The sequence below is a fragment of the Kitasatospora sp. NPDC034035 genome (genome assembly GCF_055575755.1).
Map to the genome: position 1 here is coordinate 89,083 of NZ_JBVISA010000003.1, position 44,002 is coordinate 133,084.

Below are 44,002 nucleotides of genomic sequence, written 5' to 3' on the forward strand. Positions count from 1 at the left end.
CGGGTCGACCACCCCGACCCCACTTCTACCCAGCCTTCGGGCGAACAAGAACCCAGACCCCCCGCCGCGGGGGGGGGTCCTCGGGCTCTGGTTCCCCCCGACGGCTCAGCCCGGCAGGGCGCCGGTCAGCCCGCCGACCAGCGGCAGGTCCTTGACGCCGCCGCCCGCGCTCAGCGGACCGGTCAGCGTGCCGGTGCCGACCGGGGCCAGGCCCTGGTCCGGCTGGACGGTCGCGCCGTTGTTGAGCACGTCGGCCGAGGAGTTGGCCCACGGGTCCAGGCGCAGGCTCTTGAGCGGCGCGACGCCGTAGCCGAGCCCGGCCGTCGTCCCGTTCAGTGCCTGCCCGACGTCGGTCTTGGCCAGCGAGGCCGGGCCCGCCGCGGGCGGCTGGCCCGAGGCGGTGGCGGCCTGCGCGGAACCGGCGCCGAGCAGTACTGCCGCGCCGACGGCGGCGGCCAGGCCCGCCCCGCTCTTCATCGAAACCATGCGGATCACCCTTCGGTGGATCGGTGTCCCGGACGGTCGGAAGTCGCCCGGGGATGCCGAACTGCCCCCCGGCCGGCTGGTCGGGGGGCAGTTCGGCCGGAACACGTGCCGATCGGGGATCAGCAGTCGTCCGCGGGCTTCGGGTGCATCTCCACGTTGGCGCAGCTGTTGCCGAACGCCGGGTTCAGCAGGCCGCCCGCGCTGATGGTGTTGCCGCACAGGTTGAGCGGGATGTGGATCGGCACCTGGATCTGGTTGCCGGAGAGCACGCCGGGGGAGCCGGCGGCCACACCCTCGGCGCCCGCGCTGGCGGCGGCGGAGCCCGCCGCGCCCAGCACCAGGCCGGCGGCGGCGGCGGAGAGGATGGCGACCTTCTTCACGTTCTGCATGGGGGTTGATCTCCTCGATCACACATGGTTGGAGCGTGCCGCCCCCCGGCGCTGCGGAGCGCGGCACGTGCTCGGTGAATCAGCTGTCGCCGGTGCGGCGACCGCCGGTTCAGCCGGCGTTGACGCAGGTGTTGCCGAACGCCGGGTTCAGCAGGCCGCCCGCGCCGATGCTGTTGCCGCACAGGTTGATCGGGACGTGGATCGGCACCTGGATCTGGTTGCCGGAGAGCACGCCGGGGGAGCCGGCGGCCACACCCTCGGCGCCCGCGCTGGCGAACGCGCCGCCGGCGGCACCGAGCACCAGGCCGGTGGCGGCCAGCGACAGGGCGGCGGCCTTCTTGAGGTTACGCATGAATTTCCTCCGAGTTTCTGCCCGACGGAAGGGAAATGTCGGGAGCCGGGCGAGCACGAATACTCGCCTGATGGCTTCAGGGATCGCCGTGATTGTCACTCCGACGGCGCACACCGGCGTGTTCCGCCCATGGCTCGGGCGTCGACGCAGCCGCCGCGTTGTTTCCGGTGCCTCGCGAACGATTTCCGCGCGGCCGGGAACGATTCGGACAAAGGCGCGACCGGGAATTCCCGGTCAGGCGTTCAGGCGGTGTCGTCGAACGCCGGGTTCTTGGGGGGCCCGCCACGTCGACCGACTTGCCGGTGGCCTCGGTGCCGACGGGCCGTGGGCGAGCTGCGCATGGGCGGTACTCGATTTCATTGAGTAGGGCCGGTTGGATCGTCTTCGCCAGGGAGAACGAGGCGGCGCGCGGGGGGAAACGGTCCGGCCCGTCGATCACCCGAATGCCGGTCAGAGGCTCCGCTGCTCCGGACGGGTGACAGTGCGCGCACCGTCGCAACCGGTCCGGACGGGTGTCGTTCTTGATGTCGCACTCCCCGTGCATCTCTGTTGAACAGTCAGGAGGCTCACATGAGCATCAAGAAGACCGCCGCCGTCGGCGCGGCCGTGGTGGGCATCGTGGCCGCCGGCGCCGGCACCGCGATGGCCAGCTCCGGCGCCGAGGGTGTCGCCGCCGGTTCCCCCGGTGTCATCTCCGGCAACCAGATCCAGGTGCCGATCCACATCCCGCTCAACCTGTGCGGCAACACCGTCGACGCCGCCGGCCTGCTGAACCCCGCGTTCGGCAACCACTGCGCCAACGTGGGCTGAGTCCACACCCGGTTCGGCCGGTGAGAGCCGCCGTTGCGCGTTTCCCTCCTGGGGCGCGGAACGGCGGCTCTTCTTTCTGTGCCCGCACGTTCCGGTGGTCGCGCGGTCACGCGGACTGCGTGTCAGAAGTCTTGTTGGACTACTTGTCAGTACCTAGAATCCGAGTCCTGCTCACCTTCCTGCTCTCCCCTTGGCCCGCGCCGCTCGGCGCCCACCCGGCCGGGCGGTTCCCCACCCCGCAAGGAGTCGCGTGTGATCAGGTCCCGCCTGTCGGCGGCGCTCGCCACCGGCGCCCTCATAGCCACCCTCGGCCTGGCCGGCGCCCCCGCCGCCCTCGCCGACTCCGCCCCCGCCCCGGCACCCGGCGCCGTCAAACCGGCAGCGGTCGTCGCCCTCGGCGACAGCGCCATCTCCGGGGAGGGCGCCGGCACCGACACCGGCGACGGTTACTTCCCGGACACCGACAGCCCCACCGACTACTGCCACCGGCACCCCAAGTCGGAGATCTTCGTCACCGACATCCCCGGGGTCACCCCGATCGACCTCGCCTGCTCCGGCGCCCAGACCGGCGACCTGGTCAGCGACCCCGAGCTGGCGAAGATCACCGGCGCGGGCAGCGGCGACTTCGGCGAGCCCAAACAGGACGTCAAGCTCGCCGACGCGGCGTCCAAGTACGACGTCAAGCTGGTCGTGGTGACGATCGGCGCCAACGACGACTTCGACTTCAGCGGCATCATGATGCACTGCCTGGCGCAGTACTTCCCGGTCCCCAAGGACCAGGGCTGCCGCGACACCATCGGCAGCGACGAGATCCTCCGGCGGGCCAAGGGCGTCCAGCCCAAGGTCGTCGCGGCGCTGCAGAACATCCGGCAGACCATGCGCAAGGCCGGCTACGCCGACTCCTCGTACCAGCTGGTCTACCAGTCGTACTTCAACCCGATCACCCCGGACATCCGGCGCAACGACTACCTCGGCAAGGTCGCCGACGGCTGCCCGGCCTTCCCCGAGGACCTCGCCTGGGGCCACAACTGGGTGGTCCCGACCCTGAGCGACGCGCTGCGCGGCGCGGCCGAACAGGTGCCCGGCGTCCGGTACCTGGACCAGCGGCGGGTCGCCTTCGGGCACGAGGTCTGCGCGGAGTGGACCAGTTCCCCGTACGAGTACTCCAACGGGGACGTCATCAACCTCTCCGAGTGGGTGCGCAACGGCTGCGACTCGCAGATCGGCATCCCCGGCCTGTGCATGAACATGGTCCGCCAGTCGTACCACCTGCGGGTGGCCGGCTACCGCGGCGAGGGCGTCTGCCTCGGCCAGTTCTACGCCCGGCCCGAACTGACGCAGGCCTACTGCACGCTCAACCAGCAGAACACCACGTCGATCCAGCCGCTCACCCCCGGGAAACCCTTCGGCGACGGCCCCGAGGACGGCGCCTGGTACCAGCTGACCAACGCGGGCACCGGCAACGCCCTGGACCTCACCGGCGGCGGCACCTACGGCGACTCCACCAACGGCCGGGCCGCCATCAGCTACCCGGCCGGCGGCGGGCTGAACCAGTCCTTCGTGCTGGAGGCCAAGGCCGGCGGCAGCTACGAACTCGACTTCAGCGGCAACCGCGACATGTGCCTGGACGCCAACGCGGCCGCCACCGCCCCCGGCACCCGGATCCAGCAGTGGCGCTGCAACGGCGGCGGCAACCAGCACTGGGTCTTCAAGCCGGCCGGCGACGGCCGCTACAAGATCGCCGACTCCCAGGACCAGAGCAGGGTCCTGGCAGCCGGAAGCACCCTCGACGCCAAGGGCAACCCCTACGTCGAGCTGGCCACCGACACCGGCGCCGCCAACCAGCTCTGGCAGCTCACCAAGCTCGGCATCGTCTACGTCCAGGGCTGACCCCCCGGGCACCGCTCAGGCCGTCGCCGCCCCCAACCGGGCGGCGACGGCCGCACCCACCGGGTACGGCGTCTCGACCGGCAGCAGCGCCGGGTCCCGCTCCAGCCGCACCCGCCCGGCCAGCTCGGTGACGTCCGAGATCCGCCGGATCCACTCGTCCGCGTACCGCCGCACCGCCTCGCCGCGCAGTCCGACCTGGACCGCCCGGTGGTCCAGCGGCCGCAGGTGGAGGTCGCGCTCCGGGTCCCACTGCACCCGGACCGGGCTGTGCCGCAGCTCCCGCTTCCACGCGGCCTGCGAGTCGTGCACCCGGCCGGTGTAGGCGCTCAGCACCGCCTGCTCCAGCGCCCAGTCGAAGCCCTCCCGGCTGATCTCCAGCGCCAGCACCCGCTCCTGCCCGGGGCTCCTTCCCCAGTCGCTGCGGTGCATCATCCAGAGGAACGACGGCTTGATCCAGGTCATCCGGTCGCGCTTGAACGCCTCCGGGAACCGCCCGTCGGCCGCCGCGGGCTCGGCGATCTCCGGTGGAAACGCCTGGTAGACGGTGATCGTGTCGGCGGTGTGGGCGGCCCGGATCCGGCGGGTCGGCGGGGTGCTCGGCATACCCGGAATCGTCGCGGGCGCCGCCGCCGGGGCGCCAGCGGTTTTCCCGCCGGGGGTGTGCCGTAGGCTCACGGGAAAATCGTTGCGCCGGAGCCGCGCGGACCACGAGCGGGGCGGGGAGTACCCAGAGCAGATGAGCACGGCATCGAGCACCGAGTCGTCCAGCACCGAGCCCGGGGCGTCCGCCGCGGCGACGCCGGCGCCGTCCGAGGAGCGGACGGCCCAGCGGCCCGGGCGGTTCGGGGCGCTGGTGGACCGGTTCGCGCCCGCGCTGGGCGCGTACGCGGTGGTCAAGGCCATCGGCCTGACCGTCTTCATGCTGCTGCTCTCGCACACCGGCGACTACCTGAAGAAGCAGCCGGGGCGCGGCGGCGGCGCCAACCCCTGGGACGTGCTGAGCACGTGGGACGGCGTCTGGTACCAGCGGATCGCCGACAACGGGTACGACCCGCAGCTGATTCCGCTGCACGGCTTCCCGCTGGCCACCTACTACGAGAACTCGGCCGCCTTCTTCCCGCTCTACCCGTGGCTGATGCGGCTGGTCGGCGCGGTCACCGGGCTCGGCTCGTACGGTTCCGGGATCGTGGTCTCGGTGCTCGCCTCGCTGGTCGCGGCGGCCGGGATCTTCGCGATCGCCGAGCGGCTCGGCGGTTTCCGGGCGGGTGTGACGGCCGCGGTGATCTGGGGCCTGTTCCCGGGTTCCGGCGTGGAGTGGGCGGTCTACTCGGACTCGCTGTTCGTGGCGCTGTCCGCCTGGGCCTGCTACTGCGTGATGACCCACCGCTGGCTGACGGCCGGTCTGCTGGCGCTGGTGGCGGGCCTCAACCGGCCGACCGCCGCCGCGCTGATCGCCGCCGTGTCGATCGCCGCGCTGGTCGCGCTGGTGCGCCGGACCGACGGGGTGGCCCGTCCGCTGACCGCGATGCTGATCACCCCGTGGGGCCTGATCGGCTTCGTCGCCTGGGTCGGCTGGAAGATGGGCGACTGGGGCGGCTACTTCAAGCTCCAGCGGGGCGCGTGGAACCGCTACTTCGACGGCGGTGCCTCCACGCTCCGCACGATCATGGACGTGATCACCGGCCACTGGGACTTCTGGCAGTCCAACCCCGTCCCGGACCTGATCGCCATCGCCCTGCTGATGGCCCTGCCCGGACTGCTGGTGCTGCTCTGGCGGGCCCGGCCGCCGCTGGTCCTGTGGGTCTACACCGCGCTCACCATCGCCACCGCGCTGAGCAGCAACCAGATCTTCGGCAACATCTCGCGGTACCTGTTGCCGGCCTTCCCGCTCTGCATCGGCCTGGCGTTCGCGTTGCGCCGGGTGCGGGTGTCCTCGCTGGTCGGGCTGTTCGCGATGCCCGTGATCGCGGCCGGGTGGTACGCCGGCTATGCGCTGTTCGAGTTGGGCATTCCGTAGACCCGGCTTTGGTTGGCAACGGGATCATCCGGCAGCAGACGGGCCGTTGCTAACCTCGGACGTATGACGACGACCCCGCCCGTACGGCAGATCCGCGACATCTCCGGCCTGCTGGACCACGCGAGCCACGTGCTGGCCACGCGCATGTCGGCCGCTTTCACCGAGCTCGGGATCACCCCCCGCGCGTACTGCGTGCTGTTCCACGCGCAGGAGGCCGAACGCACCCAGATCCAGCTGGCCGAGCTGAGCGACCTGGACAAGACCACGATGGTGGTCACGGTGGACGAGCTGGAGAAGGCGGGCCTGGCTGAGCGCCGGCCGTCCGCGACCGACCGCCGGGCCCGGGTCATCTCCGTCACCGAGGCGGGCGCCCGCGCCGTGGTGCAGGGCACCGCGATCGCGGACCGGGTGCACCGTGAGGTGCTGGAGTCGCTGCCGCAGCCCGAGCGCGAGGTGTTCGTCTCGGCGCTGTCGCACCTGGTGGACGGCCCTCTCGCGGAGCCGGTGGAGAGCGACCGCACCGTACGCCGGGCCCGTCGTTCCCGCGGGTAGGCCCACTTCGCCGAGCACCTCGCACACCTGATCCCGAGATAGATAGTCCCGAACAAAACAATCTGATAGCGTTCTACTCGGTACTCGACGAACCGGGAGAACCGCCATGACCACGCACGCCCCGGCCGCACCCCTCGCGGCCCTCGCCACCCCCGCCCGCTCCCGCACCCTCGCCCTCGCGGTGCTCTGCGCGGGAATGCTGATGATCATCCTGGACGGCTTGATCGTCACCGTGGCCCTGCCGGCCATCCAGGAGGACCTCGGCTTCTCGCCGTCCGGGCTGACCTGGACCGTCAACGCCTACCTGATCGCCTTCGGCGGCCTGCTCCTGCTGGCCGGCCGGCTCGGCGACCTGATCGGCCGCAAGCGGGTCTTCGTCGCCGGGCTCGCCGTCTTCACCGCCGCCTCGCTGCTCTGCGCCGTCGCCACCAGCCCCGGGCTGCTGATCGGCGCCCGCTTCCTCCAGGGCGTCGGCGGCGCGCTCGCCTCCTCGGTCAGCCTCGGCATGATCGTCACGCTCTTCCCCGAACCGCGCGAACGCGGCCGCGCGATCGGCGCGTTCAGCTTCGTCGGTGCGGCCGGCGCCTCGATCGGCCAGGTGCTCGGCGGGGTCCTCACCCAGGCCCTCAACTGGCACTGGATCTTCCTGATCAACCTGCCGCTCGGCATCGCCGCCGCCCTGCTCGCCGTCCGGGTGCTGGAGTCCGAGCGCGGCCCCGGCCTGCGGGCCGGCGCCGACGCCCTCGGCGCCGCGCTGATCACCGCCGCCCTGATGCTCGGCGTCTACACGATCGTCGGCACCGGCGAGCACGGCTGGGCCTCCGCCCGCACCCTCGGCCTGGGCGCGCTCGCCGTCGCCCTGCTGGCCGCGTTCCTGTGGCACGAGGGCCGGGCCGCCCAGCCGCTGCTGCCGCTGCGGATGTTCCGCTCCCGCAACGTCTCCGGCGCCAATCTCGTCCAGGTCCTGACCATCTCCGGGATGTTCGGCTTCCAGATCCTGGTCGCCCTCTACCTGCAGAACGTCCTCGGCTACGGGGCCGCCGCCACCGGCCTCGCGATGCTGCCGGCCGCGGTCGCCATCGGCGCGGTGTCCCTGCTGCTGTCGGCCCGGCTGAGTGCGCGCTTCGGCGAGCGCCGCGTCCTGCCGGCCGGTCTCGCCCTGCTGGTCGCCGCGCTCGGCCTGCTGGCCCGGCTGCCCGCCGACGCCGACTACGCCGTTCACCTGCTGCCGACCATGCTGCTCGTCGGCGGTGGCGGCCTGGTGCTCTCCACCCTCGCCGTCCTCGGCATGTCGGGCGCCGGTCCGGACGACGCGGGCGCCGCCTCCGGCCTCTTCAACACCACTCAGCAGATCGGCGGCGCGCTCGGGGTCGCCGTCCTCACCACCCTCGCCGACGGCCGCACCGCCACCCTGGCCGCGGCCGGGCAGGCCGGCGCCGACGCCCTCGCCGGCGGCTTCCGGCTCGCCTTCGGGATCGCCGCCGGCCTGCTCACCGCGGCGCTGCTGGTCGCCGCCACCGTGCTCAAGTCGACCGCCACCGAAGAGAATTGATGTCAAGTCGACTCGCCTCACCCCGGCCCGTGTCCAGCGGTTCGGGGCGCGGCGCTGCGGCCATTGCCGCGGTCGGCGTCACGGCCGGTGTTGCGAGCGGCGTCTCGGGTGGCCTTACGGCCAGACCAGGCAGTACAGCTGGTGCCCGGCGTCGTGCAGCCGGTTGGCGAAGTCCTGCCACTCGTGCAGCATGCTGTAGATCACGAAGGCGTCCCGCGGCCCGCGCCGGTCCGGCACGGTGGACCAGATGAAGGCGGCGGCGCCGAGCTCGGTCTCGTCCGCCTTGCGGAGCGGTTCGACGACGTTGTGGGGGAGTTGGACGACGGCGTAGTCCGGGTGCAGCACGACGAGTTCCAGCGGGGGCACCTGGTGCAGCGGGACGCCCTGGATCCCGGTGAGGACCATGGCGCTCATGGTCTCCGGCTTGATCTTGGTGGAGAGGTGGCCGGTGGGGGAGCCGCTGGTCTCCATCAGGTCGCCGAGCCGCCCCAGCGAGCCGAGTTCGCCGGCGTCCAGGCCGAGTCCGCCCGGGCCGAGGGCGGTGGGGACTCTGGCGGCGGTGGCGCGGTCGGGGGCGCCGAAGTATTTGTACGTCACCCCCACGCGTCCCTCACCCCGCCTCTCGCCGCCGCGGCGACCACGTCCCGTACCCGCTCCCGTACCCCCGCGTGCGGTCTCGGCGGGCCTGCGGGAGCCCCCCGCGGCCTCGTCGTAACCGTCCTGCGCCTCGGACACTCGGACCATCCTCACCGGAATTCGCCGGAATCGACAGACCCCCGCACGTCCGGCGTCCCTCCGGACGTGCTCCTTACCCGTCATGCGCCGCCGTACCCACTCGCGGTACGCGGCAGTCCTCTCCACACCCCTGTACACAAACCGGAGCGCTCGCGCACTCTGTGTACACAGTCTGACTGGTCCGTCCTCCGGAGCGCTCAGCGGCCCCGTCCGTACGGACTGTACGGACAACCGTACAGACAACGGTGCCCGGATCATCGTTCCAGATGATCGGGTCCGACATGCAGAGGGCAAGGACACGATTTGAGACCATGTCTCCCGTGAGCTACCCGTACGAAGCCCCCCAGTCCCAGTCGCTGTTCGATCGCGCCTCCGTGGTGACGCCCGGCGGCGTCAACTCCCCGGTGCGCGCCTTCCGCGCGGTCGGCGGCACGCCGCGCTTCATGGTGTCCGGCACCGGCCCCTACCTGACCGACGCCGACGGCCGCGAGTACGTCGACCTGGTGTGCTCGTGGGGTCCGATGATCCTCGGCCACGCGCACCCCGCGGTGATCGACGCCGTCCAGCGGGCCGTCACCCGCGGCACCTCCTTCGGCACGCCCGGCGAGGGCGAGGTCGAGCTGGCCGAGGAGATCGTCGCCCGGGTCGCCCCGGTCGAGCAGGTCCGCCTGGTCTCCTCCGGCACCGAGGCCACCATGTCCGCGATCCGGCTGGCCCGCGGTTTCACCGGCCGGGCGAAGGTGGTGAAGTTCGCCGGCTGCTACCACGGTCACGTGGACGCCCTGCTGGCCGCCGCCGGTTCCGGTGTGGCGACCTTCGGCCTGCCGGACACCCCGGGTGTCACCGGCGCCCAGGCCGGCGACACCATCGTGCTGCCGTACAACGACCTGGCCGCCGTCGAGCAGGCCTTCGCGGCGCACCCGGGCGAGATCGCCTGTGTGATCACCGAGGCCTCGCCCGGCAACATGGGCGTCGTCCCGCCGCTGCCCGGCTTCAACGGGGGCCTGGCCCGGCTCTGCCGGGACAACGGCGCGCTGTTCATCTCCGACGAGGTGATGACCGGCTTCCGCGTCTCCAAGGCCGGCTGGTACGGCCTGGAGGCCGCGAACGAGGGCTGGGCGCCGGACCTGCTGACCTTCGGCAAGGTCATGGGCGGCGGCTTCCCGGCCGCGGCCTTCGGCGGCCGCGCCGACGTGATGGCGCACCTGGCCCCGGCCGGCCCGGTCTACCAGGCGGGCACCCTGTCCGGGAACCCGATCGCCACCGCGGCCGGCCTGGCCCAGCTGCGCGGCTGCACCGACGAGGTGTACGCGAAGGTGGACGCCGTCGCCGCCGAGGTGTCCGGCCTGGTCGCCGAGGCGCTCGCCAAGGAGGGCGTGGCGCACCGGCTGCAGACCGCCGGGAACATGTTCTCGGTGTTCTTCACCGACGCCGCCGTGACCGACTACGACCAGGCGAAGACCCAGGAGGCGTACCGTTTCACCGCCTTCTTCCACGCGATGCTGGCCGAGGGCGTCTACCTGCCGCCGTCCGCGTTCGAGTCCTGGTTCGTCTCGGCGTCCCACGACGAGCGGGCGATCGAGCGGATCGCCGCCGCCCTGCCGGTCGCCGCGCGCGCCGCTGCCGCCGCCACGGCCTAGTCGCCACGGCCCGGTCGCGAGACCGGCCGCCACGGCCCAGTCCACCCCGAGCCCCAGGAGCAGTTGAGAAGTGAGCGCCAAAGAGATCACCGTCGTCCACCTGATGCGGCACGGTGAGGTGCACAACCCGGAGGGCGTCCTGTACGGGCGGCTGCCGGACTACCACCTGTCCGAGCTGGGCCGGCGGATGGCCGACCGGGTGGCCGAGGACCTGGCCGGCCGGGACATCACCCACGTGGTGGCCTCGCCGCTGGAGCGGGCCCAGGAGACCGCCGAGCCAATCGCCAAGGCGCACGGCCTGGACGTCGCGGCGGACGCGCGGCTGATCGAGGCCGAGAACATCTTCGAGGGCAAGACCTTCGGCGTCGGCGACGGCTCGCTGCGCAACCCGGGTTACTGGAAGTACCTCACCAACCCGTTCAAGCCCTCCTGGGGCGAGCCGTACCTCGACCAGGTGGTGCGGATGATGGGCGCGCTCGGCGCCGCCCGGGACGCCGCGCGCGGGCACGAGGCGGTCTGCGTCAGCCACCAGCTGCCGATCTGGATCGTCCGGTCCTTCGTCGAGCGCCGCCGGCTCTGGCACGACCCGCGCAACCGGCAGTGCTCGCTGGCCTCGCTGACCAGCTTCACCTTCGAGGGCGACAAGATCGTCTCGGTCGGCTACCGCGAGCCGGCCCGCGACCTGCTGCCCGCGCACCTGGTGGGCAAGGGCCGCAAGGGCGACAAGCCGGTGGGCAAGAGCTTCGGCGCCTGACACTCGCGAGCGCCTCCGTAAGCGGTGCGTAAGTATGACTTCGGGTCACCCGGCGAGCGCCGGGTGACCCGATTTCGTCGCAGGTCAGAGGGGGTGCGACGCGCAAGGCAGGACCCCCCCGAACCTGCCCGGAACTCCATGCGAAACTTTTCACATGTCTGCCATGGCGCGCCCCCGTCCCCGTGTCGCCGCAGCCGCCGCCGCCACCGCCGCGGCCGCTGCGCTCGCCCTCACCGGCTGTTCCTCCTCGGGCTCGTCCGGCGGCGGCGCGGGCCAGGTCGGCTTCGTCACGGTCAAGGGCACCAACCTGTCGAAGGCGGACGCCGGCAAGCGCGGGGACGCGCCGGACATCTCCGGGGAGACCCTGGAGAGCAGCCAGACCAAGCTCTCCGACTACCGGGGCAAGGTCGTCGTGCTGAACGTCTGGGGCTCCTGGTGCGGGCCCTGCCGGGCCGAGGCGAAGAGCCTGCAGGCCGTCGCGGACAAGTACAAGGACCAGGGCGTCCAGTTCCTCGGCGTCAACACCCGGGACACCGAGAAGACCAACGCCGTCCGCTTCGAGCAGGAGCAGGGCGTCACCTACCCGAGCATCTTCGACCCGGCCGGCACCCAGCTGCTCAAGTTCCCCAAGGGCAGCCTCAACCCGCAGTCCATCCCGACCACGCTGATCGTCGACCGCGACGGCAAGCTGGCCGCCCGCGCCGTCGGCGGCACGACCGAGGACGCGCTGGAGTCGATCCTGCAGCCGGTGGTCGCGGAGCAGAAGCAGTGAGCCTGCCGCAGCAGCTCGCCGACAACACCGGCACCCTCCAGAGCGGAGCGCTGCTGGTGGCCGCGCCGATCGCGCTGGCGGCCGGCCTGGTGTCGTTCTTCTCGCCCTGCGTGCTGCCGCTCGTCCCGGGCTACCTGTCGTACGTGACCGGCTTCTCCGCGGCCGACCTCGCGGACGCGCGCGGCGTGCGGCGCGGCCGGATGGCGCTCGGGGCGACGCTCTTCATCCTCGGTTTCACCGCGGTCTTCGTCTCCGGCGGTGCGCTGTTCGGCCAGTTCGGCGACACCCTGCAGGAGCACAAGCGCGTCATCTCGATGGTCCTCGGCGTGGTGACCGTCGTGATGGGCCTCGCCTTCATGGGCCTCGTCCCCGGCCTGAGCATGCGCGAGGTGCGCTCCCACCGCCGTCCGGCGGTCGGTCTGCTGGGCGCCCCGCTGCTGGGCGTGGTCTTCGGCGTCGGCTGGACGCCCTGCCTCGGCCCGACCATCGCGACCGTCCAGAACCTGGCCCTGAACCAGGCCGACGCCGCGCGCGGCGCCATGCTGATGACCTTCTACTGCCTGGGCCTCGGCGTACCGTTCATCCTGGCCGCGGTGGCCTTCCGCCGGGCACTGGGCGCCTTCGGGTGGGTCAAGCGGCACTACCCGCTCGTCATGCGGATCGGCGGCGGCATGCTCGTCGTGGTCGGTCTGCTGCTCGTCACCGGGATCTGGGATTCCTGGATGAGCGAACTGCAGTCCTGGACCGCCGACTCCTCGATCGGAATCTGACCGTGAGCAACACCACGACCGAGACCGAGCAGCCCCCGGCGCCGGACGACCTCGCCGCCGAGCGGCTCAGCTCCGCGCCGGTCGAGTCCGACGGACCGACCGGCATAGGGGCGTTCGGCTGGGCGCGCTGGATGTGGCGTCAGCTGACCTCGATGCGGGTCGCCCTGATCCTGCTCTTCCTGCTCTCGCTGGCCGCCATCCCCGGCTCGCTGATCCCGCAGTACCAGAACGGCCAGGGGCAGCTGAAGGTCGAGGCGTGGAAGGCGCAGCACGGCACCGTCGCGCCGATCTACGAGAAGCTCCAGCTGTTCGACGTCTACAGCTCGGTCTGGTTCTCCGCGATCTACATCCTGCTGTTCGTCTCGCTGGCAGGCTGCATCGTCCCGCGGACCTGGCAGTTCGTCGGCGTGCTGCGCGCCCAGCCGCCGGCCGCGCCGCGCAACCTGACCCGGATGCCGGTGCACGCGGCCTGGCGCACCGAGGCGGACACCGACACGGTGAACGCCGCCGCACACCGGCTGCTGCGCAAGCGCGGCTTCCGCGCCGACCTGTCCGGCGGCGCGGTGGCCGCCGAGAAGGGCTACCTGCGCGAGGTCGGCAACCTGCTCTTCCACCTGTCGCTGTTCGCGCTGCTCGGCGGCTTCGCCTGGGCCAGCCTGGCCTCGGGCACCGGCGGCAAGCTGATGGTCGAGGGCGAGGGCTACTCCAACACCATCACCCAGCTCGACGACTTCAACGGCACCCGGTTCTACGGCAGCGACGACCTCGACCCCTTCTACCTGAAGCTGGACACCTTCACCGCGAAGTTCCAGGCCAGCGGCTCCCAGATCGGCGCCGCCCGGCAGTTCACCGCGAACGTCGAGTACGCGACCGGCAGTGACGCGTCGAAGCTGAAGAAGTCCACGATCGAGGTCAACCACCCGCTGGAGATCGGCGGCAGCAAGGTCTACCTGATCGGCCACGGCTTCGCCCCGGTCGTCACCGTCCGCAACGCCAAGGGCGAGGTCGTCTACAGCGGCGCCACGCCGTTCCTCCCGCAGGACGCCAACCAGACCTCCACCGGCGTCGTGAAGGTCTCCGACTACGGCGAGAAGGACGGCCAGCGGACCCAGCTCGGCTTCAGCGGCTTCTTCCTGCCGACCGCGCCGGTGAGCTTCGAGGGCACCGGTCCGATCTCGCTGTTCCCGGACGACGCGGCGCCGGAGCTGGTCCTGAACGCCTACGCGGGCGACCTGGGCACCGACTCCGGCCTCCCGCAGAACATCTACCAGCTCAACATGCGGAAGATGACCCAGCTGACCCAGGACGGCCAGCCCGCCAAGATCCGGCTCAGGCCCGGCCAGGCGTGGGACCTGCCGGACGGCTACGGCACCGTCACCTTCGAGGGCTACAAGCGCTGGGCCAGCTTCGACGTCTCGCACCGCCCGGGCAACGCGATCGCCCTGTCCGGTGCGGTGCTGGCGATCCTCGGCCTGATCGGCTCGCTGTTCGTGCAGCGCCGCCGGATCTGGGTGCGGGCGGTCGCCCTGCCGGGCGGCGGCACCCAGGTGGAGCTGGCCGGGCTGGGCCGCAGCGAGTCGGCGAAGATCGCCGAGGAGCTGGCCGAGCTCGCGGTGGACCTCCAGGACGACGCCCCCGCCTCCGAGGAGGACGACGCCCCCGCCCCCGCCCCCGCCCCCGCCTCCGAGGGCGAGGACGAGCACAAGCACGAGCACGAGGACGACACCCCGGCTCCGGACGGCGAGGAAGCCGCCGCCGGATCCGCTGACACCGAGGCCGAGGCCTCAGACCCCGCAGACCCCGCAGTCCCCGCCGACCAGAACTCCAAGGAGTAGACGGTGCATCTCGCCTCGGGGGTCGACCCACACCTGGCCGACCTCTCCAACAAGCTGATCTATTCGGCGATGGTGGTCTACACGATCGCCATGTTCGCCCAGATCTTCGAGTGGACCTTCGGCAGCAAGGGCGCCGTCGCGGTCCGCTCGAAGGAGCAGTCGGGGAACCTGGCCGAGACCGTCGCCGCCGCCGGCACCAAGGGCGGCAAGAAGGTCACGGTGACCGTCGCGGGCGCCAACGGTGGCACCACCACGTTGACCCGCACCGCCCTGGCGGGCGAGGGCGCGACGGTGGTCACCAGCGGACGCGGCGAGGAGGAGGTGGACGGCCCGGGCGCGGCCGGCACCAGCGAGAAGGCCGACCTGGCCGGCCGGATCGCGGTCTCGCTCACCGTCCTGGGGTCCCTGCTGCACGCGGGCGGCGTGATCACCCGCGGCCTCTCGGTGTCCCGCTGGCCGTGGGGCAACATGTACGAGTTCTCCTGCGCCTTCGCGCTGGCCATGGCGGCGGCGTACATCGTGCTGCTGGCCGCGCGGAAGAACGTCCGCTGGCTCGGGCTGCCGGTCACCATCGCGGTCCTGCTGACGCTCGGCATCGCCACGTCGATGCTGTACACCGACTCCGACCAGCTCGTCCCGGCGCTGCACTCGCCGTGGCTGGCGATCCACGTCTCCACCGCGATCTTCTGCGGCGGCGCCTTCTACGCGGCGTTCATCGCCACGCTGCTCTACCTCGGCAAGGACTCCTTCGACAAGCGGATCGCGGCCGGTCTGACCACCGGCCCGCTGGGCACCCCGGCGTCGGTCTGGCGCCGGCTGCCCGCCGCTTCCACCCTCGACAAGCTGTCCTACCGGATCAACGCCCTGGTCTTCCCGCTCTGGACCTTCACCATCATCGCGGGCGCGATCTGGGCCGAGGCGGCCTGGGGCAAGTACTGGGAGTGGGACCCGAAGGAGACCTGGTCGTTCATCACCTGGGTCGCCTACGCCTGCTACCTGCACGCCCGGGCGACGGCCGGCTGGAAGGGACGCAAGGCGGCCTACCTGGCGCTGGCGGCCTTCGCCTTCTGGCTCTTCAACTTCTACGGCGTGAACATCTTCGTCACCGGCAAGCACTCGTACGCGGGGATCTGACCGGGGCGCAACCACCCACCGGCCCGGCTCTCCGCAGAAGGTAGCCGGGCCGAGGTGTGACAGGGGTAGTTCGTGCCGGCCGCCGGTCGGCGCGAGAGGGAACTGAGGAGGAAATCGCGCAATGGAGTGCGAAGAGGTCATGCTGACCGTCCGAATCACCGCCGCCGAGCGCATGCTGCTCCGCCGGCTCGCCCAGGGACACCGGAGCGACGTGTCCGAGGTGGTGGCCGACGCTCTGCTGGACATCATTCCCACGCTGAGCGCGCCGGGGGACGCCTACCGGCTGCTGGGGGCGCTCGCGATGCCCGCACCGTGTGCCCTGACGGTCTGGCTGCCGTCCGCGCTGGCGGACCTGCTGGTGCCCGGCGCGGCCCGGATCGCGCAGATCACCGACGTCCGGATCGAGTCGGCCAGTGCCGCCCTGGGGGCGGCGCTGCGGCTCTGGCTGGCCCAGGACCCGGTCAGGCTGGCGACCAACCTCAGCGTGATGCACGCCGGGCGGCGGCCGTCATCGGCGCTGGTGGCCGCGTAGCGGGGGTCAACTGGCCAGCGGCAGCCGAGTGCTGCCGCGGCCCGGCGCGGCGGTGCGGCCGTCGAGGGCGTCCCGCCGGGCCGGCACCGTCGGGCCCTCGGCGGGCCCGTCCAGCGGCCCGTCCAGGGGCTCGGTGAGCAGCCGGCACTCGGCCGCCGTCCGCCCGTCCTGGATCAGCTGGACCCGTACGGGCAGTCGGCGGCCGTCCGCCGCCGGCTCGGGGACGGCCCGGACGAAGCAGGGCCGGTCCAGCTCGATGTAGTGGTCGAAGGAGGTCACCAGCTCGACCGGCACCACCGGCTCGGGGTGGCGCAGCCGCTGGGCGGCCTGCCGGGCGGCCTCCAGCACCAGCATCCCGGGCACGTGGTCCAGCTCGTGGTCGAAGAGCACCGGGTGGGTGGCGTCGGCGCGCAGCAGCCAGGTGTCCGGTCGCAGGGTCGGGCTGAGCACCACGTCGGCGGGCTGTGCGCGGCCGACGAGTTCGGGCGCGGTGGGGGCCGGCGGCCGCGGCGGGGCGACGGCGTGCCGTCCGGGGCCGCGCAGCCGGGCGTACGAGGCGGGGGAGAGCACGCGCAGCTGGCCCGAGCCCCGGCCGATCGGCCGGCCGTCCCGGGTGACCTCGGCGTGCACCCGCAGGGAGACCAGTCGGCCGTGCCGCATCCGGACGTCCTCGCAGCCGACGGCGAGCATCAGCGAGGCCGGGGCGGAGGTGACGGCCAGGCCGGGCAGGCCGGGCTCGGCGAGGGCGTAGGAGAGGTCGTCCATGACGAAGTGGTGGCCGCGCGGCACCCCGAACCCGGCGTGGCCGATCAGCAGCCCGGCCTGCCGGACGGTCTCGGCCATCAGCACCGGGTCGTGGTAGCGGTCCCCGGGCAGCCGGTAGAAGCCGTGCAGCCGGGGCCACTGGGCGCCGAGCAGGAAGTCGTACGGGCCGGTGGCCTGCCAGCCGGTGAGGAGGACCTCGGACACCGAGGCGCGGTGCACCAGGTGCCGGGAGACGGTCCGGTCGTGGAAGTCGTAGCCGGAACCGGGGCCGAGGCCGGGTCCGGGGTGGGCGTACGCGCCGTGGGGGTCCGGCTCTACGATCGATGGCATGACTGGCCCCCGCTCCCAGGGTGTCGGTCGAGCGGCCGCCATGGACGCCCGAGCAAAACATACAGACCACCCGGTTTGTGTTCAGCGACTGGGGTGCCCCGGCCGCGCAGCCCGGCCCGCTCACGCTACCCGCCCCGTGGGCTGGGGCAATGCCCTACGGATGACCGCAGACCTTGGGCGGGGGGCCGTCCCCGCTGGACGGCGGGGGCGACGCACGCGCTAGATTAGATACCAACCATGCGGTTTCGGTCGCGGCCGTCCGCATGCGAGCGTCGCTCCCGGCAGGGGGCGCGCCGACAGCAGCCGGGCGGGGAGGGGATCACGCCCGGTCGAGTCCGGAGGGGGCCAGTGGTCAAGCAGGAACGGGCTGGGCGGACCCGGCAGGCCGTGCTGCTCGCCGCCGCGGAGACCTTCGCGCGGGTGGGCTTCGAGGCCGCGAGCCTGGTCGACATCAGCCGCCGCGCCGGGGTCAGCAAGGGCGCCCTCTACTTCCACTTCGTGTCCAAGCAGGCCCTCGCCGACGGGGTGCGCGGCGCCGCCGGGCGGGAGATCGGCTCGGCCGCGCTGCGTGCCCTGCGCGCCGACGGCCCGGCCCTCCAGGGACTGATTGACTTCTCGCACGAGCTGGCCCGGATGCTGCGTGAGGACCTGGTGGTGCGGGCCGGCGTGCGGCTCGGCCGCCAGGGCCCGCGCCGGAACGCCGTCCCGGGCGGCCCGCCCGGCCCCGACGCCACCTGGCGCAGTCTCACCGCGGTCGTCCACCGCCTGCTGGACCGCGCCGCCCAGGCCGGCGAGCTGCGCCCAGGGGTGGACCTGGCGGCCACCGCCGAGCTGCTCACCGCGGTGGCGGCCGGCCAGGTGCTGCTGGCGGGCGAGGAGACCGACCGGCCCCGGCCGGAGGCCGTGCGCCGGGTGTGGACGGCCGCGCTGCCGGCCCTGGTGGCGGCGGAGAACCGGGCCGGCTACCGGCTCTGACCGGCCCGGCCCGGGTCCGATCCGGGCGCGCGGTCAGGAGCGCTCGGCCACGCTCAGCCGGGCGAGCGCGTGCGGCTGGACCAGGCCGGGCAGCAGTAGCGTCCACAGGTCGGCCATCCGCTGGATCAGGTCCTGCCGGTCGGCCAGCACCTGGGAGCTCAGCTGGATCCCGGTGACGGCCCCGGTGATCACCCCGGAGGCCGCGACCAGGTCGATCCCCGGGTGGAGGTCGCCGGCGTCCCTGGCGTGCTCCAGCAGCTCCCGGACCAGGTCCATCCAGCCCTGGTAGGCGGCGATCTGCGGCTGGGTGAAGCTGCCGTGCTCGATGGTCAGCCGGATGCTGCCGCGCACCAGCGGGTCGTCCTGGAGCGCGCGGGCGAAGGCGTACCCGAGGTCGATCAGGTTCTGCACCGAGCTGTCCGAGGACGGCTCCCAGCCGGCGATCCAGGCGCCCTGTCCCTCGATGACGGCGAGCGCCAACTCCTCCTTGGAGCGGAAGTGGAAGTACAGCGCGCCCTTGGTGACGCCGGCGCGGTCCAGGATCTCGGACATCGTGGCGGCGGCGTAGCCGCGCTCGTCGAACACCTCGGCCGCCGCGAGGAGTACCGCCTGGCGGGTCGCCAGCGCGCGGGCCTGCCTGGCCATCGCAGCCTCCCTGGAAAGTTCTGGTACCTCGGCAGCGGCCGATCCTATGGGGCCGACGGGGCGGCGGAGGCATACCGTCCAGTAGGCATCCTACCGAGCCGCCGGTCGGCTGTTCCCGGCCCGAGGCGCACCGGGGCGGACCGGACGGACGCGAAGGGTGCGCCCGCTCCCCGGGAACGGCCGACGGCCGGTCACCCGATGGGGGTGACCGGCCGTCGGCGGAAGCCGCGGGCCGTCAGGCGGCCTGCTGCCAGCTGACCGGCGAGTAGTAGGCCGGACGGCGCTCCAGGCGCTGCCAGTTGGCGATCGGCTCGATCGGCGCGGAGGCGGCGGCCTGCTGCGCGGCGGCGGCGCGCGAGATCAGGACGGCGGTCAGGGCGGCGAGTTCCTCGTCGGTGAGGCTGCCGCGGACGATGCGGACGAGGGGTTCGGCGGAAGCGGTCATGTTCTGGTTTCTCCCCCGGTTGCTGTGGTCTGAGGTGGTGCCCGCTGCGGTGCTCGGTGCCGTGCTCGGTAGGGCTTGCTGCGGTGAACCGCGCTGCTACATCGGCGGGTTGCCGTGCTTGCGGCTGGGCAGGTCGGCGTGCTTCGTGCGGAGCATGGCCAGGGCGGAGGCGATCACCTGGCGGGTTTCGGCCGGGTCGATGACGTCGTCCACGAGGCCGCGCTCGGCCGCGTAGTACGGGTGCATCAGCTCGCTCTTGTATTCCTTGATCTTCTGGGCGCGCATGGCGTCCGGGTCCTCGGCGGCGTTGATCTCGCGCCGGAAGATGACGTTGGCCGCGCCCTCGGCGCCCATGACGGCGATCTCGTTGGTCGGCCAGGCGTAGGACAGGTCGGCGCCGATGGAGCGGGAGTCCATCACGATGTAGGCGCCGCCGTAGGCCTTGCGCAGGATCAGCGAGATGCGCGGCACGGTGGCGTTGCAGTACGCGTACAGCAGCTTGGCGCCGTGGCGGATGATGCCGCCGTGCTCCTGGTCGACGCCGGGCAGGAAGCCGGGGACGTCGAGCAGGGTGACCAGCGGGATGTTGAAGGCGTCGCACATCTGCACGAAGCGGGCGGCCTTCTCGCTGGCGTGGATGTCCAGCACGCCGGCCAGCGACTGCGGCTGGTTGGCGATGATGCCGGTGACGTGGCCGTCGACCCGGGCCAGCACGCACAGCACGTTGGTGGCCCAGCGCTCGTGGACCTCCAGGTACTCGCCGTGGTCGACGATCTCCTCGATCACCTTGCGCATGTCGTACGGGCGGTTGCCGTCGGCGGGCACCAGGTCCAGCAGGCCGTCGTTGCGCCGCTCGACCGGGTCCTCGCTCACCACGGACGGCGGCATCTCGCGGTTGTTCTGCGGCAGCATCGACAGGAGGAAGCGGACCTCCTCGATGCAGGACTGCTCGTCGTCGTAGATGAAGTGGGCCACCCCGGAGACGCCGGCGTGCACGTCCGCGCCGCCGAGGCCGTTCTGGCTGATCTTCTCGCCGGTGACCGCCTGGACCACGTCCGGGCCGGTGATGAACATCTGCGAGGTCTCGCGGACCATGAAGACGAAGTCGGTCAGCGCGGGGGAGTACGCGGCGCCGCCGGCGCACGGGCCGAGCATCACCGAGATCTGCGGGATGACGCCGGAGGCCTTGGTGTTGCGCTGGAAGATGCCGCCGTAGCCGGCCAGCGCGGTGACGCCCTCCTGGATGCGGGCGCCGGCGCCGTCGTTCAGCGAGACCAGCGGCGCGCCGGCCGCGATGGCCATGTCCATGATCTTGTGGATCTTCTGCGCGTGGGCCTCGCCCAGCGCGCCGCCGAAGATCCGGAAGTCGTGCGCGTAGGTGAAGACGGTGCGGCCGTGGACGGTGCCCCAGCCGACGACGACGCCGTCGGTGTGCGGCTTCTTGGCCTCCAGGCCGAAGCCCTGGGCGCGGTGCCGGCGCAGCGGCTCGACCTCGCAGAAGGAGCCCTCGTCCAGCAGCAGCTCGATGCGCTCGCGGGCGGTCAGCTTGCCCTTGGCGTGCTGGGCCTCGGTGGCCTTGTCGCTGGGGCCGCGGCGGACCTTCTCGCGCAGCTCGTGCAGCTCGGCGACCCGACCGCGGGCGTCGGCCGAGACCTCGGGAACCTCGCCGTCGACCGGCGCCTCATGCACAACCGTCATCTCGAACCACTCCAAGGGTGAGGGAACTGTCCGACAGCCAACGTCTGCTGTGCCCCCGGCCGCGAATCACTTTCTTCACTTATGACTGTACGAGGGGCCGTGCGCTGGTTTCGGCGTCGATTCCGTACAAGGTCGGGTTCGTTTAGCTGTCAGGCTTGCACAGAAGCGGGCGGGTCGGAGCCGGAGCGCTGGGTGTTCGTTCGAATACCGGGGGTTGTCGGGCAGATGATGGTCCGATGATCTGAGCATGAACAAAAGCGCAGGTCAGGGCCGTCCCTCAGTAATGTAGGTCGGTCATCTGGGGTGCCGCTCAAGGTCCACTCAAGCCGGGCGCCCGGATCGAGGCCATCCGCGTGAGACGGCGTTCAGTCGTAGGGAAGCGCCAAAAAGGCCACGGCCCACCCGAGGTCGCCCGGGTGGGCCGTTGGAGGGATCGTGAGAACCCCCGTGATCAGCTCTTTCGGCCGTCCTCCGGCTCGTCCCGGTCGCGCAGCTCCCGCTCCCGGCGGCGCAGATCGGCCTCCCATTCCTTGAGCATGGACTCGTGGTCCTTGTCGCTCTTCTTCAACGAGGCGAGGAACTCCGGGTCGTCGTCCGGCGCGAGCGGACGCCCGCCACGCGCGGCGGGCCGCCCCGGGCCGTCGGCGGCCGGGTACCCCGGGTAGCCGTCGGCGGTCGCGGCCCGCAGGAAGCGCTGCTTGCCGGCGATCAGCCAGGCGATCGGGCCGAGCGGCGGGAAGAGCAGCACGATCAGCACCCAGACCACCTTCGGCAGATGCCTCACCTCGTCCTCGGGCGTCGTCAGACAGTCGACGAACGCCCACACCCAGAGCGCGAGCGGAAGGACGATGGTCAGCAGAATCCGCAACATGGCTGCGAGCTCCCCCCAGCGGGCGGCATTGGCGGGCGCCTTCCCGGGGCCCTTGACGCAAGCCAGGCTATCTGGTGGCGGATACTGACAGGCATGGCATACGACGATCTCCGCTCGTTTCTCCGGGCCCTCGACCGCGAAGGCGACCTCAAGCGCATCAAGGCGGAGGTGGATCCCCACCTGGAGATCGGCGAGATCGTCGACCGCGTGCAGAAGGCCAAGGGCCCCGCGCTGCTCTTCGAGAACGTCAAGGGCTCGTCGATGCCGCTCGCGATGAACGTCTTCGGCACCGAGCAGCGCCTGGCCAAGGCGCTCGGCCTCAAGGGCCCCGACGACATCTCCGAGAAGATCGCCGGCCTGCTCAAGCCCGAACTGCCGCAAGGCTTCACCGGCTTCCGTGACGCCTTCGGCAAGCTCGCCTCCATGGCGCACGTCCCGCCCCGGAACGTGAAGTCCGGCGACGCCCCGGTGCAGGAAGTCGTCCTCACCGGCGACGACGTCAACCTGGACGAGCTGCCCGCCCTCTTCACCTGGCCGCTGGACGGCGGCTCCTTCTTCAACCTGGGCCTCACCCACACCAAGGACCCGGACAGCGGCATCCGCAACCTGGGCCTCTACCGGCTCCAGCGGCACGACCGCCGCACCATCGGCATGCACTGGCAGATCCACAAGGACAGCCGCAACCACTACGCGGTGGCCGCCCGTCGTGGGGAGCGCCTCCCGGTCGCGATCGCCTTCGGCTGCCCGCCGGCCGTCACCTACGCCGCCACCGCGCCACTGCCGGGCGACATCGACGAGTACCTCTTCGCCGGCTTCATCGCGGGCGAGCGGGTCCGGATGGTCGACTGCAAGACCGTCCCGTTGCAGGTGCCCGCCGACGCCGAGGTCGTGCTGGAAGGCTGGCTGGAGCCCGGCGAGATGCTGCCCGAGGGCCCGTTCGGCGACCACACCGGCTTCTACACCCCGCAGGAGCCGTTCCCGGCGCTCACGATCGACTGCGTGACGATGCGCCGCCGCCCGATCCTGCAGTCCATCGTGGTCGGCCGCCCCCCGACGGAGGACGGCCCGCTGGGCAAGTTCACCGAACGGTTCTTCCTGCCGCTGCTGAAGATCATCATCCCGGACATCGTCGACTACGACCTGCCCGAGGCCGGCGGCTTCCACAACTGCGTGATCGTCTCGATCGACAAGAAGTACCCCAAGCACGCCCAGAAGACGATGCACGCGATCTGGGGCGCCCACATGATGTCGCTGACCAAGCTGATCATCGTGGTGGACGCCGACTGCGACGTGCACGACTACCAGGAAGTCGCCTGGCGGGCCTTCGGCAACGTCGACTACAGCCGGGACCTCACCGTCGTCGAAGGCCCGGTCGACCACCTCGACCACGCCTCCTACCAGCAGTTCTGGGGCGGCAAGGCCGGCATCGACGCGACCCGCAAACTGCCCGAAGAGGGCTACACCCGCGACGGCGGCTGGCCGGAGATGGTCTCCTCGGACCCGGCCACCGCCGCGCTGGTCTCGCGTCGCTGGAAGGAGTACGGGCTGTGAGCACGGCCGCTGTCGAAACCCCGGGGCGTACGAAGGCGTTCCTGCGGTTGGTGATGATCGAGCACTCGGTCTTCGCCCTGCCCTTCGCGTACATCGCCGCACTGACGGCCATGTTCCTCGCCGACAAGCGGGTGCACTGGGGGCAGCTGTTCGTCGTCACCGTGTGCATGGTCGGGCTGCGGACCTTCGCCATGGCCGCCAACCGGATCATCGACCGCGAGATCGACGCCCGCAACCCGCGCACCGCCTCGCGCGAACTCGTCACCGGCGCGGTGTCGTTGAAGACCGCGTACGCCGGGTCCGCCGTCGCGCTGGTGGTCTTCCTCGGCGCGGCCGCCATGCTCAACCCGCTCTGCCTGGCCCTCGCCCCGGTCGCCGTCGTGCCGATGGTCGTCTACCCGTACGGCAAGCGGTTCACCGACTTCCCCCAGGCGATCCTCGGCCTCGCCCAGGCCATGGGGCCGGTCGGCGCCTGGCTCGCGGTGACGGGCACGTGGTCCTGGGAGGCCGTCGTCCTCGGCGTGGCCGTCGGCATCTGGATCGGCGGCTTCGACCTCATCTACGCCTGCCAGGACGTCGAATCCGACCGGCAGGGAGACGTGCGGTCCGTACCGGCCCGCTTCGGCATCCCGGCGGCGATCCGGGGCGCGCGCGTGTGCCACGTCCTGACAACGCTCCTGTTGGGCTGGTTCGCGCTGTTGACGGACGCCGGAGTGGCGTTCTGGGTCGGCCTCGTGGTCGTCGCGGGCGCCTTCCTGTACGAGCACACCATCGTCAAGCCGAACGACCTGTCGAAGCTCAACCGGGCGTTCTTCCAGACCAACGGGTTCGTGGGCATCTCGCTGTTCGTCTTCGCCCTGCTGGACCTGATCATTCGCGGCCTCGGAATCTGATCCTTGCTTCGAGATAGTGCGCAAGGCGTCGAGCTACGGGCGTCCGACTGGCGCGCCGACCGTATCGGCAGTGCGCTCCAGGGCGAGAACCCCACCGTGCTGCGGCGCTTGGACGCCGGCTTCGCCGTCATCGGAGACGTCCAGTTCCTGCCCGGCTACTCGGTCCTGCTGACCGATACGCCGGGCGCGGAACGTCTCAGCGACCTGCCCCGCCCGCGCCGCCTCGCGTACCTCGCCGACCTCGACCGCCTCGGCGAGGCCGTCGAACGGGCGTGCCGCGCCGCCGATCCGGCCTTCCGCCGGGTCAACCTCGAAATCCTGGGCAACAAGGACCCGTTCCTGCACGCCCACATCTGGCCCCGCTACGACTGGGAGCCCGCCCACCTCGTCCAGCGCCCGGTGTGGCTCTACCCGCCCACGCACTGGCAGGACCCGCAGCACGCCCTCGGCCCCACACACGACGCGCTCCGCACCGCCGTCACCGCCGAACTCGACGTACCGGTCGAGGATGAGTGCGGCTCCCCCCAGCCCGGATGGTCTTCACCGTGACGCCGGCGAAGGCTGCGGCCTGCGTGACGTCCCGCCGCGTTCAGCGGAACAGGGCGGCGTGGTCCGTTGCCCAGGTGTGGAAGCTGCGGGCCGGGTGGCCGGTGAGGTCCTGGACGGTTGTCGTCACCGGCTCGGGGGCGGTGATGCGGGCGTGGATGAAGTCCAGTGCGCCGTCGGCGATGGCCGGGGGCCGGCCGGTGCAGAGCATGCGGTGGCGGGCGGCTTCGCGGGGGATCTCCTGCCAGCGCGCCGGGCGGCCTGCGGCCTTGCCGATGATGCTCACCTGTTCCGCCTGCGTGGGCGAGTCGGGGCCGGTGAGGACGTACCGGGCGCCGTCGTGGCCGTCCTCGACCAGGGCCCGGACGGCGACGGCCGCGATGTCCCGCTCGTCCACGGGGTTCAGCCCGGCCGTACCGCCGTAGCCCCGCACCGCGCCGTCGGCCCTGATCTCCTCCGACCACTGCAGCGCGGTGGCGAAGCCGTGCGCCCGCAGCACGGTGTGCCGTACCCCGCTCCCGGCGAGCAGCGTCTCGATCGTGCCGTCCGGTCGGCCGGGGACGGCCGATGACAGGAACACCACTCGCCCGACCTCCCGGGCGAGCACCCCGACGGCCTCCGCCGCCCCCTCCGGGGTCGGGAACGGCCACCCCAGCAGGACCGCGCCGACGCCCTGCGCTGCCGCCTCCAGGGACATCGGGCCGAGCAGGGCCCGCTGTGTCAGGGTCCGCGCCCGCACCCCGGCGGCCACGAGCTGCAGCCCGACGTGCCGTCCGACCGTCCCGGAGGCGCCGACCACCAGCACGGGCGACGTGTCGTCAACTCGCTTATCTGTCATGTATCGAACGTAAGCGAGGAACATGAGACACCCCATGCGTACGGGTCCAGAGTCCATGCGCCATCGTCTACCCGGCGCGCGCCCAAATCCCGTGCGCCCCCTGGCGCTTCGAGCGCTGACTATTCGTCAATCCGGTTAACACGGGGCGCGATCGACGTGTTACGTTCCGTGGCGTACGCGGAAAGAGTTGACCCCGGCGGTGCTGGAACACCCCGGGGCCCGGCACCAGGAGCCAACACTCCCCATGCACATTCATCGTAGCGTCCGGACGCGCAGCTTCACCGTTCTTCCGAACGAGATCGTCACCCGGAAGAAGTACCCACCCTCCCCGCAGAGGAGTTGACGCCACCGCCCGACCTGCAGGTCCAGGAGGCGGTCGCCGCGCTCTACCGGGTCATCCGCCGAGAGCCCCGCCTGCGCCTCGGCGAGCGCGAGGCCCTCGCCCTCGCACCCCTCGTCGCCGAGTGGCTGGCGCGCGGCGCCACCGAGGCCGACCTCACCCAGGCCCTCGTCCCCGGCCTCCCGCAGCCCGTGCACTCCCCGGTCGGCATCCTCCGCAATCGCCTGAAGCGCAAACTGCCCCCACCGGGCCGTCCGGCTGTCGCCCCGCCCCCGCGCACCGAATGCCGCGAGTGCCGCGCCCCCGTGCCCAGCCCGGGCATCTGCCGCCCCTGCGCCGGCCTCGTCCCCCGGCGACCCGTCCCCGACCCGGCCACCGCCCGCACCGGTGCCGCCATCGCCCGCACCGCCCTCCTCGCCGCCCGCAGACTCACCCTGCGCCCCGCCTGCTGATCCCGATCCGTTGCGCCACTCCAGGCGCAGGAAGTCGGCCCCGCCGACTTCCTGCGCTGCGCAGCCGGGGCCTCAGTTGTGCAGGAAGCCCTCCAGGGAGGCGGCCAGGGCCACCGGTGCCTCGTACATCGGGTAGTGGCCGGTGCCGCCGAGCTCCTCCAACTCGGCGTTGGGGTAGTGGCTGAGCCAGGTGCCGCGCATGACGTCGGCGGTGAGGGCGAGGTCGTGTTCGCCGACGATCACCTTGACCGGGACGGGGTGGCCGCTGATCCGGTGCTCGAGGTCGGCGGTGGTCCAGTCGCGGGCGTAGCCGCCGAAGGCCTCGGGCGTGGACAGGTGCAGGGACTGGTCGACCATGCGGTCGAGCCAGACCCGGCCGGCTCGTCGCCCGGTGACGAGGTCGAGGATCGTGAGCCGCTTCTCCCGGTCCTCGGCGGCGCCGTAGAACAGCGCCTCGCCGGCCTCGTCCAGCGGGTAGGCCCCCGCGGGCACCGGAGCCAGGCCGACCAGTTTGCGGACCCGCAGCGGGGCTTCGGCGAGCACCTGCTGGGCGGCCTTGCCGCCCATCGAGTGGCCGACCACCGAGAAGCGGTCCCAGCCGAGCTGGTCGGCGAGGGCGAGCGCGTCGGCGGCGATCTCGGCGAGCGTGTAGTCGCCGGGGACGTCCTTGCGTTCGCCGTAGCCCCGGTAGTCGAGGAAGGCGTAGCTGAAGGCGCCGCCGTCGAGGTAGTCGAGGAACGGGCCCCAGCCCACGCTGGTGCCGAACCAGTCGTGCAGGACCAGGACGTGGTGGTCGCCGGTGCCGGTCGAGCGGTGAGGGATCGTCATGCCATCGGTCATTCCCGGCGGCCCGCCGGCTCACGCCGCCGGTCGTCGGGCGAAGGCCGGGGCGTGCTCGGGCAGCGGGCCGAAGGCGACCATGCGGGACAGCAGCAGCGGGAAGCCGGGGACGTAGCGGGCGAGCAGCACCAGCTGGGTGGGCGGGCCGACCCGGCGGCCGGTGAGGACGGGCTCGAACATCACGCGGTGCAGGACCCGCTGCAGGCGCTGCATGATCACGGTCGGCCGCCACCGGCGGCGCTGCACCCGGGCCAGGGCCGCGACGGTGGGGCGGCCGCGCCGCAGCGGTTCGGCGAGCAGGGTGGCGGCCGCGACGGCGTCCTGGATGGCCAGGTTGATGCCGACCCCGCCGGCCGGGGACATCGCGTGGGCGGCGTCGCCGATCAGCAGCAGTCCGTCGGCGTACCAGCGGTCCAGCCGGTTGAGTTTGACGTCGAGCAGGTGGACGTCGTCCAGGCTCGTCAACTGGTCGACCCGGTCGGCGTATTGGGGGAGCAACCGGGCGATCCGCTCGCGGAAGCGCTCGATGCCCTCGGCGCGCAGCTGGGGGTCGGTGCCCTTGGCCCTGAAGTAGGCGATCTGGAAGTAGTCGTCGCGGGTGAGGCTCAGCGCCATGTCGCCGTGCCCGAAGCCGGGGGCGAGGTTGGGCGGCGCGGCCTGCTCGTCGGCGTGCCGGGGGAGGCGGAACCACCAGGTGTCGAAGGGCACCGGGTACTCCTCGGGCTGCAGTCCGGCTTCCTGGCGCAGGGTGGAGTGCCGTCCGTCGGCGGCGACGGTGAGCGCGGCGCGCAGTTCGCCCTCCTCGCCGTCCCGGGTGCGGTACCGCACGCCGACCACCCGGCCGCCCTCCCGGAGCAGGCCGGTCGCCTCGGTGTTCATCCGCACCGTGAAGGTGGGTTCCCGCTGCGCCGCCGCGACGAGGAAGTCGAGCAGGTCCCACTGCGGGATCATCGCGATGTAGTCGTACGGCGCGCGCAGCCGCTCGAAGGCGCTCAGGGCGACCGGGCCGACTCCGGGCACGGGCACCACCATGTTGCCGAGCCGGCTCTGCGGCAGTGCGGCGAACTCCCGGCCCAGGCCGAGTTCGTCCATCAGTCGCACGGTGGAGGCGTGGACGGTGTCGCCGCGGAAGTCGCGCAGGAAGTCCCCGTGCTTCTCCAGCACCGTCACCTCGATTCCTGCGCGGGCCAGCATCAGGCCCATCATCATTCCGGCCGGACCGCCCCCGGAGATCACGACGCTCATGGCCGTCTCCCTTCAGTGTTCGACAGATCACTGTCCGTGTGGAACTTGCATTAATAGACTCTCTGGAACCGTCTCAGGTGTCAAGTAGTACGATGCTCCACATGAAGGATCTGGTGGCGGCCGCTGTCGCGGCGGCGAAGGAGCGGGGCCAGGACGTCGCCGACGTCCCGCTGACGGCGATCGCCGCGGCGGCCGGCATCTCCCGCAGCACACTGCTGCGTCGGCTCGGCGGCTCCCGCGCGGCGCTGGACGAAGCGGTCCGGCAGGCCGGGGTCGACCCGGGCGGGCGGCCGCCGGTGCGCGAGCGCGCGATCGAGGCGGCGGCCCTGCTGGTGGCCGAGCGCGGCCTCGCCGGAATCACCCTGGACGCCGTCGCCGACCGGGCCGGGTGCTCGCTGCCCAGCCTGCACACCGTCTTCGAGGGACGGGACGGTCTGCTCGCCGCCGTCTTCGAGCACTACGGCCCACTGCCGGACCTGGAGGCCCTGGCGGCCGACCCGCCGGAGCGCCTCGCGGACACCGTCCGGGCGTTCTACGACACCTTTGCCGCGGCCTTCGCCCAGGAGCCCCGGATCGTCCCGGCCGTCCTCGCCGACCTGTTCAGCCGCCCGGACGGTCCCGCCGCGAAGATGATGGCGGCCAACCTGCCGCGGATGTTCGACGGCCTCGACCGGCTGCTGCGGCCGCACATCGAGGCCGGACGGCTGCGGCCACTGCCGCTCCCGGTGCTGGTCCAGCTGCTGTTCGGCCCGCTGATCACCCACATCCTGCTGCGGCCGGTGCTCGAACCCGCCCTCGGCGCCGGTCTGCCCTCGCTGGCGGAGTCCATCGACCTCTTCGTCGACTCCTACCTGCGGGCGGTCGCCCTCCCCGGGGCAGAATCCGAGGGCCGCAACCAGGCCCGAGGAGAACCGTGATCGGCAAACTGCAGTGCCTCGTGCTCGACTGCCCGGATCCGGCGATCCTCGCCCGCTTCTACGCCGCCCTGCTCGGCGGCGAGGTGGACCGCCCGGACCCGCGCTGGTCGCTGGACACGGACTGGTCCACCCTGCACCTCGACGGCGGCGCGGTGCTCTGCTTCCAGGGCGTCGCCGACCACCGCCCGCCGCGCTGGCCCGACCCGGAGCACCCCGCCCAGGCCCACCTCGACATCGACGTCGAGGACCTGGCCGCCGCCCACCGCGACGTCCTCGCCCTCGATGCCACCCACCTCCACGACGCCGGCCGCTGGCGCATCTACGCCGACCCCGCCGGGCACCCCTTCTGCCTGATCGGCCCGCCGCGCAGCACGAGTTGACGGTTCGTCAGTCCAGTGTCAGCCGATCGCCCACGCGGAGTCGGCCCCGGGCGGCGACCTCGGCGAGGGCGTCGAGGCGGCCGTCGTGGGCGTGCACGACGGCCTTGAGGATCTCGGGTGCGTGCGGCAGTCCCGGCTGCGGGGCGCCGGTCATCGGGCAGCGTTCGCTGGAGGTGACGAAGGCGAGCCGGGCGCTGTCCGGGGCCCCGCCGTGGGCCTGGCGGCCGAGCCAGGCGTCTTCGACGAAGGGCGGGGTGCCGGGCGGGGTGCGCAGCACGATGTTGGGCCGGAAGCGGCGTTCGTCGACGGCGGCGAAGGGGACGGTCTCGCGCACCCAGTCCAGGGTGGCGGTGCTGAGCACGCTGACCGGCAGCCGGTCGAAGTGCGAGACGGCGTCCTCGCGGGCGAGTTCGACGTCCTCGCGTTGGAGGTAGGCGCGTAGGAAGGCGGTCGGCCGGTCGACCGGGCGGCCGAGCGGGTCGAACAGTTCGGGCCCGTCGATCCGATGGCCGAGGCGGGCGGAGAGGCGGAGCAGGCCGTCCATCCGGCGGAAGCGGCGGGTGTTCTTGCCGGAGCCGAGCTTCCCGGTCGCGTCGCGGACGGCGTAGAGGCGGTCGCCGGCCAGGCCCCGCTCGTCCACCTCGACGGAGTCGAGCCGCTCGCCGCCGGTGGATTTCACGGGGTAGCGCCAGAGTCGCTCGATCACTCCGATGATCTCAGCCATGGGCGGACAGCGTACTGGCGCCACCGGGGGATGGTCTAGACCAAGTGAGGTGCGCGCGGCGGCGACCGGCTGCGGCTCAGCCCAGCCGGGCCACCGCCCGTACCGGGGCGCCGTCCGCCGCGACCAGCCGCAGCGGGAACAGCGAGACCGCCACCGGCCGGCCGGCCTCCTGCGCCTCCAGCAGCGCCCGCAAGTCGGTCAGGTTCTCGGCGATCACCCCGCCGCCGGGCGCCCCCAGCAGCACCCGGTGCGCGGCGAGCGACGGTTCGGCGGCGGTGTCCTGGTCGTGCTCGTCGGTGAGGTCGGCCAGCAGGGCGGCCACCGCGGGGTCCCCGGGGCCCGGGTCGGGCGTCGGGTCGACGCTGAGCGCGTCCACCCCGACCGTCCGCACCCCGGCGGCCACGATCGCCTCGGCGGCGGCCGGGGTCAGGCTGGGGTGGGCGAGGTAGGCGTCGGTGCCCCAGTGCCGGGCCCAGCCGGTGGCCAGCAGCAGGACGATGCCCTCGCCGGAGTCCGCGGCCCGTTCCAGCGCGGGCGCCAGCAGGTCGGGGGTGACGGCCGTCCGGGGCTCCAGCCCGCGCAGGTCGGCGAGTACGGCGGGCCCGGTGAACCGCTCCAGCGGCAGGCCGTCCAGGGTCGGCCAGGTGACGTCCACGTGGTACGGCGCGTCCACGTGGGTCCCGGACTGCGAGCCGAGGTGCAGGGCCAGCACGTTCACCCCGGCGGTGGCGGTGGTGAGTGCGGGCTCCAGCAGGACGGCCGGATCGCCGGGGTAGACCGGCATCGCGGTGGTCACCTGATGGGTGAGGTCGACGAGGGTCGCTGCCATGCCCCCATCCTTCCAGGGGCGACCGCGGATGCGGCTCCGCCGGGTGAAGCCGGATAGAAATGCCCCATGGGACATGCGAAGCGTCAGCCGTGGGTGGTCGGGGTCTCGGGCGCGTCGGGGACGCCGTACGCGGCCTCGGTGATCCGGGGGTTGCTGGCGGCCGGTGAGGCGGTGGACCTGATCGTCAGCCGGGCCGCCCGGCTGACGATCCTGGACGAGACCGGCATCTCCTTCCGGGACGCCCACTGGCGCGCCGACCTGGCCGCCTGGCTGGGCGTGGAGGGCCCCGAGGACGGCCTGGACGACGTCCGCTACTGGCCCGCCGGGGACTTCGCGGCCGGCCCGTCCAGCGGCTCGTACCCGGCCAAGGGCATGCTGGTGGTGCCCGCGACCACCGGCGCGGTGGCCGGGATCGCGCTGGGCCTGAGCAAGGACCTGCTGCAGCGGGTCGCCAGTGTCACCCTCAAGGAGCGCCGCCCGCTCGTCGTGTGCGTGCGCGAGACGCCACTCAACGGGGTGACGTTGAAGCACCTGGTGGAGCTCGACGCGCAGGGCGCGGTCGTCCTGCCCGCTTCGCCCGGTTTTTACGCCGGCGGCTCCACCGTGCGCGAACTCGTGGATTTCGTGGCCGGACGGGTGTTGGACGCCGTCGGCGTGCCGCATTCCCTGTACCTGCGCTGGGAGGGCGAGTTGGGCGCGGCCGCCCGCCGAGCGGACGGGAATGAGGGCGCTTCGGCTGAGGGGGAGTAAGGAGACCGAGGGCGGGAGAGTATCTTCTCTGCGATATCCGGGTCGGTCGGCGCACGGCGCCTTTGAATCCGGATAATGATCTGTGGGTCTGGAGAGGTTCGGAAGGACGCGGACGGTATATGGACACGGTGGACAGACAGCTCATCCAGGCGCTCCGGGAGAACGGCCGTGCGTCCTACGCCGAGCTGGGCCGGTTGGTCGGACTCTCCGGCCCGAGCGTCACGGACCGGATCAACCGCCTGGAGCAGGCCGGGGTCATCACGGGGTACCGCGCGACGGTCAACCCGGCCTCGCTCGGTTTCGGCGTCACGGCCCTGATCGGCCTTCAGCTCACGGACGCGGCGGACCACGAGGACGTGGCGTTCCGGCTGAAGGACCTCAACGAGGTCGAGGACTGCTGGTTCATCGCCGGCGACGACTCCTACATGCTCAAGGTCCGGGTGGCCGACGTGGCCGGCCTGGAGTCGGTGGTGAAGCGGATCTCGGGCACCAAGGGCGTGGCCCGGACCCGCACCACCGTCGTACTCTCCACGAAGTGGGAAAACCGGGTGAGTGAACTTCCTCCTGTAGGAGAGTGACGCATGGCACTGGTCGGTCTGGAGGAGCTGCGCGCAGCTCGGCAGCGGATCGCGGGGGTCGCCGTGCGCACCCCGCTGGTTCCCGCCCCTTGGGCGGCCGAGGGGGAGCGGCGGCTCTGGCTGAAGCCGGAGAACCTCCAGCCGACCGGGGCCTTCAAGACCCGCGGCGCCTACAACCGGCTGGCCGCGCTGACGGCGGACGAGCGGGCCCGCGGCGTGGTCGCCCAGTCCAGCGGCAACCACGCGCAGGCGGTGGCGTACGCGGCGCAGCTGCTCGGCATCAAGGCCGTGATCGTGATGCCGGACACGTCGCCGGCGGTGAAGGTGGAGGCCACCCGGGGGTTCGGCGCCGAGGTGGTGCTGGTGTCCCCGGCGGACCGGGACACCCTGCCCGGCGAGCTCGCCGAGAAGCACGGCTACGTCTGGGTGCCGCCGTACGACGACCCGTTCATCATCGCGGGCCAGGGCACGGTGGGTCTGGAGATCGCCGAGGACGCCGCGGCGGAGCTGGACACCGTGCTGGTGCCGGTCAGCGGCGGCGGGCTGATCGGCGGGACGGCGGCCGCGCTCAAGCTCACCCGCCCGGGCATCCGGGTGATCGGCGTGGAGCCCGAGCTGGCGGCCGACGCCCAGGCCAGCCTGCGGGCCGGGCGCCGGCTCTCCTGGCCGGTCGCCGACACCTACCGCACCATCGCGGACGGCCTGCGCACCCCGTCCGTCGGCGTGCTGCCGTACGAGCACATCACCGCCTACGTGGACGACATCGTCACCGTCACCGAGGACGAGATCCGGGCCACCGTCGCCCTGCTGGCCCGCCGCGGCCGGCTGGTCGCCGAGCCCTCCGGGGCGGTCGCCCCGGCCGCGTACTTCCACCGCGCCGCCGAGACCGGGGGCCAGTCGGTGGCGGCCGTGGTCAGCGGCGGGAACATCGAACCCGCACTGCTCGCCGAGCTGCTCTCCGCATAGGCGTACGCTCGTTCCGGCAAGGAATCGAAGTCGGAGGAGGCGGGTCACCGCATGGACGCAGGGCTCAAGCGCGAGCTGGAGGCGAAGGTCTACGCGGGTGAGCGGCTGACCCGCGAGGACGGGATCGCGCTCTACGAGAGCGACGACCTGGCCTGGCTGGGTGGTCTGGCCCACCACGTGCGGACGCGGAAGAACGGCGACGTCGTCCACTTCAACGTCAACCGCCACCTCAACATGACCAACGTGTGCAACGCGTCCTGCGCGTACTGCTCGTTCCAGCGCAAGCCGGGCGAGAAGGACGCCTACACGATGCGCATCGAGGAGGCCGTCCGCCTCGCCAAGGCGATGGAGGTCGACTCCCTCACCGAGCTGCACATCGTCAACGGTCTGCACCCGACCCTGCCGTGGCGCTACTACCCGCGCTCGCTGCGGGAGCTGAAGGCGGCCCTGCCGACCGTCTCGCTGAAGGCCTTCACCGCCACCGAGATCCACTGGTTCGAGAAGATCAGCGGCCTGTCCGCCGACGAGATCCTGGACGAGCTGATCGACGCCGGCCTGGAGTCGCTGACCGGCGGCGGCGCGGAGATCTTCGACTGGGAGGTCCGCCAGCACATCGTCGACCACGACACCCACTGGGAGGACTGGTCGCGGATCCACCGCCTCGCGCACAGCAAGGGCCTCAAGACGCCGGCCACCATGCTGTACGGCCACATCGAGGAGCCCCGTCACCGGGTGGACCACGTGCTGCGGCTGCGCGAGCTGCAGGACGAGACCGGCGGCTTCCAGGTCTTCATCCCGCTGCGCTACCAGCACGACTTCCACGACTCCAAGGACGGCGTCGTGCGCAACAAGCTGATGGCCCGCACCGAGATGGCCACCGGCGCCGAGGCGCTGAAGACCTTCGCGGTCTCCCGGCTGCTCTTCGACAACGTCCCGCACGTCAAGGTCTTCTGGGTGATGCACGGCGTCACCACCGCCCAGCTGGCGCTCAGCCACGGCGCGGACGACATGGACGGCTCGGTCGTCGAGTACAAGATCACCCACGACGCGGACAACTTCGGCACCCCGAACAAGCTCGGCCGCGACGACCTGCTCGGCCTGATCCGCGACGCCGGCTTCCGCCCGGTCGAGCGCAACACCCGCTACGAGATCATCCGCGAGTACGAGGGCCCGGACCTGACGCGCCGTGAGACCCCGCAGGCGATGCGCCTCTGACCTGCCCTCCGACCAGCGCACTCTCCCGCCGCCCGGGCCGCACTCCGGCCCGGGCGGCGGTGCCTTCACGGCCTCCGCACGCGACCCGGGTTTACCAACGGGTAGGGCGTTTGGCAGGATCGACCGCATGTCCGGTTCCCATCGCGCCACCGAGTACCCGCCGTACGAGCCGATGCAAGAGCCGGTGTACGGGGTGCCGCAGCAGTCGCACGAGGCGCCGTACGGCACGTACCAGCCGTACGCGCAGCCGGTTCAGCAGCCCTACCAGGAGCCCGCGCAGCAGCCGTACCAGGAGCCCGCCGGGCAGGAGTACGGCTACGGCGTGTACCAGCCGTACGAGCAGCCTTATCAGCAGCCCTACGACCAGCAGCCCTACGACCAGCCGCACCAGCAGTCGTACGAGCAGTCGTACGAGCAGGCCCCTGACGGGTACTTCGAGGCGTACGACCAGCCGTTCCCGTCGTACGAGCCCGCGCCGGAACCGGCCGTCCACGCGCCCGAACCGGCCGTCCCCGCGTCGGAGCCCGCCGCCTACGAGCCGACCCCCGAGCCCCTCGCCCCCGTCGTGCCCGCCGCCACCCCCGTCGCGGCCACGCCCGTTGCGGGCGGCCGGGCGGCCAACCGGGGCCGGCGGCGCAAGGCGAAGCAGAAACGTCACGGCAAGGCCGTGATGGCCGGCACCGCCCTGCTGGTCGCGGCCGCCGCCGGCTGGTACACCGTCGGCCAGGACGAGGCCAAGCCCGGCCTCACCGCCGCCGACGGCCCCGGCCCCGACGGCGTCAGCAAGCCCGACCAGCCCGCCCCGGCCCCCGCGGCCGTCCAGGCCGCCTCCGACCGGCAGGCCGCCCCCCAGGCCGCCGGCCGCAGCCAGGCCCGCCCGGACGCCTCGGTGGCCGCGATACCCGGCCTCGGTGCCACGTTCACCGCGAAGATCCCCGCTGAGACCGCCCAGGTCCTGGTCGCCTCCGGCACGGACAAGAACACCGACAAGAACACCGTCGTCCTCTGGACCCGCACCCCCGAGGGCCGCTGGCTGGCCGGCGAGACCTGGCAGGGCCACAACGGCAAGAACGGCTGGACCGCCGACCACAACGAGGGCGACCTGCGCAGCCCGATCGGCGTCTTCAGCCTCACCGACGCGGGCGGCCGCAAGGACGACCCGGGCAGCAAGATCCCGTACGACAAGGACCCGAGCTTCGTGGTCTCCGGCACCGGCTTCTTCGGCGACCAGCTGGCCGGCTCCTTCGACTACGTGGTCGCGATCAACTACAACCGCGTCGCCGGCAGCACTCCGCTCGACATGCGCCGCCCGATGGGCTCCAAGAAGGGCGGCGGCATCTGGCTCCACGTGGACCACGACGGCCCCACCCACGGCTGCGTGTCGATCCCCGAGGACAAGATGGCCGAGCTGATACGAACCCTGGACCCGGCCGCCCACCCGGTCATCGTGATGGGGGACACGGCGACGCTGGCCGCCTGACCTCGGCACGCGCGACCTCGGCACACGCGCTACCTGGCACACGCGCGACCCCAAGCGCCCCAACGGCCGTTGTTGATCCCCTACAGATCGCCGGTGCGGATCCTGTCGCCGGTCGTGCCCCGCTGACCAGCGGGTAACCCGGTTCCATGGCAGCATGAGCGGTTCTCGCATTGTGGCACTCGGGCACTACCAGCCCCCCAAGGTCCTCACCAACGACGACCTGGCGGCGCTCGTCGCCACCGACGACGAGTGGATCCGCAGCCGGGTGGGCATCCGCACCCGGCACATCGCCGAAGGCGAGACCCTGGTCGACCTCGCCGCCGAGGCCGCCCAGAAGGCGCTCGCCAACAGCGGCCGGACGGCTGAGGAGATCGACCTCGTCGTCGTCGCCACCTGCACCGCGATCGAGCGCAGTCCCAACACCGCCGCCGCGGTGGCCGCCCGGCTGGGCGTGCGCTCGCCCGCCGCGTACGACATCAACACGGTCTGCTCCGGCTTCTCGTACGCCCTGGCCACCGCCGACCACGCGATCCGGGCCGGCGCGTCCCGCCGCGCGCTGGTGATCGGCGCCGAGCGGATGTCCGACACGCTCGACTGGACCGACCGCTCCACCTGCGTGATCTTCGGCGACGGCGCGGGTGCCGCGGTGGTCGAGGCCCAGGAGGAGGGCGCCGAGCCCGGTATCGGGCCGGTGGTCTGGGGCTCCGAGCCGGAGAAGGGCGACGCCGTGGTGATCACCGGCTGGGACCCGGTGATCAGCCAGCAGGGCCAGTCGGTCTTCCGCTGGGCCACCACCCAGCTCGCCCCGCTCGCCCGGCAGGCCTGCGAGCGGGCCGGGATCGACCCGGCCGAACTGAAGGGCTTCGTCCCGCACCAGGCCAACCTGCGGATCATCGACGCCATCGCCCGCAAGCTGGGCCTCGGCGACGCGGTGGTGGCCCGGGACGTGGTCGACTCCGGGAACACCTCGGCCGCCTCCATCCCGCTGGCCTTCTCCAAGCTGGTCGAGCGCGGCGAGCTCTCGCCCGGCGACCCGGTCCTGCTCTTCGGCTTCGGCGGCGGCCTGGCGTACGCCGGTCAGGTCGTGCGCTGCCCCTGAATCGCCCGCTCGCCTCCGGGGCGCTCTGACCCGGTGCCGACGGTCGGCGCTCCGGCGCTCGTGCCTCGCTTGTCGCTTCTCCCTTTCGGCACCGGCGCGCCCCTTCGGCTCGGGGCGGGAGTTCGCCCGCTCGCTGGTGACGCGGCTCGGGGCGGGAGTTCGCCCGCTCGCCCGTGACGCCGCTCGGGGCGGGCAGGGAGGCGGGCCGTAAGGAGCCCTGACAGACGAATGCCGGTGGGCGGGCACCCCGTACTAGGGGGTGCCCGCCCACCGGCATGTCTGGCGCGCGTGCGGTACGTCGGCGGACCTCCCCCGAGGACACGGCCGCCGTCCGTCGTTCCCCGGACAGGAGGCCGGGGCTGCGCGCGGAGCGGATGGTGGGTCGGTTGGTCGGTCTACTTGGGCGGCTTCTTGCCGGTGACGCCCAGGTACACCAGGGGAGCGAGGTTGGGCTTGAGGTCCTTGACCTTGACGCCCCAGGAGGTGAAGGCCTTCTGGTGCTCGGCCGCCGAAGCGAGCAGCGAGACCAGGGCCCCGGCGACGGCGTTCGGGTCGAGCGACTTGTCGGCCTGACCCTTCGCCTGGAGTTCCTTGACGGCCTCTGCGAGCGGCTTGGCGACCGCGTTGAGGACGGTCATGCGGATCTTGAAGAACCGCTTGTCCCCTTCGGCGGCACCGAGCGTGACCACTCGGAGAATGGCGTCGTTCTTGCGCCAGAAGGCGAGGAATCCGTCGACCAGTTCTTCCGAAGTGGTCGGTCCGGACTTCCCTGCCCAGGACTTTCCGGCCACCAGCTCTTTGAGGGTGTCGGCGTCCTTGGCCATTTCCTCGGCGATTTCGAGGACTGCGCCCTCGACATCCGGGAAGTACTGGTAGAAGGTCGCGGGGGAGGTACCCGCCATACGGGCGACGTCGATGACCTTGACGTCCCGATAGGGCGACGTGCTGAGCATCTCGCGGAGGCAGTCGAGCAGCTTCTGCCGCGTCTCCTGTCCGCGTCGCCCGGCGACGCGACCGTCGACGGTGCGAACTTGTCCTGTCATGCCGTCAGCTTACCGTGGCACGATCTTGGCGCGATTCGGTGATGCGACTATTACTCCGCACGGGGGTTGGTATAGCGGCATCAACCACTTCGGACGGATATTCACCGGGCCTCGAAGCCCCTGTTGAAGCCCCCCCGTGTGCTTTTGACCTCACAGCGTGACGGCGAGTCCACTGAGGGGTGGTCGGGTGACAGAACGTGACGATTGGTGAGGGGTCCGGAGCCGTCCCGAAGTGGACGGTCCGGAGCTCCGGGTGCAAGCCGCAGCCGGAGCGGGCGTCAGAATCCAGCCGTTCCGTTCCCGGCGGCGGGGGCGCCCGGCGGTGCTCTCCGGGCGGGGGAGGTTGGAGATGCGCCGGGCGGCGTTGGAGAATCGGGTCCGGCACCACGCGGCGGGTGCGGACAACGGGGAGGTGGCAGCGGAGTGGACCAGCTGACGGCGCACGATCCGAGGAGGATCGGGCCCTTCGAGGTGCTGGGGCGGCTCGGCGCGGGTGGGATGGGGCTGGTCTACCTGGCGCGGTCCGCGTCCGGGCGACGAGTGGCCATCAAGACCGTCCGGGGGGAGCTGGCCGAGGACGAGCTGTTCCGGGTTCGCTTCGCGCGGGAGATCGCGGCCGCCAAGACGGTCGGCGGTTTCTACACGGCGGCCGTGGTGGACGCCGACGCGGACGCCCGGGTGCCCTGGCTCGCCACGGCGTACATCCCGGCACCCTCGCTCGAGGACCTGGTCGAGGACTGCGGCCCGCTGCCGGTGGACGCCACCCGCTGGCTGGTCGCCGGCATCGCGGAGGCCCTGCAGTCCATCCACGCGGCCGGGCTGATCCACCGCGACCTCAAGCCCTCCAACGTCCTGGTGGTCGAGGACGGCCCGAAGGTGATCGACTTCGGCATCGCGGCCGGGGTCTCCAGCACCCGGCTCACCATGACCAACGTCGCGGTGGGCACCCCCGCCTACATGTCCCCCGAGCAGGCCCGGGACAGCCGGACCGTCCGGGGCGCCAGCGACGTCTTCTCGCTCGGCTCGCTGATGGTCTTCTGCGCCACCGGGCACCCGCCCTTCCGCGGCTCCAACCCGGTCGAGACGGTGTTCCAGCTGCTGCGCGAGGAGCCGGACCTGACCGGCATGCCGCCCGAGCTGATGGACCTGGTCCGGGCCTGCATGCAGCAGGCGGCCGAGCACCGGCCCACGCCGGCGCAGATCCAGGCCGAACTGGCCCCGCACCTCTTCTCCCGGGACGACGCCTCCGGCGAGGCCGGGGACTGGCTGCCGGCCAACGCGCTGGAGCTGATCGAGCGCAAGCGCGGCCGTCGCCAGCCGGCCCCGCCGCGGCCGGTCCAGGCCGAGCCGCCGCAGCCGCCGCAGGCGCCTGCGCCGTCGTACACGCCCCCGCCGCCGCTGGTCCCGCCGCAGTCCCACGGGGCCGCCGACCCGCGCACCGACCCGGGCGTCCGGCACGGGCAGCCGCCGGCCGGGCCGGTGCACACCGCGCCGCGGCCGGGCCAGGCCTCCGACGCCGAGATCCCGACCGCGAAGATCGCCTCCCCGAACAAGCACCGCGCGCCGACGGGCGGCGGCGCCGTCGAGGTGCAGCTGTCCGGCGCCTCGGTACGGATAGGCCCGGGGCCGCGGGCCGAGCACGAGCAGCCCGGTCCGAACACCGCCCCGGCCGCGACCGACTGGGTCCGCCGGGCGGCCCCCACCGCGCCGCCGCAGCCGGTCCAGGCCCCCACCCCGCCGGCCCCGGCCGCCCGCTGGCGCCCCTGGCGGTTCCGGATGTCCAACGACGTCTGGGGTACCCCGGTGGTCGCCGACGGCATGCTCTTCGTCTCCAGCTTCGAGGTGCACGCGCTGGACATTGGCTCCGGCGAGCGCCGCTACAAGACCCGCGACGTCGCCTGGGCGCTCGCGGTGGACGCCGGCCGGGCGCACGCCGCGGACGGCCCGCACCTGTACACCGTGGACGCCGCGGACGGCACCGAGCGCTGGCGCACCTCGCTGGACGGCTGGGTCTACTCGCTCTCCGCCGCCGACGGCGTGCTCTGCTGCGGCATCAGGGGCGGCGGCGTCCAGCTGCGCTCGGCGGCCAACGGCGCCGAACTGTGGCGCGCCGACGACGCCCAGCAGGACTACGAGAACCCGCAGTCCGGCCCGGTCCTGCTGGGCGGCGCGGCCTACTACTACGGCGCCGGACGGCTGCGCTGCGTCGACCCGCGCGGCGCGGGCCTGCGCTGGTCCTTCCAGGTCGGCGAGGACGTGCCCTCGCACCCGGTCGAGCGCGGCGGCGTGCTGTACGTCACGGCCGGCACCCGGGTGTACGCGCTGGACGCGGCCAGCGGGGTCGAGCGCTGGCGCTTCGAGGCCCCGGTGGTGCTGTTCACCCCGCCCGCCCTGGACGCCGACGCCGTCTACGTGGCCGACTACCTGGGCACCGTCTACGCGCTGGACGCGGCCACCGGCCTGGACCGCTGGCGCGGGGTCACCGGCAGCCGCCAGGGCGCCGAGCCGGTGGTCGTCGGGGACGGCATGGTGCTCGTCGGCAGCGGCGAGGTGCTGTACGCCTTCGAGGCGGCGACCGGCCGGGAGCGCTGGCGCTACACCGCGCGCGGCGAGATCGTCGGCTCCCCGGCGGTGGCCGACGGGCTGGTGCACCTGGGCAGCCGGGACCACTCGCTGCACACCCTGGACCTGGCGAGCGGTCAGCTGCGCTGGGAACTCGGCACCAAGGGCGAGCTCACCGGCTCACCGGTGGCGGTCGGCGGCCGGGTCTTCGTCGGCTCCAAGGACCGCTGCGTGTACGCGCTGGACGCCTTCTACGGCACGGCGGTGCCTGCCCGCTGAGCCGTGCCCGCCCGCTGGGGCGGGCCGGCTGGGGTGGGCCGGCTGGGGCGGGTCGGCGGCGGGGCACCGGCCCCGCCGCCCCACCGGGCCGTCGGACCCGGGGCCGTCAGGCCTTGCGGGCCTCGGGGTGGCGGCCGCACCAGCCGTCCCACGCGGAGGCGACCATCTCCGCCACGCCGTGGCGCGCGCTCCAGCCCAGCTCGCGGTGGATCAGGTCGGCGGAGGCCACCACCCGGGCGGGGTCGCCGGGGCGGCGCGGCGTCACCTCGGCGGTGGTGTCGTAGCCGGTGACCTCGCCGATCACCGCCAGCATCTCCTGGACGCTGACGCCCTCGCCGCGGCCGATGTTGAGCACCAGCGTGGTGGTCCCGGCCGGGTCCGCGGCCAGCCGCTTGGCGGCCGCCACGTGGGCCGAGGCGATGTCGGAGACGTGGATGAAGTCGCGCACGCAGGTGCCGTCCGGCGTCGGGTAGTCGGCGCCGAAGATCCGCGGGGCCTCGCCGGCGGTGAGCCGCTCGAAGACCATCGGGATCAGGTTGAACACCCCGGCGTCGGAGAGCTCGGGGGAGGCGGCGCCGGCCACGTTGAAGTAGCGCAGGGCCACGGTGGACATGCCGTGGGCCTTCCCGGCCGCGGCGACCAGCCACTCGCCGGCGAGCTTGGTCTCGCCGTACGGGCTCATCGGGGCGCAGGGGGTGGACTCGGTGACCAGGTCGACGTCCGGCATGCCGTAGACCGCGGCGGAGGAGGAGAACAGGAAGCGCTTGACCCCGCCCTCGGCGGCGGCCTCCAGGACGGTCTGCAGGCCGATCACGTTCTCGCGGTAGTACAGGAACGGCTGCTCGACCGACTCGCCGACCTGCTTCTTGGCGGCGAAGTGCAGGACGCCGTGGACGCCGTGCTCGCGGATCGCGGCGTCCAGGACGGCGCGGTCCAGGGTGGAGCCCTCGACCAGGGGGACCCCGGCCGGGAGGCGGGACGCGTCGCCGGTGCTCAGGTCGTCCAGGACCACGACGCGCTCACCGGCGTCGAGCAGCTGGCGGACGACGTGCCCGCCGATGTATCCGGCACCGCCGGTGATCAACCAAGTCATGCGGCGAATCCTAGGTGTTCGGTTTAGGTCGGCTTTCCGGGCGAGTCCGGCCAGCGAACCGGACAAACCGGTGAAATGCTGACAAAGATTTCCGTGCTCTCATGCCCGCGCCCTCGGCGTGGTGACGAATCGGAGGCAGCCAGGTGAGCCGTAAGCAGGAACACACCCGCCCCCGGCCGACCGGGCCCCGGCCCACCGGGCCCAGGACGGCGCAGGCGCGGCTGCTGGCACCGGTCGCGGTGACCGCCGCGCTGGCCCTGGCCGGGTGTAGCAGCGGCTCGTCCTCCTCCGCCTCCTCCTCGTCGTCCTCGCCCGCGTCCGGCGCGTCCGGATCCGGCACCAAGCAGGCCTCCTCGCCCCCCACGTCGAGCGGGAACCAGCTGCAGGACGCGTACCAGAAGGTGATCGCCGACGTGCTGCCCTCGGTGGTGCAGATCACCACCGGCGACAGCCTCGGCTCCGGGATCGTCTACGACAACAAGGGCGACATCGTCACCAACGCCCACGTGGTCGGTACCGCGACCACCTTCACCGTGACCCTCGCCAACACCAGCAAGTCGCTGGACGCGAGCCTGGTCGCCAGCTACCCCGACTCCGACCTCGCGGTGATCCGGCTGGCCAGCCCGCCGAGCGGCCTCAAGCCCGCGACCTTCGGCGACTCCGGCAAGGTCGAGCTCGGCCAGATCACCCTCGCCATGGGCAGCCCGCTCGGGCTCTCCAGCAGCGTCACCCAGGGCATCGTCTCGGCCACCGGACGGACCGTCTCCGAGCCCCAGGGCGGCAGCTCGCCGGGCGCCACCATCGGCAACATGGTGCAGACCTCGGCCGCGATCAACCCGGGCAACAGCGGCGGCGCGCTGGTCAACCTGGACGGCCAGGTGATCGGCATCAACACGCTCGCCGCGACCGAACCCGAGGCCAACGGCGCGGCCGCCCCCGGCATCGGCTTCGCCATCCCGGCGTCCACCATCACCAACATCACCGACCAGCTGATCAAGCAGGGCAAGGTCACCAACTCCGGCCGGGCCGCGCTCGGCATCACCGCCCGGACCAGCTTCAACCAGCAGTTCCAGCCGGCCGGCGCGGTGATCGTGGCGGTCAGCCCGGGCAGCGCGGCCGCCTCGGCGGGGCTGCAGGCCGGGGACGTCATCACCAAGATCGGCGACACCCCGGTCGACTCCCTGAACGCGCTCACCACCACGCTCGCCTCGCTCACCCCCGGCAGCAAGGTCACCGTCACCTACACCCGGGACGGCAACACCCAGACCGCCGACGTCACCCTCGGCCAGCTGGCAACCCCGTAACCCCGGTACGGCGCCGCCGGGCCGCACGCCGCGCAAGGGTTCCGCGGCCCGCCCGCCGTACCGGACCGGGGGGGGGGGGGAGCAAGGCCCGTCGCGGGGGGGGGGGGGAAGGGTGTGGGAAGAGGCGGG

At 72.4% G+C, this 44,002-nt stretch carries 44 protein-coding genes; 27 read left to right on the forward strand and 17 right to left on the reverse strand.

What is annotated here, in order from left to right:
- Positions 1-105: 105 nt before the first annotated feature.
- From ACZ52J_RS05255 to ACZ52J_RS05265, 3 genes are all read right to left on the reverse strand, one after another.
- The gene (locus tag ACZ52J_RS05255) at positions 106-486 is read right to left on the reverse strand and encodes a hypothetical protein (protein ID WP_465615998.1); all 381 of its coding nucleotides are present in this window, start codon (positions 484-486) and stop codon (positions 106-108) included.
- A gap of 119 nt (positions 487-605) precedes the next feature.
- Positions 606-875 carry a chaplin gene (locus tag ACZ52J_RS05260; protein ID WP_465616000.1) on the reverse strand — a complete coding sequence of 90 codons (270 nt, stop codon included), beginning with the start codon at positions 873-875 and terminating at the stop codon, positions 606-608.
- A 109-nt stretch (positions 876-984) separates the two neighbouring features.
- Positions 985-1,227, reverse strand: a complete 243-nt coding sequence (locus ACZ52J_RS05265; protein WP_465616002.1) for a chaplin — start codon at positions 1,225-1,227, stop codon at positions 985-987.
- Between the two features lie 570 nt (positions 1,228-1,797).
- Between ACZ52J_RS05265 and ACZ52J_RS05270 the strand changes: the two genes are divergently transcribed.
- Together ACZ52J_RS05270 and ACZ52J_RS05275 are read left to right on the forward strand one after the other, a co-directional pair.
- The gene (locus ACZ52J_RS05270; protein WP_465616004.1) at positions 1,798-2,037 is read left to right on the forward strand and encodes a chaplin; all 240 of its coding nucleotides are present in this window, start codon (positions 1,798-1,800) and stop codon (positions 2,035-2,037) included.
- Between the two features lie 252 nt (positions 2,038-2,289).
- The gene (locus ACZ52J_RS05275; protein WP_465616006.1) at positions 2,290-3,927 is read left to right on the forward strand and encodes an RICIN domain-containing protein; all 1,638 of its coding nucleotides are present in this window, start codon (positions 2,290-2,292) and stop codon (positions 3,925-3,927) included.
- A 15-nt stretch (positions 3,928-3,942) separates the two neighbouring features.
- Here ACZ52J_RS05275 and ACZ52J_RS05280 read toward each other — a convergent pair whose 3' ends face one another.
- The gene (locus tag ACZ52J_RS05280; protein ID WP_465616008.1) at positions 3,943-4,530 is read right to left on the reverse strand and encodes a DUF4291 domain-containing protein; all 588 of its coding nucleotides are present in this window, start codon (positions 4,528-4,530) and stop codon (positions 3,943-3,945) included.
- A gap of 133 nt (positions 4,531-4,663) precedes the next feature.
- Between ACZ52J_RS05280 and ACZ52J_RS05285 the strand changes: the two genes are divergently transcribed.
- The 3 genes from ACZ52J_RS05285 (at position 4,664) to ACZ52J_RS05295 (ending at position 8,048) form a co-directional block, all read left to right on the forward strand.
- Positions 4,664-5,944 (forward strand): hypothetical protein, encoded by a 1,281-nt coding sequence (locus ACZ52J_RS05285; RefSeq protein WP_465616010.1) that lies wholly within the window; start codon positions 4,664-4,666, stop codon positions 5,942-5,944.
- Positions 5,945-6,007: 63 nt separating this feature from the next.
- The gene (locus ACZ52J_RS05290; protein ID WP_360495600.1) at positions 6,008-6,496 is read left to right on the forward strand and encodes a MarR family winged helix-turn-helix transcriptional regulator; all 489 of its coding nucleotides are present in this window, start codon (positions 6,008-6,010) and stop codon (positions 6,494-6,496) included.
- Positions 6,497-6,602: 106 nt separating this feature from the next.
- A complete protein-coding gene (locus ACZ52J_RS05295; protein WP_465616012.1) occupies positions 6,603-8,048 on the forward strand; it encodes an MFS transporter in 1,446 nt (481 codons plus the stop codon).
- Positions 8,049-8,162: 114 nt separating this feature from the next.
- Here the strand turns inward: ACZ52J_RS05295 and ACZ52J_RS05300 are convergent, their stop codons facing one another.
- Positions 8,163-8,645: a hypothetical protein gene (locus ACZ52J_RS05300; RefSeq protein ID WP_121174810.1), complete on the reverse strand. Its 483-nt coding sequence runs from the start codon at positions 8,643-8,645 to the stop codon at positions 8,163-8,165.
- A gap of 449 nt (positions 8,646-9,094) precedes the next feature.
- Here ACZ52J_RS05300 and hemL point away from each other — a divergent pair, with 449 nt between their 5' ends.
- From hemL to ACZ52J_RS05335, 7 genes are all read left to right on the forward strand, one after another.
- Positions 9,095-10,423, forward strand: a complete 1,329-nt coding sequence (gene hemL / locus ACZ52J_RS05305) for a glutamate-1-semialdehyde 2,1-aminomutase (RefSeq protein ID WP_465616015.1) — start codon at positions 9,095-9,097, stop codon at positions 10,421-10,423.
- 103 nt (positions 10,424-10,526) lie between these two features.
- Entirely contained in the window at positions 10,527-11,177 is a 651-nt protein-coding gene (locus ACZ52J_RS05310; RefSeq protein WP_465616362.1) for a histidine phosphatase family protein, read from the forward strand.
- Between the two features lie 154 nt (positions 11,178-11,331).
- Positions 11,332-11,949: a TlpA family protein disulfide reductase gene (locus ACZ52J_RS05315; protein ID WP_465616017.1), complete on the forward strand. Its 618-nt coding sequence runs from the start codon at positions 11,332-11,334 to the stop codon at positions 11,947-11,949.
- The gene (locus tag ACZ52J_RS05320; protein WP_360495587.1) at positions 11,946-12,719 is read left to right on the forward strand and encodes a cytochrome c biogenesis CcdA family protein; all 774 of its coding nucleotides are present in this window, start codon (positions 11,946-11,948) and stop codon (positions 12,717-12,719) included. Before ACZ52J_RS05315 ends, ACZ52J_RS05320 begins: the two co-directional genes overlap by 4 nt.
- A 2-nt stretch (positions 12,720-12,721) precedes the next feature.
- A complete protein-coding gene (gene resB / locus ACZ52J_RS05325; protein WP_465616019.1) occupies positions 12,722-14,554 on the forward strand; it encodes a cytochrome c biogenesis protein ResB in 1,833 nt (610 codons plus the stop codon).
- Positions 14,555-14,557: 3 nt separating this feature from the next.
- On the forward strand, positions 14,558-15,688 hold the full coding sequence (gene ccsB / locus ACZ52J_RS05330) for a c-type cytochrome biogenesis protein CcsB (protein WP_360495581.1): 1,131 nt from the start codon (positions 14,558-14,560) through the stop codon (positions 15,686-15,688).
- A 121-nt stretch (positions 15,689-15,809) separates the two neighbouring features.
- On the forward strand, positions 15,810-16,220 hold the full coding sequence (locus ACZ52J_RS05335; RefSeq protein ID WP_360495578.1) for a hypothetical protein: 411 nt from the start codon (positions 15,810-15,812) through the stop codon (positions 16,218-16,220).
- Between the two features lie 6 nt (positions 16,221-16,226).
- On the opposite strand, the gene ACZ52J_RS05340 is transcribed toward ACZ52J_RS05335, so the two are convergent.
- Positions 16,227-17,315, reverse strand: a complete 1,089-nt coding sequence (locus tag ACZ52J_RS05340) for a ScbA/BarX family gamma-butyrolactone biosynthesis protein (protein WP_465616021.1) — start codon at positions 17,313-17,315, stop codon at positions 16,227-16,229.
- Positions 17,316-17,663: 348 nt separating this feature from the next.
- On the opposite strand from ACZ52J_RS05340, the gene ACZ52J_RS05345 reads away from it, so the two are divergent.
- On the forward strand, positions 17,664-18,290 hold the full coding sequence (locus tag ACZ52J_RS05345; protein WP_465616023.1) for a ScbR family autoregulator-binding transcription factor: 627 nt from the start codon (positions 17,664-17,666) through the stop codon (positions 18,288-18,290).
- Between the two features lie 33 nt (positions 18,291-18,323).
- Here the strand turns inward: ACZ52J_RS05345 and ACZ52J_RS05350 are convergent, their stop codons facing one another.
- From ACZ52J_RS05350 to ACZ52J_RS05365, 4 genes are all read right to left on the reverse strand, one after another.
- Positions 18,324-18,935, reverse strand: coding sequence for a ScbR family autoregulator-binding transcription factor (locus tag ACZ52J_RS05350; protein WP_360495568.1), 612 nt, complete (start codon positions 18,933-18,935; stop codon positions 18,324-18,326).
- A 235-nt stretch (positions 18,936-19,170) separates the two neighbouring features.
- Positions 19,171-19,380: an acyl-CoA carboxylase subunit epsilon gene (locus tag ACZ52J_RS05355; protein ID WP_465616025.1), complete on the reverse strand. Its 210-nt coding sequence runs from the start codon at positions 19,378-19,380 to the stop codon at positions 19,171-19,173.
- Between the two features lie 96 nt (positions 19,381-19,476).
- Positions 19,477-21,078, reverse strand: a complete 1,602-nt coding sequence (locus ACZ52J_RS05360) for an acyl-CoA carboxylase subunit beta (RefSeq protein WP_465616027.1) — start codon at positions 21,076-21,078, stop codon at positions 19,477-19,479.
- Positions 21,079-21,529: 451 nt separating this feature from the next.
- On the reverse strand, positions 21,530-21,949 hold the full coding sequence (locus ACZ52J_RS05365; RefSeq protein ID WP_465616029.1) for a PLD nuclease N-terminal domain-containing protein: 420 nt from the start codon (positions 21,947-21,949) through the stop codon (positions 21,530-21,532).
- A gap of 93 nt (positions 21,950-22,042) precedes the next feature.
- Between ACZ52J_RS05365 and ACZ52J_RS05370 the strand changes: the two genes are divergently transcribed.
- From ACZ52J_RS05370 to ACZ52J_RS05380, 3 genes are read left to right on the forward strand one after another with little or no spacing between them, the layout of a single operon-like run.
- Positions 22,043-23,500 carry a menaquinone biosynthesis decarboxylase gene (locus ACZ52J_RS05370; RefSeq protein ID WP_360495557.1) on the forward strand — a complete coding sequence of 486 codons (1,458 nt, stop codon included), beginning with the start codon at positions 22,043-22,045 and terminating at the stop codon, positions 23,498-23,500.
- Positions 23,497-24,393 (forward strand): menaquinone biosynthesis prenyltransferase MqnP, encoded by an 897-nt coding sequence (mqnP, locus tag ACZ52J_RS05375; RefSeq protein ID WP_360495554.1) that lies wholly within the window; start codon positions 23,497-23,499, stop codon positions 24,391-24,393. The genes ACZ52J_RS05370 and mqnP overlap by 4 nt, the downstream gene beginning before the upstream one ends.
- 3 nt (positions 24,394-24,396) lie before the next feature.
- Positions 24,397-24,942 carry a diadenosine tetraphosphate hydrolase gene (locus ACZ52J_RS05380; RefSeq protein WP_465616032.1) on the forward strand — a complete coding sequence of 182 codons (546 nt, stop codon included), beginning with the start codon at positions 24,397-24,399 and terminating at the stop codon, positions 24,940-24,942.
- Positions 24,943-24,982: 40 nt separating this feature from the next.
- On the opposite strand, the gene ACZ52J_RS05385 is transcribed toward ACZ52J_RS05380, so the two are convergent.
- Positions 24,983-25,777, reverse strand: a complete 795-nt coding sequence (locus ACZ52J_RS05385; RefSeq protein ID WP_465616034.1) for a Rossmann-fold NAD(P)-binding domain-containing protein — start codon at positions 25,775-25,777, stop codon at positions 24,983-24,985.
- 339 nt (positions 25,778-26,116) lie between these two features.
- Between ACZ52J_RS05385 and ACZ52J_RS05390 the strand changes: the two genes are divergently transcribed.
- Positions 26,117-26,569, forward strand: coding sequence for a hypothetical protein (locus ACZ52J_RS05390; RefSeq protein ID WP_465616036.1), 453 nt, complete (start codon positions 26,117-26,119; stop codon positions 26,567-26,569).
- 72 nt (positions 26,570-26,641) lie between these two features.
- On the opposite strand, the gene ACZ52J_RS05395 is transcribed toward ACZ52J_RS05390, so the two are convergent.
- Entirely contained in the window at positions 26,642-27,397 is a 756-nt protein-coding gene (locus ACZ52J_RS05395; RefSeq protein ID WP_465616037.1) for an alpha/beta fold hydrolase, read from the reverse strand.
- A 30-nt stretch (positions 27,398-27,427) separates the two neighbouring features.
- Positions 27,428-28,654: an FAD-dependent oxidoreductase gene (locus tag ACZ52J_RS05400; RefSeq protein ID WP_465616039.1), complete on the reverse strand. Its 1,227-nt coding sequence runs from the start codon at positions 28,652-28,654 to the stop codon at positions 27,428-27,430.
- Between the two features lie 101 nt (positions 28,655-28,755).
- Here ACZ52J_RS05400 and ACZ52J_RS05405 point away from each other — a divergent pair, with 101 nt between their 5' ends.
- Positions 28,756-29,571 (forward strand): TetR/AcrR family transcriptional regulator, encoded by an 816-nt coding sequence (locus ACZ52J_RS05405; protein ID WP_465616041.1) that lies wholly within the window; start codon positions 28,756-28,758, stop codon positions 29,569-29,571.
- Positions 29,568-29,951, forward strand: a complete 384-nt coding sequence (locus ACZ52J_RS05410; RefSeq protein ID WP_465616043.1) for a VOC family protein — start codon at positions 29,568-29,570, stop codon at positions 29,949-29,951. Before ACZ52J_RS05405 ends, ACZ52J_RS05410 begins: the two co-directional genes overlap by 4 nt.
- A 7-nt stretch (positions 29,952-29,958) precedes the next feature.
- Here the strand turns inward: ACZ52J_RS05410 and ACZ52J_RS05415 are convergent, their stop codons facing one another.
- Positions 29,959-30,675, reverse strand: a complete 717-nt coding sequence (locus ACZ52J_RS05415) for an MOSC domain-containing protein (protein WP_465616045.1) — start codon at positions 30,673-30,675, stop codon at positions 29,959-29,961.
- A gap of 76 nt (positions 30,676-30,751) precedes the next feature.
- On the reverse strand, positions 30,752-31,504 hold the full coding sequence (locus ACZ52J_RS05420) for a cyclase family protein (RefSeq protein WP_465616047.1): 753 nt from the start codon (positions 31,502-31,504) through the stop codon (positions 30,752-30,754).
- Between the two features lie 66 nt (positions 31,505-31,570).
- Here ACZ52J_RS05420 and ACZ52J_RS05425 point away from each other — a divergent pair, with 66 nt between their 5' ends.
- The 6 genes from ACZ52J_RS05425 (at position 31,571) to ACZ52J_RS05450 (ending at position 37,592) form a co-directional block, all read left to right on the forward strand.
- Positions 31,571-32,254 (forward strand): UbiX family flavin prenyltransferase, encoded by a 684-nt coding sequence (locus ACZ52J_RS05425; RefSeq protein WP_465616049.1) that lies wholly within the window; start codon positions 31,571-31,573, stop codon positions 32,252-32,254.
- 119 nt (positions 32,255-32,373) lie between these two features.
- Positions 32,374-32,832 carry an Lrp/AsnC family transcriptional regulator gene (locus ACZ52J_RS05430; RefSeq protein ID WP_030055719.1) on the forward strand — a complete coding sequence of 153 codons (459 nt, stop codon included), beginning with the start codon at positions 32,374-32,376 and terminating at the stop codon, positions 32,830-32,832.
- 3 nt (positions 32,833-32,835) lie between these two features.
- On the forward strand, positions 32,836-33,798 hold the full coding sequence (locus ACZ52J_RS05435) for a threonine ammonia-lyase (RefSeq protein WP_465616051.1): 963 nt from the start codon (positions 32,836-32,838) through the stop codon (positions 33,796-33,798).
- Positions 33,799-33,849: 51 nt separating this feature from the next.
- Positions 33,850-35,013, forward strand: coding sequence for an aminofutalosine synthase MqnE (gene mqnE, locus ACZ52J_RS05440; RefSeq protein ID WP_360495512.1), 1,164 nt, complete (start codon positions 33,850-33,852; stop codon positions 35,011-35,013).
- A 127-nt stretch (positions 35,014-35,140) separates the two neighbouring features.
- On the forward strand, positions 35,141-36,493 hold the full coding sequence (locus tag ACZ52J_RS05445) for a L,D-transpeptidase family protein (protein ID WP_465616054.1): 1,353 nt from the start codon (positions 35,141-35,143) through the stop codon (positions 36,491-36,493).
- A gap of 154 nt (positions 36,494-36,647) precedes the next feature.
- Positions 36,648-37,592, forward strand: coding sequence for a beta-ketoacyl-ACP synthase III (locus ACZ52J_RS05450; RefSeq protein WP_360495506.1), 945 nt, complete (start codon positions 36,648-36,650; stop codon positions 37,590-37,592).
- A 395-nt stretch (positions 37,593-37,987) separates the two neighbouring features.
- Here the strand turns inward: ACZ52J_RS05450 and ACZ52J_RS05455 are convergent, their stop codons facing one another.
- Positions 37,988-38,635, reverse strand: a complete 648-nt coding sequence (locus ACZ52J_RS05455; protein WP_030055725.1) for a TetR family transcriptional regulator — start codon at positions 38,633-38,635, stop codon at positions 37,988-37,990.
- A 423-nt stretch (positions 38,636-39,058) separates the two neighbouring features.
- On the opposite strand from ACZ52J_RS05455, the gene ACZ52J_RS05460 reads away from it, so the two are divergent.
- Positions 39,059-41,476, forward strand: coding sequence for an outer membrane protein assembly factor BamB family protein (locus ACZ52J_RS05460; protein ID WP_465616057.1), 2,418 nt, complete (start codon positions 39,059-39,061; stop codon positions 41,474-41,476).
- Positions 41,477-41,582: 106 nt separating this feature from the next.
- Here ACZ52J_RS05460 and galE read toward each other — a convergent pair whose 3' ends face one another.
- Positions 41,583-42,569 (reverse strand): UDP-glucose 4-epimerase GalE, encoded by a 987-nt coding sequence (gene galE, locus ACZ52J_RS05465; RefSeq protein ID WP_465616059.1) that lies wholly within the window; start codon positions 42,567-42,569, stop codon positions 41,583-41,585.
- 143 nt (positions 42,570-42,712) lie between these two features.
- Here galE and ACZ52J_RS05470 point away from each other — a divergent pair, with 143 nt between their 5' ends.
- Complete coding sequence (locus ACZ52J_RS05470; protein WP_465616061.1) at positions 42,713-43,873, forward strand: S1C family serine protease; 1,161 nt, start codon at positions 42,713-42,715, stop codon at positions 43,871-43,873.
- Positions 43,874-44,002: the final 129 nt, after the last annotated feature.

Excerpts from the sequence above, each read along its gene's own strand:
- ACZ52J_RS05255 (WP_465615998.1), bottom strand. The coding sequence starts at position 486 with ATGGTTTCGATGAAGAGCGGGGCGGGCCTGGCCGCCGCCGTCGGCGCG.
- ACZ52J_RS05260 (WP_465616000.1), bottom strand. The coding sequence starts at position 875 with ATGCAGAACGTGAAGAAGGTCGCCATCCTCTCCGCCGCCGCCGCCGGC.
- ACZ52J_RS05265 (WP_465616002.1), bottom strand. The coding sequence starts at position 1,227 with ATGCGTAACCTCAAGAAGGCCGCCGCCCTGTCGCTGGCCGCCACCGGC.
- ACZ52J_RS05270 (WP_465616004.1), top strand. The coding sequence starts at position 1,798 with ATGAGCATCAAGAAGACCGCCGCCGTCGGCGCGGCCGTGGTGGGCATC.
- ACZ52J_RS05280 (WP_465616008.1), bottom strand. The coding sequence starts at position 4,530 with ATGCCGAGCACCCCGCCGACCCGCCGGATCCGGGCCGCCCACACCGCC.
- ACZ52J_RS05285 (WP_465616010.1), top strand. The coding sequence starts at position 4,664 with ATGAGCACGGCATCGAGCACCGAGTCGTCCAGCACCGAGCCCGGGGCG.
- ACZ52J_RS05290 (WP_360495600.1), top strand. The coding sequence starts at position 6,008 with ATGACGACGACCCCGCCCGTACGGCAGATCCGCGACATCTCCGGCCTG.
- ACZ52J_RS05295 (WP_465616012.1), top strand. The coding sequence starts at position 6,603 with ATGACCACGCACGCCCCGGCCGCACCCCTCGCGGCCCTCGCCACCCCC.
- hemL (WP_465616015.1), top strand. The coding sequence starts at position 9,095 with ATGTCTCCCGTGAGCTACCCGTACGAAGCCCCCCAGTCCCAGTCGCTG.
- ACZ52J_RS05310 (WP_465616362.1), top strand. The coding sequence starts at position 10,527 with ATGCGGCACGGTGAGGTGCACAACCCGGAGGGCGTCCTGTACGGGCGG.
- ACZ52J_RS05315 (WP_465616017.1), top strand. The coding sequence starts at position 11,332 with ATGTCTGCCATGGCGCGCCCCCGTCCCCGTGTCGCCGCAGCCGCCGCC.
- ACZ52J_RS05335 (WP_360495578.1), top strand. The coding sequence starts at position 15,810 with ATGGAGTGCGAAGAGGTCATGCTGACCGTCCGAATCACCGCCGCCGAG.
- ACZ52J_RS05340 (WP_465616021.1), bottom strand. The coding sequence starts at position 17,315 with ATGCCATCGATCGTAGAGCCGGACCCCCACGGCGCGTACGCCCACCCC.
- ACZ52J_RS05350 (WP_360495568.1), bottom strand. The coding sequence starts at position 18,935 with ATGGCCAGGCAGGCCCGCGCGCTGGCGACCCGCCAGGCGGTACTCCTC.
- ACZ52J_RS05355 (WP_465616025.1), bottom strand. The coding sequence starts at position 19,380 with ATGACCGCTTCCGCCGAACCCCTCGTCCGCATCGTCCGCGGCAGCCTC.
- ACZ52J_RS05360 (WP_465616027.1), bottom strand. The coding sequence starts at position 21,078 with ATGACGGTTGTGCATGAGGCGCCGGTCGACGGCGAGGTTCCCGAGGTC.
- ACZ52J_RS05365 (WP_465616029.1), bottom strand. The coding sequence starts at position 21,949 with ATGTTGCGGATTCTGCTGACCATCGTCCTTCCGCTCGCGCTCTGGGTG.
- ACZ52J_RS05370 (WP_360495557.1), top strand. The coding sequence starts at position 22,043 with ATGGCATACGACGATCTCCGCTCGTTTCTCCGGGCCCTCGACCGCGAA.
- ACZ52J_RS05385 (WP_465616034.1), bottom strand. The coding sequence starts at position 25,777 with ATGACAGATAAGCGAGTTGACGACACGTCGCCCGTGCTGGTGGTCGGC.
- ACZ52J_RS05395 (WP_465616037.1), bottom strand. The coding sequence starts at position 27,397 with ATGACGATCCCTCACCGCTCGACCGGCACCGGCGACCACCACGTCCTG.
- ACZ52J_RS05400 (WP_465616039.1), bottom strand. The coding sequence starts at position 28,654 with ATGAGCGTCGTGATCTCCGGGGGCGGTCCGGCCGGAATGATGATGGGC.
- ACZ52J_RS05405 (WP_465616041.1), top strand. The coding sequence starts at position 28,756 with ATGAAGGATCTGGTGGCGGCCGCTGTCGCGGCGGCGAAGGAGCGGGGC.
- ACZ52J_RS05415 (WP_465616045.1), bottom strand. The coding sequence starts at position 30,675 with ATGGCTGAGATCATCGGAGTGATCGAGCGACTCTGGCGCTACCCCGTG.
- ACZ52J_RS05420 (WP_465616047.1), bottom strand. The coding sequence starts at position 31,504 with ATGGCAGCGACCCTCGTCGACCTCACCCATCAGGTGACCACCGCGATG.
- ACZ52J_RS05425 (WP_465616049.1), top strand. The coding sequence starts at position 31,571 with ATGGGACATGCGAAGCGTCAGCCGTGGGTGGTCGGGGTCTCGGGCGCG.
- ACZ52J_RS05430 (WP_030055719.1), top strand. The coding sequence starts at position 32,374 with ATGGACACGGTGGACAGACAGCTCATCCAGGCGCTCCGGGAGAACGGC.
- ACZ52J_RS05435 (WP_465616051.1), top strand. The coding sequence starts at position 32,836 with ATGGCACTGGTCGGTCTGGAGGAGCTGCGCGCAGCTCGGCAGCGGATC.
- mqnE (WP_360495512.1), top strand. The coding sequence starts at position 33,850 with ATGGACGCAGGGCTCAAGCGCGAGCTGGAGGCGAAGGTCTACGCGGGT.
- ACZ52J_RS05445 (WP_465616054.1), top strand. The coding sequence starts at position 35,141 with ATGTCCGGTTCCCATCGCGCCACCGAGTACCCGCCGTACGAGCCGATG.
- ACZ52J_RS05450 (WP_360495506.1), top strand. The coding sequence starts at position 36,648 with ATGAGCGGTTCTCGCATTGTGGCACTCGGGCACTACCAGCCCCCCAAG.
- ACZ52J_RS05455 (WP_030055725.1), bottom strand. The coding sequence starts at position 38,635 with ATGACAGGACAAGTTCGCACCGTCGACGGTCGCGTCGCCGGGCGACGC.
- galE (WP_465616059.1), bottom strand. The coding sequence starts at position 42,569 with ATGACTTGGTTGATCACCGGCGGTGCCGGATACATCGGCGGGCACGTC.